General features: G+C 64.2%; 48 protein-coding genes and 1 pseudogene (2 of these 49 only partly in view). 21 read left to right on the top strand and 28 right to left on the bottom strand.

Annotated elements, in window-relative coordinates; genetic code table 11:
- Both ACA027_RS20080 and ACA027_RS20085 read left to right on the top strand, forming a co-directional pair.
- Positions 1-534, top strand: the final stretch of a protein-coding gene (locus tag ACA027_RS20080; protein ID WP_370679951.1) for a type II toxin-antitoxin system HipA family toxin. Its footprint begins 735 nt before the window's first position; only the last 534 of its 1,269 coding nucleotides appear in the window; its start codon lies beyond the left edge, outside the window; it ends in the stop codon at positions 532-534.
- Positions 535-795: 261 nt separating this feature from the next.
- Positions 796-2,874 carry a TonB-dependent siderophore receptor gene (locus ACA027_RS20085; protein WP_370679952.1) on the top strand — a complete coding sequence of 693 codons (2,079 nt, stop codon included), beginning with the start codon at positions 796-798 and terminating at the stop codon, positions 2,872-2,874.
- A 152-nt stretch (positions 2,875-3,026) separates the two neighbouring features.
- Here ACA027_RS20085 and fabF read toward each other — a convergent pair whose 3' ends face one another.
- Positions 3,027-4,316, bottom strand: a complete 1,290-nt coding sequence (fabF, locus tag ACA027_RS20090) for a beta-ketoacyl-ACP synthase II (RefSeq protein WP_370679953.1) — start codon at positions 4,314-4,316, stop codon at positions 3,027-3,029.
- Positions 4,317-4,452: 136 nt separating this feature from the next.
- On the opposite strand from fabF, the gene ACA027_RS20095 reads away from it, so the two are divergent.
- Entirely contained in the window at positions 4,453-5,076 is a 624-nt protein-coding gene (locus ACA027_RS20095; RefSeq protein ID WP_370679954.1) for a TetR/AcrR family transcriptional regulator, read from the top strand.
- Positions 5,077-5,382: 306 nt separating this feature from the next.
- Here ACA027_RS20095 and ACA027_RS20100 read toward each other — a convergent pair whose 3' ends face one another.
- The 5 genes from ACA027_RS20100 to ACA027_RS20120 form a co-directional block, all read right to left on the bottom strand.
- A complete protein-coding gene (locus tag ACA027_RS20100; RefSeq protein ID WP_370679955.1) occupies positions 5,383-6,318 on the bottom strand; it encodes a hypothetical protein in 936 nt (311 codons plus the stop codon).
- Positions 6,319-7,233: 915 nt separating this feature from the next.
- On the bottom strand, positions 7,234-8,979 hold the full coding sequence (locus ACA027_RS20105) for an ABC transporter ATP-binding protein (RefSeq protein WP_370679956.1): 1,746 nt from the start codon (positions 8,977-8,979) through the stop codon (positions 7,234-7,236).
- 2 nt (positions 8,980-8,981) lie between these two features.
- Complete coding sequence (locus ACA027_RS20110; protein WP_370679957.1) at positions 8,982-9,908, bottom strand: ABC transporter permease; 927 nt, start codon at positions 9,906-9,908, stop codon at positions 8,982-8,984.
- A gap of 231 nt (positions 9,909-10,139) precedes the next feature.
- Entirely contained in the window at positions 10,140-11,111 is a 972-nt protein-coding gene (locus tag ACA027_RS20115) for an ABC transporter permease (protein ID WP_370679958.1), read from the bottom strand.
- A 6-nt stretch (positions 11,112-11,117) separates the two neighbouring features.
- Positions 11,118-12,707, bottom strand: coding sequence for an ABC transporter substrate-binding protein (locus ACA027_RS20120; RefSeq protein WP_370679959.1), 1,590 nt, complete (start codon positions 12,705-12,707; stop codon positions 11,118-11,120).
- 477 nt (positions 12,708-13,184) lie between these two features.
- Here ACA027_RS20120 and ACA027_RS20125 point away from each other — a divergent pair, with 477 nt between their 5' ends.
- Complete coding sequence (locus tag ACA027_RS20125) at positions 13,185-13,826, top strand: histidine phosphatase family protein (protein ID WP_370679960.1); 642 nt, start codon at positions 13,185-13,187, stop codon at positions 13,824-13,826.
- A 411-nt stretch (positions 13,827-14,237) separates the two neighbouring features.
- Here ACA027_RS20125 and ACA027_RS20130 read toward each other — a convergent pair whose 3' ends face one another.
- Positions 14,238-14,738, bottom strand: coding sequence for a YbhB/YbcL family Raf kinase inhibitor-like protein (locus ACA027_RS20130; RefSeq protein WP_370679961.1), 501 nt, complete (start codon positions 14,736-14,738; stop codon positions 14,238-14,240).
- Between the two features lie 174 nt (positions 14,739-14,912).
- Here ACA027_RS20130 and ACA027_RS20135 point away from each other — a divergent pair, with 174 nt between their 5' ends.
- A complete protein-coding gene (locus tag ACA027_RS20135) occupies positions 14,913-15,932 on the top strand; it encodes an alpha/beta hydrolase (protein WP_370679962.1) in 1,020 nt (339 codons plus the stop codon).
- 96 nt (positions 15,933-16,028) lie between these two features.
- Entirely contained in the window at positions 16,029-16,220 is a 192-nt protein-coding gene (locus ACA027_RS20140) for a YqaE/Pmp3 family membrane protein (RefSeq protein WP_370679963.1), read from the top strand.
- 257 nt (positions 16,221-16,477) lie between these two features.
- Here ACA027_RS20140 and ACA027_RS20145 read toward each other — a convergent pair whose 3' ends face one another.
- Genes ACA027_RS20145 through ACA027_RS20155 form a run of 3 tightly spaced genes read right to left on the bottom strand, consistent with a single transcriptional unit; the run spans position 16,478 to position 19,422 of the window.
- On the bottom strand, positions 16,478-17,206 hold the full coding sequence (locus ACA027_RS20145; protein WP_370679964.1) for a phosphoribosyltransferase: 729 nt from the start codon (positions 17,204-17,206) through the stop codon (positions 16,478-16,480).
- Positions 17,203-18,432 (bottom strand): M20 aminoacylase family protein, encoded by a 1,230-nt coding sequence (locus tag ACA027_RS20150; protein WP_370679965.1) that lies wholly within the window; start codon positions 18,430-18,432, stop codon positions 17,203-17,205. Before ACA027_RS20150 ends, ACA027_RS20145 begins: the two co-directional genes overlap by 4 nt.
- Before the next feature lie 3 nt (positions 18,433-18,435).
- Entirely contained in the window at positions 18,436-19,422 is a 987-nt protein-coding gene (locus ACA027_RS20155) for a Bug family tripartite tricarboxylate transporter substrate binding protein (protein WP_370679966.1), read from the bottom strand.
- 529 nt (positions 19,423-19,951) lie between these two features.
- Between ACA027_RS20155 and ACA027_RS20160 the strand changes: the two genes are divergently transcribed.
- Positions 19,952-21,130: a heme A synthase gene (locus ACA027_RS20160; RefSeq protein WP_370679967.1), complete on the top strand. Its 1,179-nt coding sequence runs from the start codon at positions 19,952-19,954 to the stop codon at positions 21,128-21,130.
- Positions 21,127-22,032 carry a heme o synthase gene (gene cyoE, locus ACA027_RS20165; protein WP_370679968.1) on the top strand — a complete coding sequence of 302 codons (906 nt, stop codon included), beginning with the start codon at positions 21,127-21,129 and terminating at the stop codon, positions 22,030-22,032. Before ACA027_RS20160 ends, cyoE begins: the two co-directional genes overlap by 4 nt.
- Positions 22,033-22,374: 342 nt before the next feature.
- Here the strand turns inward: cyoE and ACA027_RS20170 are convergent, their stop codons facing one another.
- The 7 genes from ACA027_RS20170 to cyoA form a co-directional block, all read right to left on the bottom strand.
- On the bottom strand, positions 22,375-22,911 hold the full coding sequence (locus ACA027_RS20170) for a response regulator transcription factor (protein ID WP_370679969.1): 537 nt from the start codon (positions 22,909-22,911) through the stop codon (positions 22,375-22,377).
- Positions 22,880-24,148: an ATP-binding protein gene (locus ACA027_RS20175; RefSeq protein WP_370682642.1), complete on the bottom strand. Its 1,269-nt coding sequence runs from the start codon at positions 24,146-24,148 to the stop codon at positions 22,880-22,882. The genes ACA027_RS20170 and ACA027_RS20175 overlap by 32 nt, the downstream gene beginning before the upstream one ends.
- 306 nt (positions 24,149-24,454) lie before the next feature.
- On the bottom strand, positions 24,455-25,246 hold the full coding sequence (locus tag ACA027_RS20180; protein WP_370679970.1) for an SURF1 family protein: 792 nt from the start codon (positions 25,244-25,246) through the stop codon (positions 24,455-24,457).
- Entirely contained in the window at positions 25,246-25,653 is a 408-nt protein-coding gene (cyoD, locus tag ACA027_RS20185) for a cytochrome o ubiquinol oxidase subunit IV (protein WP_370679971.1), read from the bottom strand. Before cyoD ends, ACA027_RS20180 begins: the two co-directional genes overlap by 1 nt.
- Entirely contained in the window at positions 25,654-26,286 is a 633-nt protein-coding gene (cyoC, locus tag ACA027_RS20190) for a cytochrome o ubiquinol oxidase subunit III (protein ID WP_370679972.1), read from the bottom strand.
- On the bottom strand, positions 26,279-28,219 hold the full coding sequence (cyoB, locus tag ACA027_RS20195) for a cytochrome o ubiquinol oxidase subunit I (RefSeq protein ID WP_370682643.1): 1,941 nt from the start codon (positions 28,217-28,219) through the stop codon (positions 26,279-26,281). The genes cyoC and cyoB overlap by 8 nt, the downstream gene beginning before the upstream one ends.
- Positions 28,220-28,345: 126 nt before the next feature.
- Positions 28,346-29,392: a ubiquinol oxidase subunit II gene (cyoA, locus tag ACA027_RS20200; RefSeq protein WP_370679973.1), complete on the bottom strand. Its 1,047-nt coding sequence runs from the start codon at positions 29,390-29,392 to the stop codon at positions 28,346-28,348.
- Between the two features lie 454 nt (positions 29,393-29,846).
- Between cyoA and ACA027_RS20205 the strand changes: the two genes are divergently transcribed.
- Positions 29,847-31,196 carry an MFS transporter gene (locus ACA027_RS20205; RefSeq protein ID WP_370679974.1) on the top strand — a complete coding sequence of 450 codons (1,350 nt, stop codon included), beginning with the start codon at positions 29,847-29,849 and terminating at the stop codon, positions 31,194-31,196.
- Between the two features lie 218 nt (positions 31,197-31,414).
- Here the strand turns inward: ACA027_RS20205 and ACA027_RS20210 are convergent, their stop codons facing one another.
- Positions 31,415-32,863 carry an MFS transporter gene (locus ACA027_RS20210; protein WP_370679975.1) on the bottom strand — a complete coding sequence of 483 codons (1,449 nt, stop codon included), beginning with the start codon at positions 32,861-32,863 and terminating at the stop codon, positions 31,415-31,417.
- A gap of 91 nt (positions 32,864-32,954) precedes the next feature.
- Between ACA027_RS20210 and ACA027_RS20215 the strand changes: the two genes are divergently transcribed.
- Both ACA027_RS20215 and ACA027_RS20220 read left to right on the top strand, forming a co-directional pair.
- Positions 32,955-33,599 (top strand): helix-turn-helix transcriptional regulator, encoded by a 645-nt coding sequence (locus tag ACA027_RS20215; protein WP_370679976.1) that lies wholly within the window; start codon positions 32,955-32,957, stop codon positions 33,597-33,599.
- Positions 33,600-34,047: 448 nt separating this feature from the next.
- Entirely contained in the window at positions 34,048-35,820 is a 1,773-nt protein-coding gene (locus tag ACA027_RS20220; protein WP_370679977.1) for a lysoplasmalogenase family protein, read from the top strand.
- A 5-nt stretch (positions 35,821-35,825) separates the two neighbouring features.
- Here ACA027_RS20220 and ruvB read toward each other — a convergent pair whose 3' ends face one another.
- The gene (gene ruvB / locus ACA027_RS20225; protein ID WP_370679978.1) at positions 35,826-36,890 is read right to left on the bottom strand and encodes a Holliday junction branch migration DNA helicase RuvB; all 1,065 of its coding nucleotides are present in this window, start codon (positions 36,888-36,890) and stop codon (positions 35,826-35,828) included.
- Positions 36,891-36,962: 72 nt separating this feature from the next.
- Here ruvB and ACA027_RS20230 point away from each other — a divergent pair, with 72 nt between their 5' ends.
- Complete coding sequence (locus ACA027_RS20230; protein WP_370679979.1) at positions 36,963-37,502, top strand: peroxiredoxin; 540 nt, start codon at positions 36,963-36,965, stop codon at positions 37,500-37,502.
- Positions 37,503-37,762: 260 nt separating this feature from the next.
- Here ACA027_RS20230 and ruvA read toward each other — a convergent pair whose 3' ends face one another.
- On the bottom strand, positions 37,763-38,341 hold the full coding sequence (gene ruvA / locus ACA027_RS20235; protein WP_370679980.1) for a Holliday junction branch migration protein RuvA: 579 nt from the start codon (positions 38,339-38,341) through the stop codon (positions 37,763-37,765).
- A gap of 50 nt (positions 38,342-38,391) precedes the next feature.
- Between ruvA and ACA027_RS20240 the strand changes: the two genes are divergently transcribed.
- On the top strand, positions 38,392-39,339 hold the full coding sequence (locus ACA027_RS20240; RefSeq protein WP_370679981.1) for a PhoH family protein: 948 nt from the start codon (positions 38,392-38,394) through the stop codon (positions 39,337-39,339).
- Between the two features lie 151 nt (positions 39,340-39,490).
- Positions 39,491-39,949, top strand: coding sequence for an rRNA maturation RNase YbeY (ybeY, locus tag ACA027_RS20245; RefSeq protein WP_370679982.1), 459 nt, complete (start codon positions 39,491-39,493; stop codon positions 39,947-39,949).
- A 153-nt stretch (positions 39,950-40,102) separates the two neighbouring features.
- Here the strand turns inward: ybeY and ACA027_RS20250 are convergent, their stop codons facing one another.
- Positions 40,103-41,086, bottom strand: coding sequence for a Bug family tripartite tricarboxylate transporter substrate binding protein (locus tag ACA027_RS20250; RefSeq protein WP_370679983.1), 984 nt, complete (start codon positions 41,084-41,086; stop codon positions 40,103-40,105).
- A gap of 240 nt (positions 41,087-41,326) precedes the next feature.
- Here ACA027_RS20250 and ACA027_RS20255 point away from each other — a divergent pair, with 240 nt between their 5' ends.
- Positions 41,327-42,106, top strand: a complete 780-nt coding sequence (locus ACA027_RS20255; protein ID WP_370679984.1) for a sulfite exporter TauE/SafE family protein — start codon at positions 41,327-41,329, stop codon at positions 42,104-42,106.
- A gap of 231 nt (positions 42,107-42,337) precedes the next feature.
- Here ACA027_RS20255 and dbpA read toward each other — a convergent pair whose 3' ends face one another.
- The 4 genes and pseudogenes from dbpA to ACA027_RS20275 form a co-directional block, all read right to left on the bottom strand.
- Entirely contained in the window at positions 42,338-43,744 is a 1,407-nt protein-coding gene (gene dbpA / locus ACA027_RS20260) for an ATP-dependent RNA helicase DbpA (RefSeq protein ID WP_370679985.1), read from the bottom strand.
- A gap of 90 nt (positions 43,745-43,834) precedes the next feature.
- Positions 43,835-45,596 (bottom strand): annotated as a pseudogene (locus ACA027_RS20265) (dipeptidase).
- 31 nt (positions 45,597-45,627) lie between these two features.
- Positions 45,628-46,077 (bottom strand): D-aminoacyl-tRNA deacylase, encoded by a 450-nt coding sequence (gene dtd, locus ACA027_RS20270; RefSeq protein ID WP_370679986.1) that lies wholly within the window; start codon positions 46,075-46,077, stop codon positions 45,628-45,630.
- A gap of 17 nt (positions 46,078-46,094) precedes the next feature.
- Positions 46,095-47,063: a cation diffusion facilitator family transporter gene (locus ACA027_RS20275; RefSeq protein ID WP_370679987.1), complete on the bottom strand. Its 969-nt coding sequence runs from the start codon at positions 47,061-47,063 to the stop codon at positions 46,095-46,097.
- 174 nt (positions 47,064-47,237) lie between these two features.
- On the opposite strand from ACA027_RS20275, the gene ACA027_RS20280 reads away from it, so the two are divergent.
- Complete coding sequence (locus ACA027_RS20280; protein WP_370679988.1) at positions 47,238-49,310, top strand: molybdopterin-dependent oxidoreductase; 2,073 nt, start codon at positions 47,238-47,240, stop codon at positions 49,308-49,310.
- A gap of 407 nt (positions 49,311-49,717) precedes the next feature.
- On the opposite strand, the gene ACA027_RS20285 is transcribed toward ACA027_RS20280, so the two are convergent.
- Entirely contained in the window at positions 49,718-50,629 is a 912-nt protein-coding gene (locus ACA027_RS20285) for a LysR family transcriptional regulator (protein WP_370679989.1), read from the bottom strand.
- Positions 50,630-50,763: 134 nt separating this feature from the next.
- Between ACA027_RS20285 and ACA027_RS20290 the strand changes: the two genes are divergently transcribed.
- From ACA027_RS20290 to ACA027_RS20300, 3 genes are all read left to right on the top strand, one after another.
- Complete coding sequence (locus tag ACA027_RS20290; RefSeq protein WP_370679990.1) at positions 50,764-51,672, top strand: pirin family protein; 909 nt, start codon at positions 50,764-50,766, stop codon at positions 51,670-51,672.
- A gap of 94 nt (positions 51,673-51,766) precedes the next feature.
- The gene (gene ycaC / locus ACA027_RS20295; RefSeq protein ID WP_370679991.1) at positions 51,767-52,396 is read left to right on the top strand and encodes an isochorismate family cysteine hydrolase YcaC; all 630 of its coding nucleotides are present in this window, start codon (positions 51,767-51,769) and stop codon (positions 52,394-52,396) included.
- Positions 52,397-52,618: 222 nt separating this feature from the next.
- Entirely contained in the window at positions 52,619-53,314 is a 696-nt protein-coding gene (locus ACA027_RS20300) for an isochorismatase family protein (protein WP_370679992.1), read from the top strand.
- 33 nt (positions 53,315-53,347) lie between these two features.
- Here ACA027_RS20300 and ACA027_RS20305 read toward each other — a convergent pair whose 3' ends face one another.
- Positions 53,348-53,722, bottom strand: coding sequence for a winged helix-turn-helix transcriptional regulator (locus tag ACA027_RS20305; protein WP_370679993.1), 375 nt, complete (start codon positions 53,720-53,722; stop codon positions 53,348-53,350).
- A 156-nt stretch (positions 53,723-53,878) separates the two neighbouring features.
- Between ACA027_RS20305 and ACA027_RS20310 the strand changes: the two genes are divergently transcribed.
- Positions 53,879-54,886 (top strand): NAD(P)-dependent alcohol dehydrogenase, encoded by a 1,008-nt coding sequence (locus ACA027_RS20310; protein ID WP_370679994.1) that lies wholly within the window; start codon positions 53,879-53,881, stop codon positions 54,884-54,886.
- Between the two features lie 227 nt (positions 54,887-55,113).
- Positions 55,114-56,685: a diguanylate cyclase gene (locus tag ACA027_RS20315; RefSeq protein ID WP_370679995.1), complete on the top strand. Its 1,572-nt coding sequence runs from the start codon at positions 55,114-55,116 to the stop codon at positions 56,683-56,685.
- A 50-nt stretch (positions 56,686-56,735) separates the two neighbouring features.
- On the opposite strand, the gene ACA027_RS20320 is transcribed toward ACA027_RS20315, so the two are convergent.
- On the bottom strand, positions 56,736-57,338 hold the 3' portion of the coding sequence (locus ACA027_RS20320; RefSeq protein WP_370679996.1) for a Bug family tripartite tricarboxylate transporter substrate binding protein. Its footprint extends 390 nt past the window's final position; 603 of the gene's 993 nt are visible here — the last part of the coding sequence; its start codon lies beyond the right edge, outside the window; it ends in the stop codon at positions 56,736-56,738.

The following is a 57,338-nucleotide window of genomic DNA, read 5'->3' on the forward strand; positions in this document are numbered from 1 at the left end:
GACCGCATAGGACAGGCACGCATGCATTGCCTCTCCGCGAAAACCGCGCTGCGGGCCGCAGGGCTGCCCGAGGACTACAGCGCACTGGCTGGCATCTTGCTGCGCCTGGGCCATCCCGATCGGCAAAACGCCCAGCGCGAAGAGCTCTTCAAACGCATGGTGTTCAACATCCTGATGGACAACACCGACGACCACGAGCGCAACCACAGCATCATGCTGAACTTTGACGGCTACTACGACCTGACGCCGGCCTACGACATGGTGCCCAGCTTGCAAAACCTGGGCTACCAGGCCATGGGTGTAGGTCGATTGGGTGCCGAGTCCAGCCTGGAGAACGCACTCTCGGACATCAACGAATACGGCATCAAGCTGCCACGCGCCATAGAGCTCATGCAGCAGGTGGCCGCCGTGGTCGAACACTGGCCCGCGCATTTCAGCGCCCTGGGCGTGAGCAGGGGCGACATGGAGCTCCTGAGCGCCAGCATTGACCGGGATGCGCTGCGCGCACAACGCCGCGTGGTGCTGGGCGCATAAGCTCCTCCATTCAGAGCAGCCCGCGCTGACCCAGGCTGCGAAAAACGCAAAAAAGGCTTGCATTTCTGCAAGCCTTTTTTACATCTGTACGCCTCTTATTTCATCTGATAGTTGATTTAGAGCAAATGAGAATTAATTAGAATCGTATTCCCACAGATTCTCTGCTCACAGCAACGCAGGCCGCTTTGCGTTCGCTCTTGTTTTCACGCCATCGTGACCCTCTGCCCTCGTCCCCTTCTGGGCCTGGCCGCCTGCCTGGCCATGCCCGCCCTCGCACAAACCGCCGCCACCGCGGACAGCGACACCCGCCAGCAGTCACTGCTGCCCGAGATCATCGTCCAGGAAAAAGCCCAGGAAATCGGCTACCAGCCCAAGCGAGCCACCACGGCCACCCGCACCGATGCGGCCTTGCGCGATCTGCCTCAGGCCGTGGCCGTGGTGCCGGCCCAGGTGCTGCAAGACCAGCAGGTGCGCAATATTGACGAGGCGCTGTACTACGTCAGCGGCATCACCCAGGCCAACACCCTGGGCGGCACGCAGGACGCGCTGATCAAGCGCGGCTTTGGCTTCAACCGCGACGGCTCCATCCTGCGCGACGGCGTACGCACCGTGCTGGCGCGCAACCTGACCTACACCACCGACCGAGTGGAAGTGCTCAAGGGCCCGTCCTCCATCCTCTACGGCAGCATGGACCCGGGCGGCGTGATCAATATGGTCACCAAAAAACCCCAGCTGGAATTTGCCGGCCAGGCTGCGCTCAGCGTCTCCAGCTATGGCGGCGGCGGCGCCTCTGTGGACCTGACCGGCCCGCTGGGTGACAAGGGCCTGGCCTACCGTCTGATTGCCGACACCAGCCATGTCGACTACTGGCGCAACTTTGGCGTGAACAAGCAGACTGTGATCGCCCCCTCGCTGGCCTGGTATGGCCGCGACAGCTATGTGCGCGTGTCCTATGAACACAGCGATTACGAGCAGCCTTTTGACCGTGGCACCGTCATCGACAAGCGCACGGGCAAGCCGCTGGACATAGACCCCCGCCGCCGTCTGGACGAGGCCTACAACCGCACCCTGGGCGACTCGGACTTTTTCACCGTGCAAGGCCAGCACACGCTGAGCCCGCAGTGGAAGCTGGGCGCCACCTACAGCTACAACCGCAACCGCTACGACGACTACCAGGCCCGGCCGGTGTCGCTCAACCCGGTGACCGGCGTGCTCACCCGCCGCCCCGACGGCACGCGCGGCGCCGTGAGCCAGCAGCATGTGGCCCAGTTCAATCTGCAGGGCAGCGTGCAATGGGGCGGGCTGCGCCACGACGTCCTCACCGGCCTGGACCTGGAGGACAGCGACATCTACCGCCGCGACCTGATTCGCGGCCGCAACAACAGCGGCTTCAACGTCTACGACCCGGTCTACGGCCAGATGCCCCACTCCACCAGCATCAGTGCCGCCGACAGCGAGCAGAGCGACAAAATCCGCCAGCAAGCCCTGTTCTTCCAGGACAACATCCGCCTGGGTGCGCACTGGATTGCCCAGGCCGGCGGCCGCTGGCTGCACTACAAGCAGGAGGCCGGCAAGGGCCGGCCCTTCCAGGTCAACAGCGCCTCCAATGGCTGGCAGTTTGTGCCGCGCGTGGGCCTGGTGTGGCAGCCCGACCAGCGCTGGTCGGTCTATGGCAGCTACAGCGAATCCTTCAAGCCGCAAAGCAGCGTGGGCACGCTGCTGGTGGGCGCCCTGCCGCCAGAGCAGGCCAAGTCCTGGGAACTGGGCGCCAAGCTGGAGCTGGCCCGCGGCCTCAGCGCCACCGCAGCTGTCTACGACATCCGCAAGCGCAATGTGCAGGGCAAGGATGTGGTCGACGGCGAAACCGTCACCCGTGTCATGGGTGGTGCCCGCTCGCGCGGGCTGGAGCTGGACATTGCAGGCCAGCTCAGCCGCCAGTGGCAGCTGATTGGCAGCTATGCCTACACCGACGCCTGGGTCAGCGATGACCCGCAATACCAGGGCAATCGCCTGGCCAATGTGGCAAGGCACAGCGCCTCGCTGTTTGCGGCCTACAGCTTTGCGCGTGACAGCAGCAATGGCCAGTGGCGCGCCGGTGCCGGCGTGCGCCATGTGGGCAAGCGGGCGGGCGACGCCAAGAACAGTTTTGACAACGATGCCTACAACGTCACCGACGCCTTTGTCTCTTACGAAACGCAGTGGAACCAGCGCCCGGTACGCCTGCAGCTGAACATCAAAAACCTGTTCGACAAAACCTATGTGGCCTCATCGGGCAGTGACATCTATGTCTCGCTGGGCGAGCGCCGCCAGGCAGTGCTGCGCGCCGTGTTGGACTTTTAAGATCCACTCACACAAGCCTCGATACGTCGTTGCTCAGCCTTGTCGTACGAGGTGTACTGCCTACGGCCTCACGCCTCGTCTCGACCGCAAACCTACGGTTTGCTGGGTCGTGTGAGTGGTTCTAAGCAGCAAGCTGCACGCCACGCCTTCGCTCACGCCTCGCCCTGGTAACGCCCCAGCACCAGCGAGGCATTCACCCCGCCAAAACCAAAGCCGTTGAGCAAGGCGTGCTGCATGGCCACGGGCCGGGCCGCGCCGCGCACCAGGTCCAGCCCCTCGGCCAGCACATCGGGCTGCTCCAGGTTCAGCACCGGCGGCACCATCTGATCGCGCAGGGCCAGCACGGTGAAGATGCTGGCCACACCACCGGCCGCGCCCAGCAAATGGCCCAGGGCGGATTTGGTGGCGGTGATGGCGGGGCCTGTCCCTTCAGCCATGGCCTGGCCAAACACGGCACGTATGGCGGCCAGCTCGCCCCGGTCACCTACCGGGGTGGAGGTGGCATGGGCGTTCAAATGCTGAATCTGGCCTGGCTGTAGCTGCGCCTGGGCCAGGGCGGTTTCCATGGCGCGGCGCGCGCCGTTGCCGTCTTCCGGGCCGGAGGTGATGTGGTAGGCATCGGCGCTGGTGCCATAGCCCAGCACCTCGGCCAGCGGCGTGGCGCCGCGCGCCAGCGCATGCTCCAGGGATTCGAGCACCAGCATGCCTGCGCCCTCACCCATCACAAAGCCGTCACGCGCCGCATCGAAGGGGCGCGAGGCTTGCTCAGGCCTATCGTTAAAGCCGCTGGACAAGGCCTTGGCCGCTGCAAAGCCACCCAGGCTGACGCGGTCTATGCAGGCCTCGCTGCCGCCGCACAGGGCCACATCGGCCTCACCAGCGCGAATCAGCCGGGCCGCATCGCCCACGGCCTGGATGCTGGCGGCGCAGGCCGTGACCGGCGCGCCAATCGGGCCCTTGAGCCCATGGCGTATGGAGACATGGCCTGCAGCCAGATTGACCAGAAACGCCGGCACGGTAAAGGGCGACAGCCGCGAAGGGCCGCGCGTATCCGTGGTGCGCACCGCCTCGGCAATGGCACCAAAGCCGCCCACGCCCGAGGCAATCACCGTGGCCGTGCGCTCCTGCTGCGCAGCCGTCTGCGGCTGCCAGCCGGCATGGGCCAGGGCCTGGCCGGCCGCACCCAGGGCCATGGCGCTAAAGCGGTCCATGCGCCGCTGCTCCTTGGGGGAGACCACGGCATCGGCATTCCAGCCGCCTTCTGCATCCTCGTCCAGCTCCGGCACACGGCCCGCAATGCGGGTGTCCAGGCCTTCGCAGACGGCGGGGGCCAGCGCACGTATGCCGGACTGGCCGGCCAGCAGGCGCTGCCAAGCCAGCTCCACCGAGCAACCCAACGGCGAGACCAGGCCCAGGCCGGTGATGACCACGCGGCGGCTCATGGGCGGCCTCCGGCCTGTGCGGCAACGCAGAGAAAAAACGGCTTCATCGGCTTCATGGGTCGCGGCCGGCGGTGCCGGCATTTATGATGAGGAGCATCATCATAAATTGTTTTGATGATGGACATCATCTAAACCCATGAAAGTCTCCAAGGCCCAAGCGGCCGAAAACCGCGCCGGCATCGTCGATGCCGCGGCCCGCCTCTACCGCGAGCACGGCCTGGCCGGCGTGGGCGTGGCCGACATCACCCGCGACGCCGGCCTGACCCATGGCGGCCTGTACCGCCATTTCGAATCCAAGGACGCGCTGGCGCGCGAAGCCTGTCTGCGCGCCTTTGACTGGACCATCACGCCCCTGGCCGCACTGGATAACCAGCATGGTGATGGCGACACCGATCCCCAGGCCAGGCTGCAGGCGCTGGTGCACGGCTATCTGTCCAGCAGCCACCGCGACCACCCCGGCGAGGGCTGCCCCGCCGCCGCCCTGGCCGTGGATGCGGCCCGGGCCGGGCCAGAAATGTCGGAGGTGTTTGCCCAGGGCGTGGAGAGCAATATCCAGCGCTTTGCTCGCGCCCTGATGTCTGCGGACGAGGACGCCCAGCGCCCGCTGACACCCGAGGAACGCGCCACCACCATCACCACCCTGGCCAGCATGGTGGGCGCCCTGGTGCTGGCCCGCGCCACCGCCGCCGGCAACCCCGCGCTGTCCGAGGAAATCCTGGCCACGCTGCGTGCGCAGTTGGCGCCGCAGGACCAAGCCTAAGCAGCCCAGCCCGAGCCTGTCCCTCCACTCCCGCACTAGGCATGCTGGGCAACGGCGCCCCGTCGTTGGGGTGAGCCCCGCTGGCCCTGTTGCTCCTGTTGCTCCTGAAAAAAGAAACTGCACCAGCGCACTACCATTGCGCTGAAAGAAAAAAGGCTTGAATTTTTACAAACCTTTTTGAGGATATTCAACACAGCCCGAACCTGCGCTTTTCCATAGCCTATCTCAGCTTAAAAAGAAGGGCGTGGTTGCAGGCCGATTTACGACTGGCCATAGATCAGCCTGATGCTGCCATATGGCATTGCATTATTTAGGATAAATTTCACACAGATCGGAAAATTTTTCACGCATGATGCGTGCAGCAGCTCCATATTTTTCATATTCAATTTTCTTTTTCATTGCAGTTGCTGAAGCTAACCATTCAGTGCCAATGCAGTTAGCAGCATTCTTCGATTTGCATAAGGCCCCTTCCGCTGAAAATGATTCAGCCTGCAGAACAGTATCGCCTCTCATCGCATCGATGCCGATAGTTTTATAGAGCGTTAACAAATATTGGATTTCAATTTGAAGCTTTTCTCGAAGAGATTCGGAGTCAAGCTGTTTTTCAAAAAAATCCGTCAAGCTTTGCAGATATTTATCATCGACTGCAGTCCGTTGGCTCTGAATCAATCCATCAATATCACGGCGATTGAGCATGGCTTGATCTTCTGCATTAGCGTTCGCAAGAAGTAACGGAAATATTTTGCTTTGCTGTAGATAGGACAATGCTGCTGCAGCAATCCAAGGAGCTTTCTTTCCAGTATTGACGTCTTCAAACCCATCTGCAATTTCAGATTCAGCGCGCTCGAACGATAGATACTCTATAAAATCGCCGTAATGAGGTGACTCCATGATTCTTTTAATTATGGTGATTTGAGCATCCGTCAGAGCATTTTGAATCGTTGCATCTTGTATACGACCTGCGGCTGTAAAAATAGTAAGCACATCCGGATCCGGTGAACCCATTTCGTTAAGGATTGCTTCACCAAACTCATCAAACCGCGGGTTCTCGACCAAATTTTGAAAATTTCTACACCTATTGAGCATTAGTGTTCGATAAGCCAGTTCACGAGCAATTTCCAAATGATATATGCGATGTTCAAGTTGGACGAGTTCTTCCTTCGGACCTCGAATAACATCATGCAAGAACGTCGAGATATTTTGTGCATGACTTGTTCCGCCAAAAGCCAGCAAAGCAATCATTGCAGCCCGACACCGAAGGCTTAAGAAAATTTTTCGCATACTTTAAACTCGTGCTACATGATTGCTATTTGTATGGGATGCACCAGCCCATGGCTCTACCTCCGAAAGGCGGCTAGCTGCGAGGCCGTGATGATCGACTGCGCATAATTACGGAATCAACTGGTCAATGCACCACAATCTCCGCCTCTGGCGAGAGGATTTTTGCCATAAATCAAAGGCTGCAGATTTAGAAAGCACGGATGTGGGATCACTGGAAATCTGGCGATACCTTGCACGAGAGATCGTTAATTTTTTTGGCCAACTGGCACCTCCATTTACTCCCTCCTGAGTGCAACGTGCGGCGTCCGGCCACCAGTCAGGCATCCGTCTAACTTGACATTGGTCATGCCTGAGCTAAAAGAAATATTCAGAGTGTTGATCGCAGTTGAATCTATCACTACGTTACCAGGTGATTAAACACTATGCAAGCGAGATTTCAAAGGTGTAACGAATAGTCTGAAGTATCACTAGCCAAAGGAGCCCGGAGAATACAAAAGGACCAGACGAAAGATGCATCTGAACCATGTCTTTGTGTGGTGCAGAGCGCCCCTCCATCTCTGCTCGGCAGTTCTCCTCTCGTTGCTGCATATGGAGATGCCCAATGACGGCAGTCGGCGTGTTCATAGCACGCCAGCATCCAAACACCATGACACCTGCTCCAACATAAGAGCCAAGGTTTATAAGCGATGCGAGGGTTCGACCATTGAAGAATGCCACTGCCAACGAGAGCAAGATACAGCAGCCAAAGATGAGAAAAAAATTCTTGGATGGTGATTTCATACAAGCTTTTTTAATAGTGATAGGGGCTGAAGTTTATTCTGTTGTGTACACAGATACGCTAATGCATCATTGGCCGCTTCTGTCCCCCCCCAGCCCTCACCCATGCACATGCGCAATATCCGGTATCGCCGCCATCAGCTCCCGCGTATACGCATGCTGCGGAGCATCCAGCACGGCTTGCGCATCCCCCACCTCCACCAAACGACCGCGCTGCATCACGCCGATGTCGTCGCACATATGGCGGATCACGGCCAGGTTGTGGCTGATGAGCAGATAGGTCAGGCCGAATTCGTCCTGCAGATCGCGCATCAGGTTCAGCACCTGGGCCTGGACCGACACATCGAGTGCCGATGTTGGCTCGTCGCAGATGATGAATTCGGGCTGGCTGGCCAGGGCCCGCGCCACGGCGATGCGCTGGCGTTGGCCGCCTGAGAATTGGTGCGGGTATTTCTTGGCGTCGTCGGGCTGCATGCGCACGCGGCGCAGGGCCTCTTGCACGCGCTCGGCCGTCTCCTCTTTCGAGCTTGTGATGCCCAGCACCTGCAGCGGCTCAGCAATCAAGGCCTCCACGGTCCAGCGCGGGTTCAGGCTGGCGTAGGGGTCTTGAAAAATCATCTGAAAGCGCCGGCGCATGGCCACGGTCTGGGCCTCGGGGCTCCACTTGTCCACGCCATCAAACAAGATGCTGCCACTGGTGGGCGGCGTCAGCCCCGCCACCATGCGCGCCACGGTGGACTTGCCCGAGCCGGACTCGCCCACCAGGCCAAAGGTAGCTCCCTTGCGGATGGAGAAGCTCACATGGTCGGCAGCCTTGAGGATTTTCTTTTCCTCGCGCGCCAGCATGCGGGCCAGCCAGCCGCTGGAGAGGTCGTAATCCTTGCACAACTCTTTGACTTCCAAAAGCGGTTTCACGCTGGCTGCATCGGCAGATTCAGCTATTACTTTGGGAGTCCACGGCTGGGCCTTGGGCGCAGGGCCGCCGCCCACTTCCGGCACGGGCAGGCGTTGCACGCGCTGGTGCACGCTGGGAATGGCGGCCATCAGCACCTGGGTGTAGGCCTGCTGGGGGGCATCCAGCACCTGGCGCACCGGCCCGGTTTCCAGCACCCGGCCGTGGTACATGACCATGACGCGGTCGGCCGTCTCGGCAATCACGCCCATGTCGTGGGTGATGAGCATGGCGGCCGCGCCGCGCTCCTTGCAGACGCGGCGCAGCAGGGCAATGATTTGCGCCTGCACCGATACATCGAGCGCCGTGGTGGGCTCGTCGGCAATGATCAGCTCGGGCTCGGCGCACAGCGCCAGCGCAATCGCCACCCGCTGGCGCATGCCGCCCGAAAACTGGTGCGGATACTGGGCCAGGCGCGCCTTGGCGTGGGGGATTTCCACCTCTTCCAGCAGCGCCAGGGCGCGGGCCTCGGCCTCTTTTTCCGACAGGTCCAGATGGGTGCGGATGGTCTCCACCAGATGCCGGCCCACGGTGTAGACCGGGTTCAGGCTGGTCAGCGGGTCTTGAAAAATGGTGCCTATGCGCTTGCCGCGTATGCGGCGCAGGTCTTCGCCGGTGAGCGTATCGATGCGCTCGCCGAACAGCTCCACCGTGCCGCCGGAGATGCGGCCAGGCGCCTCGATCAGGCCGGTGACGGCCGAGCCGGTCATGGACTTGCCCGCGCCCGACTCACCCACCACGCCCAGAATTTCACCGCGCGCAATGTCAAAGCTCACGTCGTGCAGCACCTGCACCGGGCCTTTGTAGGTGTCGAAGGTGACGCTCAGATGGCGCACGCTCAGCACAGGCTGCACATCACTGGCAGCCACGGGAGAAAGAGTGTCTGTGTGCATGGTCATTGCAGCTTGGGGTTCAGGGCGTCGCGCAGCCAGTCGCCGACCAGATTCACGGACAGGGCCAGGGCCAACAGCACCAGCGAGGGGAACAACAAAATCCACCATTCGCCCGAGAACAAAAAGCTCTGGCCGATGCGAATCAACGTGCCCAGCGAGGGCGAGGTGGGTGGCAGGCCCACGCCCAGATAGGACAGCGTGGACTCGGCCACGATGGCATGGGCAAAGCTGATGGTGGCAATCACCAGAATCGGGGCCAGCAGATTGGGCAGGATGTGCTTGGCCAGAATGGCCGCCTTGCTGCGGCCAATCAGCTGGGCCGCCAGCACATAGTCTTTCTGCTTTTCCACCATCACCGCGCCGCGCACGGTGCGGGCGTACTGCACCCAGTCAGACAGGCCAATGGCCACGATGATGACGTACACCGCCATGTCGTCGCGGTAGCCCTCGGGCAGCAGGCCGCGGGCAATGCCAAAGACCAGCAGCGCCACCAGGATCACGGGGAAGGTGAGCTGCACATCGGCAACGCGCATCAGCAGCGTGTCGAACCAGCCACCCACATAGCCCGCCAGCAGGCCCAGGGGCACACCAATCGCCAGCGACAGGGCCACGGCCGAGACGCCGACAAACACCGACATGCGCAGGCCATACAAAATGGCGCTCCACACATCACGGCCCTGGTCATCCGAGCCCAGTGCATACAGCGCGCCGCTGCTGCCTTGCGCGCCGGGAGCGGTGAAGGCGTCCATCAGGTCCAGATTGGCGGGATCGAACGGGTTTTGCCAGGCCAGCAGCGGCGCAAAAATCGTAGCCAGCACGATGGCGGCCAGCACCGCCGCCGCCAGCTGCACCAGACGCGAGCGCGCAAACGCCCGCTTGACCGGTGAGTCGCTGGCCTTCCAGCCGGTGGGAATAGTTGCCTGTTTCACGAATTCATTTCCTTCAATCTCTGCACGCCCCAAAAGGGTTTCAAGCCTGGGAAGCGGCAAGCAAGCCCCTCACCCCCACCCTCTCCCCGAAGGGGCGAGGGAGAAAGTCCAGATACACAACCTACAAAATTGGCGCACCCCATGCGAGGGCACCGCGCAAGGGCCGCCCCGCCGCGCTGGTGCCGTCCCCATCCCGCGCTTGCGCGAGAGAGGGGGAAGGCGCACAGCGCCTCAGGGGGTGGCTCGCCGCAACCTCGGGTCCACCAGCACGTACAAAAAGTCCACGAACAGATTGATCACCACGTACAAGAGCGCGATGAACATCAGGTAGGCCGCAATCAAGGGCACGTCCACGCCCTGGATGGACGAGATAAACAGCAGGCCCACGCCCGGCCACTGGAACACCGTCTCGGTGACGATGGCAAAGGCAATCAGCGAGCCGATCTGCAGGCCGGCAATGGTGATCACCGGGATCAAGGTATTGCGCAGCGCATGGCCAAAGTACAGATCGCGCTCTTTCAGCCCACGTGCGCGGCCAAAGCGGATGTAGTCGGAGCGCAGCACCTCCAGCATCTCGGCCCGCACCAGGCGCATGATCAGCGTCATGTTGTAAAAGCCCAGCGTGATGGCCGGCATGATGAGTGCAGCCAGCCCCGAGCTGGTCAGCAGACCGGTTTCCCAGCCGCCGATATTCACCGTCTCGCCCCGGCCGAACGAGGGCAGCCAGCGCAGCTCCACGGCAAACAGATAAATCAGGCCTATGCCTATCAAAAATGTGGGCAGGGACACGCCCACCAGCGACACCGTCATGATGGCGCGGCTCAAGAACCCGTCCTTGCGCAGCGCGGTGTACACGCCCAGCACAATGCCTATGGCCAGCGCAAAAAAGGCGGCGGTCAGCGCCAGCTCCAGCGTGGCGGGCAGGCGCTCAAAGATGATGTCGGCCACCGGCCGCTTGAGTCGGTAGGAAATGCCCAGATCACCCTGCAACACCTTGCCCACATAGTGCAGGTATTGCAGGGGAACAGACTTGTTGAAACCCAGCTCTTCGGTGAGCGCTTCGCGCTCTTCGAGCGTTGCGTCCTCTCCCAGCAGGCTGATGGTGGGATCGCCGATATGGCGAAACACCATGAAGGAAATAAAGGAAACGGCCAGCAGTACCAGGACTGACTGGCCCAACCTGCGCAGCAGATGGACCAGCATGGGCAATTACTTCACGAACTTCACGTCTTTGAAATGGATGGCGTTGTCCGGGTGCACCGGCACGTTGATCTTCTTCACCGAGGCAAAGTGGATCACCTGGTCGTGCAGCGGAATGTAGAAACGCTCTTTGTTCACGGTCTGCCAGATGTCCTTGATGGTGGCGTCGCGCTTGGCCTTGTCGCTTTCGGACGAGAGCGAAATGATCTTGTTGTCCAGCTCGGCATTGCTGTAGCCGGTGGCGTTTTGCGCGCCACGGCCTTCCTTGCCACGGCTGGCGACCAGGAAGTCGAAGATATAGGCCGAGTCATAGGTGGGCACGCCCCAGCCGTAGAGGTAGAAGTCGGACTCGGCCTTCACAATCGCCACGCTGTGCTGGGCAATGGGGCGCGAGGAGACTTCGGTCTTGATGCCGACACGGCCCAGAAAGCCTGCGACGGCGGTGCTGATGGCCTCGTCGTTCACATAGCGGTCATTGGGCGAATGCAGGGTGACGGTAAAGCCATTGGGGTAGCCGGCCTCGGCCAGCAAGGCCTTGGATTTGGCCACATCGGCCTTGGGGTAGGCCGCCATGGCCTTGTCGTAGCCGTTGACGAACGACGGCGCCATCATGCCGGTGGGAATGGACAGGCCACGCATCACCGAGCGCTTGATGGCGTCACGGTCAATGGCCAGCTCCACGGCCTGGCGCACCTTCAGATCGGCAAAGGGGTTCTTGCCCTTGACGTTGCTGCTTTTCAGCTCGGGCACGCTCACATTCATGGCCAGGAAGATGGAGCGGTTTTCCGGCCCTTCGTTGATGCGCAGCTTGCTGTCTTGCTTGAGGCGGGCCACGTCCTGGGCGGGAATGTCCTGGGCAAAGTCCACCTCGCCCGACAGCAGTGCGGCCACGCGGGTAGCGGGCGACTTGATGGGCAGGAACACCAGCTCCGTCACCTGCAGCGGGGCCTGGCCCTTGCCCCAGTAATTGGGGTTGAGCTTCATCACCGTCTTGGAGTCCACCTCGCGACTGGCCAGCACATAGGGGCCGGTGCCGTTTTCGGCGCGGGTGGCGCCGTTTTCGGTCTTGCTGGCGGCGTCCTGGGTGTCCGCCGCACCATTGGCCTTGGACCATTTCTCGCTCATGATGAAGAGATTGGTCAGGTTGTCCGGGAAGATCAGGTTCGGGCCCTTGGTCTTGACCTGCACCGTCAGATCATCCAAGGCCTTGACCTCTTCCATCGACGCCAGCAGCGACTTCACCTGGGCGTTCGGGCCCTTGGCACGGTTCAGCGAGAACACCACGTCCTTGGCAGTAAAGGGCGTGCCGTCGTGGAACTTCACGTTCGGACGCAGCTTGAACTCCCACACCGTGGGGTCGCTGGTCATCTTCCACGACAGGGCCAGCGTGGGCACCAGCTTGCCGTCGGCGCTGCGGTTGACCAGGGTCTCGTACATCTGGTGCATCAAGACAAAGTTGGTGCCGGTGTTGAACACATGGGGGTCCAATGTGGTCACGTCGGCGGAGCGCGCCCAGCGCACGGTTTCCGCTTGGGCCAGGCCCACCGAGGTCAACAGGCCAGCGGCCAGCAGGGCAGTGCCCAGGGTCTTCAAAGTCATGAAAGTCTCCGCAAGTGGTGGCGCCCGGTATGGGCAGTCAAAGGGGAATACCGCCGAAGCAAAAGACATGCCCGGCATGCGCAACATATAACCAGAACGATGTTATATCTTGTTCGTTATTCAATCTGGTAGTTAGCATCTAGGACTTTCCCTAGAGGCCGCGCGCTTTCCGCTTTGTAGCGCGACTGCGCGGGCCGCCGCTGACAGAGAGCTTGCATCGTCGGCCGCGAAGCCCTATTGCGTGACTGCAGATGGCTGGCAGACCCGCCAAAAGCCTTGAACCCAGGGTATGCACCTACGACGCATCACCAGATCGTGCAGTGCAGCAAAACCGCGCAACCACGGCAGCGGCGCTTTTGCATGACAATGGTTTGACAGGCCTCAAGGCCGCACGCTGGGCCACCCTTGCGGGTGCGCACCGTCTTTTGGTTTTCCTGCCCCGGATGCGGCCTGCTGCGCACACCGGGCTCACATTGCATGCAAGCCACCCGCATCATTGCCATTCGCCACGGCGAAACTGCCTGGAACGTGGATGCCCGCATCCAGGGCCATCTGGATATTCCGCTCAATGACATCGGCCTGTGGCAGGCGGGGCGCGCCGGCGCCGCGCTGGCCAACGAGCCCCTGGCCACCATCTACAGCAGCGACCTGGCCCGCGCCCAGGCCACGGCCCAGGCGGTGGCCGACACCACGGGCGCGTCCCTGGTACTGGACAGCGGCCTGCGCGAACGCTGCTTTGGCAACTTCGAGGGCCGCACCTTCAAGGAAATCGAGCAGGAGCTGCCCGAACAAGCGCTGCGCTGGCGCAAGCGCGACCCCGACTTTGTGCCCGATGGCGGCGGTGAATCGCTGGCCATGCTCAAAAGCCGTATCCAGCACACGCTGGACCGGCTGGCAGCCCCCCACATGGGCCAGCAAATCGCCCTGGTCGCCCATGGCGGCGTGATGGATGTGCTGTACCGCCTGGCCACGCACCAGGACTTGCAGGCCCCACGCACCTGGGAGCTGGGCAATGCGGCCATCAACCGCCTGCTGTGGACGCCCGAGGGGCTCAGCCTGGTCGGCTGGGGTGATGCCCAGCACCTCGAAGGCGCCGCCCGCGACGAGATCTTTAGCTAAGGATTCGTCTCAAATTTTCAAAGCCTTACGGCTTTGTAGTCGCCTCGTGTGGAGGCGGCCATACAGCGCTTCATGCTTTGTTGCGCGCCCTGGCCGTATCCCGATACTGTCTGCGGGCACGCGCCGCGCCTGCTGCGCTGTCTGGCCGTTGGGCTTGTGTTTGGGCGCCCGTTGCGCTGCACAGGCCCGCTTTGGCAGGCATAAAAAACAGAGCATCTATCGCATGTACTGCATAGATTTCAACCATTAAAGGCATTGAAACCCAGCATGTACAAGCAGTAACTGCTCTTCTTTTATTCAGCGAACAACGGCATAAGCAAGCATGCAGCTGGAGCGGGCCTGCACAAAACAGCGGGCCTGGGTGATCCCCCACAACGCCCAGACAGCGCCTCAAATTTCAATCAATGGCTTTTACGCCGGGCGGCCGTAGGTCGCGGTGAATGTGGCCTTGGCAATGGTGTTGGCATTGATCATGAAGCCGCAGATGGCCGCCGTGGCGTCATCGGGAATGTCCAGGCGCGGCAGCGACAGCGCATGCACGGTGAAGATGTAGCGGTGGGGCTTGTCACCCGGCGGCGGGCACATGCCACCCCAGGCGAAAGCGCCGTAGTCATTGCGCATCTGGCGTGCGCCTGCGGGCAAGGTCTGGCTGCCCTTGACGCCGGCATTCGCGGCCAGTTGGGTGGTGGTGGCCGGCAGGTCCACCACGATCCAGTGCCACCAGCCGCTGCCGGTCGGCGCATCGGGGTCGTACACGGTCACGGCAAAGCTCTTGGCATCGGCGGGGGCGCCGCTCCACTGCAGCACGGGCGATTCGTTGCGGCCGCCACAGCCAAAAACATCGGCCTCGAAATGCGCGGGCACGCTGCCGCCTGCGGGAATGTCGGGGCTGCTCAGGGTGAAAGTGGTCATGGCTTGGGTCTCCTGGTCACAAGCCTTTCAGTATGCCCGCCCCCACGCCATGCCCCTATCGCCTGGTGGACGCCCCTGGCGCAGCGATATTTATTGAGAATGAATATCATCTGCAAATTCTCCGCCAGCGCCCCGGCTCTGGCCCCCATGTCTGCTACTGCTTTTGCACTCCCCATGTCCGTACCTCCTGCTTCTTCGCCCGATTGCACCTCGCGCCGCCACTGGCTGGCAGCCGCCCTGGCCACGCCGGCCCTGTCGCTGGCGGGCTGTGCCACAGCGGCAGGCCCGTCGACGCTGGCTGCCACGGCGGCGAACTGGCAGGCCTGGCCCATGCCGGGCGTGCGCAGCTTCGACCTCCCCGCCAGCCCGCTGCCCGGCAGCGGCGCACCGCGCCAGCACCGGGTGATGGTGTATGTGCCGCAAGGGCCTGCACCGGCTGCGGGCTGGCCGGTGATCTATGTGTTGGATGGCAATCTGATGTTCACCATGGTGGCCCAGTTGGTGCACAACCGCGGCGCACGCGGTGGTGATTTGCGCGGCGGCAGCGCCATCGTCGTGGGCCTGGGCCATGTGCTGCCCGAAGGCAGCACCGAGGTGCATGACCGCGCCGCCCGCACCTATGACTACACCCTGCCCTATAACGGCGTGGGCCCGGATGGCCAGGGCCGCGCCCAGGGTGGTGCCGACCGGTTTCTGGACTTTATCGCCCAGCAGCTGCAGCCCAGGCTGCAGGCCGCCCTGCCCATGCATCTGCAGCAGCAAACCCTGGTGGGCCATTCCTACGGCGGCTTGTGCACGCTGCATGCGCTGTTCACCCGGCCCGGCATGTTCCAGCGCCATGTGGCGGCCAGCCCGTCCTTGTGGTGGGGCGGCGGCGCGGTGCTGCGCGAATGCCAGGCCTTTATGGACCGCTACCGCGCCAGCGGCCTGCCCAGCGCTTTGAGCCTGTATCTGAGCCAGGGCAGCGAAGAGCTGGCCAGCCGCAGCAGCGCCAGCCGCCCACCCAACCCCGAGCGCGAGGCTGCCGCCCAGGCGGCCCGTGCCCAAGGCTTTGGCAACACGGCCGACCTGCCGGCCGTGCTGGCCGCCGTGGCCGGACTGCGCTGCAGCTACCAGGTCTGGCCCAGTGCCAACCATGGCGGCACCCAGCTCTATGCCTGCATGCAGGCGGCGCAGGTGGGTTTGGCGGCATAAGCGGCCAACGCGACCAACATAGGCAAGCACCGATAATGCGCCCAGGTGGCTGCTGCACGGCAGCCTTTGTGCATCCCTTCACTGACTGAACCCGCCATGCGACTGCTTCTGGCCCTGCTGCTGCCTTTTTCCGTGTTCTTCACCATCGGCCGCCCGTTTGTCGGGTTGCTGTGCCTGATCCTGCAGATCACGCTGATTGGCTGGATTCCTGCCGCCATCTGGGCCGTGTATGCCCTGAGCCAGTACAAGACCGATCAAAAAATCAAGGAAGCATTGGGCAAACGCTGAGCCAGCTGCAAAGATTTTTTCATCGCAGCTGCGGCAAGCGTCCTCGCACACCCCATGCACCTCTCGATGTGTGCATGGGTTGAAAGAATCTTTTCAAGACCCTGCCGTAATTCATACCCCTTTATGGGCGCTACCCCTCAAACAGGCACGCACTACGCCAGGGCACCGCGCAAGGGCCGCCCCGCAGCGCTGGTGCCGTCCCCCTCCGGCGCGTAGCGCCAGAGAGGGGGAAGCCGCGCAGCGGCTCAGGGGGAGCTTCAACCCTCCGGCCACCAACCATCGGCCCGCTTTTCCATGCGCGGGCAGTCATAGGCGCCCACCACGGGAATGGGGCTGCCATCGGCTTGGCGCAGCTTTTGCTGCCATTGCCGGCCCTGGCGCATGGCCACGGCAATCGCCACCACATCGGCGCCGCAGCGCGCCAGCAGGTTCAGGCCGGAGACCATGGTGGTGCCCGAGCTCACGGCATCGTCCACCACCAGCACGCGCTTGCCCGCGATCAGGCTGAGCTGGTTCGGGTCGATATAGAGCAGCTTGCCCTTGCCCGGCGTGGTGATGGAGCTGACGGGTTCGGAGAGCGCCTCGCGATACCAATATTTGCGCGAGTAGCCCAGGGGCACATAGCGGCGGTGGCCCAGATGCTTGGCCACCAGCGGGGCAAAGGCCAGGCCCAGCGTGGGCAGGCCCACGACTACATCAAACGCATGTGCGCGGGCGGCCTCGGCCATGTGCAGCGCCAGCTGTTCCACCACCTCCATCGAGGCCTGGTTGGCAATCAGCGAGGCCACGCAGCGGTCTGGGCTGGAAGGCATGCCGCGCAGCGGCAGCAGCAGATAGCGGCCATCGGGCAGGCGCGCCGGGTAGCTTGTTGCATAGGGCGGCAGCGGCGACTGGTCCAGCTCGGCCTCGCTGACGGTGCGCTGCCAGTAGTCGGTGGTGGCATCAAAGCCGGGCAGGTTCTGGCCGGAAAGATCGATCGCGCTCATTGCCTGGCTCCACCTTCACGCAAATAGACCTGGGCCAGCTTCACCCAATAGCTGGCCGTCACCGGCAGCAGGTTGTCGTTGAAGTCATAGCCGGCGTTGTGCACCATGCAACCGCCCTCCCCCATGCCGTTGCCGACGATGAAGTAGTTGCCGGGCACGGCGTTGAGCATGATGGCGAAGTCATCGCTGGCCTGCAGCGGCTGCAGGTCGGGAATCAACCAGTCTTTGCCCAGAAAGTCTCGCGCCACGTCCACGGCGAAATCGGTGGCGGCCGCATCATTCATGACCGGGGGATAGCGCCATTTGTAGTCCACCTCGGCCGTGGCGCGGTGCACAGCGGCCTGGGCATGGGCCATGGCGGTAATGCGCTCGCGCAGTTGCTGGCGCACCTCGGGGCAACGCGCGCGGATGGTCACGCGCAGCTCGCAGGTTTCGGGAATCACATTCGGCGCGTCGCCGGCGTGGATGGCGCCGATGGTGACCACGGCCATGTCGTTGGGGTCGATCTCGCGCGAGCGAATGGTCTGCAGCGCCAGCACCAGGTGGGAAGCAACCACGATGGGGTCCACCGCCACATGGGGCATGGCGCCATGGCCGCCCTTGCCGCGTATGGTGATGATGGCCGTGTCCGAGCTGGAATACATCACGCCGGCGCGAAAGCCGAAGTGGCCCGCGGGGTAGCCAGGCTCGTTGTGGAAGGCGTAGAGGGCGTCGCAGGGAAACTGTTCAAACAGGCCCTGGTCGACCATTTTTTGCGCACCGCCATGGCCTTCTTCGGCCGGCTGGAAAATCAGGTTCAGCGTGCCATTCAGTTGGTGCTTGTGCCGGGCCAGCACCTGGGCGGCCGCCAGCAGCGTGGCCGTGTGGCCGTCATGGCCGCAGGCGTGCATCTTGCCCTCGTGCCGGCTGGCATAGGGCAGGCCGGTGGTTTCACGGATCGGCAGCGCATCCATGTCGGCGCGCAGGCCCAGGCGCTTGCCGCTTGCGTGGTCACCGCAGCGCAGCTGGCCCACCACGCCGGTGTCGCCCAGACCGCGGTGGACTTCATAACCCCACTCGGCCAGCTTGGCGGCCACGATGTCGCCGGTGCGGTGTTCCTCATAAGCCAGTTCGGGGTGGGCATGCAGGTCATGGCGCAGGGCCAGCATGTCCTGGGCGATGGCCGCCACCTCGGGCAGCACCGGCGGGTGGATTTCGGCGTGGACGGGATTCAGCGGCGCGGCCATGGCTTATTCCTGCTCGATCTTGGCGGACGTGACGATGGCCGCGTAGGCCGCTTTTTCCTTTTTCAGAAAGGCGGCGAACTGGGCCGGCGTGCCCTGGCCGGGCGTGGCGCCTCCATCTTTCAGGCGCTGGCGCACCTCGGGCTGCTGCAGCACTGCGGCCAGCTCGGTGGCCAGTCGCGCGACGATGGGGGCCGGCGTGTTCTTGGGCGCAAACAGGCCGGTCCAGGTGTTGATCTCCAGGCCCTTGAGGGCCGGGGTTTCGGCAAAGGCCGGCACATTGGGAATAGCGTCGATGCGCTTGGCCGAGGTCACGCCCAGGGCCTGCAGCTTGCCCTGCTGCACCAGGGGCGTGGCGCTGGTGGTGACCAGGTAGCCGGTATCCACCTGGCCGCCCATGACGTCATTGGTGATCTGGGCGCCGCCCCGGTAGGGCACATGCACCATCTGCACGCCCGCGCGCTCCTGCACCATTTCCATGGCCAGGTGCAGCACCGTGCCCACGCCCGAGGTGGCATAGGTGATCTTGCCGGGCTGGGCCTTGGCCAGGGCAATCAGCTCGGCCATGTTCTTGGCTGGCAGGCCGGGGCGGGCCATCAGCACCACGGGCGCCACGCTGACCTGGCCAATCGGTGTCAGATCACGCTCGGCGTCGTATTTCACCGCCTTGTTCACCAGCTGGGCCACGCTGACAGGGCCGTCAAAGCCCATGACAATGGTGTAGCCGTCGGCCTTGGCGTTGATGGCCTTGGCCACGCCCAGCACACCACCGGCGCCGGGCATGTTGTCCACAATCACCGACTGGCCCAGGCGCTCGCCCAGCTTCTGGCCGATCAGCCGGGCCTGGAAATCCACATTGCCGCCGGCGCTAAAGGGCACGATCAAGGTGATGGGTTTGGCGGCAGGCCAGGCGTTGGCGGCATGCGCCAGCGGCAGGCCGGCTGCGGCAATGGCTGCGCCTGCGGCAGCCGCAAGCAAGGTGCGTCGAATCATGGAAGTAGGAGCGGCAAGAGCAGGTGCCGGGCACGAAAAACCGGTGCCGACTGCCTGCGGGGGGAGAGATGCCGGCGATTGTGGCACACGCTCTAAAGCTATGTACGGGCCAGGCTACATCCAGAAATTCCCCTGCTCACACAGACAGCATGGGCTTTTCACGCTCCTGTTTTTACCCATCACCCCCTGGACAGATTGTCCACGCACACACCAGCACCAAAGCAGCCCGGTAAAATTGCGACACATCAAACAATATGCAGTTTCATCCGCTGCGCCGTACCGCCTGCGGTGCACTTGATGCCGTGTCCGGGGCACAGCGTCTTCCTCGCGAAGACCGGCCGTGACGGGGTTGCCCCCAACACACCGTGGCGCAAGCCCACGCCATGATGGGTCTATGCCCGCTTTGTCGCCGACACACCTCACCACCCCACGAAGCGGCCCTGACAGACCTTGCGGTCTTGGAGCCGGTAGAAAGATTTGAACGCCGTAGGCCAGGCCTGCGGTTTGTGCCACAGGGCAAGGAGCATTGATGACCGAGCAGTCGCTGTACGACCTGGCCCCCGTGCTGGAGTTGATGCTGCTGGGCGCCCTCATCGCCCTGGTGCCGCTGCTGTGGGTGTGGCGGCGCAACCGCCATGCCGGGCCCCAGCGCCGCTGGCAGGCCTTGGCCGTGCTGACGCTGTTTCTCACCTTTGACCTGGTGCTGTTCGGCGCCTTCACGCGGCTGACCGATTCCGGCCTGGGCTGCCCCGACTGGCCGGGCTGCTACGGCAATGCCAGCCCCCTGGGCGCCCATGCCGAAATCACTGCCGCCCAGACCGCCATGCCCACCGGCCCCGTCACCCATGGCAAGGCCTGGGTGGAGATGGTGCACCGCTATCTGGCCACCAGCGTGGGCGTGCTCATCATTGCCCTCACCGTGCTGGCCTGGCGCCAGCACCTGCGCCAACCCCATGGCCAGCGCCTGCGTGGCGCCATGCACCCGGCCTGGGCCACGTTCACTCTGTTCTGGGTCTGTCTGCAGGGCGCTTTTGGCGCGCTGACGGTGACCATGAAGCTGTTCCCCGCCATCGTCACCCTGCACCTGCTGGGGGGCACTATTTTGCTGATGCTGCTGTGCGTGCAGGCCGTGGCCCACCAGCAGTTCAGCAACCAGCAGCCCGCTGCAGGCCTGGCCGCACCGCTGCGCCTGGCGCTGGCCGCCTGCCTGGGCCTGGTGCTGCTGCAGGCCGCGCTGGGTGGCTGGGTGAGTACCAATTACGCCGTGCTGGCCTGCTCCAGCTTCCCCCAATGCCAGGACAGCTGGTGGCCGGCCATGGACTTTGCCCAGGGCTTTGAGCTGTGGCGCCCGCTGGGTCTGCAGGGCAATGGCGCAGCGATTCATTTCGAGGCGCTCACCGCCATCCACTACGCCCACCGCCTGATGGCCTATGCCGTGGTGGCGGCCTTGCTGGCCCTGGCCTGGAAGCTGCGCGGCCAGGCCGCGCTCAAAGTGCAACGCCAATGGTTGCTGGGCCTGCTGGCCTTGCAAGTGGCCACCGGCCTGTCGAATGTGGTGCTGGACTGGCCGCTGGTGGCCGCCGTGCTGCACACCGGTGGCGCTGCCGCCCTGGTGCTGGTGTTGACCTGGTCGCTGGTGGCCACACGCACGGTTCCCCTTGTTTCTGTTTTGCATGCGCCCGAAGGCGCCCGGAGAGTTCGCGCATGAATGCCGAAGCCCTTACCTCCCCGTCGCGTTGGACCCAGTTCTACGCACTGACCAAGCCCCGCGTGGTCCAGCTGATTGTGTTTTGTGCCTTTATCGGCATGGTGCTGGCCGTGCCCGGTCTGCCCACGGCAGCGCAGTGGGTGCATATGGCCGTGGCCTGTATCGGCATCTGGCTAGTGGCCGGTGCGGCAGCGGCCTTCAACTGCCTGGTGGAACGCCATATCGATGCGCGCATGAAGCGCACCAGCTGGCGCCCCACGGCCAAGGGCGAACTCTCGCCCCAGCAGGCACTGGCCTTCTCGGCCATCTTGTGCATGGCCGGTGCGGCCATTTTGGTGAGCTTCACCAATGCGCTGACCATGTGGCTGACGCTGGCCACTTTCATCGGCTACGCCGTGATCTACACCGTGGTGCTCAAGCCGGCCACGCCGCAGAACATCGTCATCGGCGGTGCCTCCGGCGCCATGCCCCCGGTGCTGGGCTGGGCCGCCATGACGGGCGATGTGGGCCCCGAGGCCCTGGTGCTGTTCCTCATCATCTTTTTGTGGACGCCACCCCATTTCTGGGCCCTGGCCCTGTACCGCGTCGAAGACTATAAAAAGTCCGGTCTGCCCATGCTGCCCGTGACCCACGGCCCACGCTACACCCAGCTGCAAATCCTGCTCTACACCCTGGTGCTGTTTGCAGGCTGCCTGCTGCCCGTGATCTTTGGCATGAGCGGCTGGCTCTACCTGGCCGTCGCCAGCGTGCTATGCCTGGGTTTCAGCTGGTATGCGCTGCGCCTGTGGATGAACTATTCCGACGCCCTGGCACGCAAGACCTTCCGCTTTTCGCTGATCCACCTCAGCGGCGTTTTTGCCGCCCTGCTGATCGACCACTACCTGGTCGGAACGCTGTATTGACGCTCTCCCATTGATAGCTGCCTGTGCGCTTGTAGAAATCGTTACAGGCTGATTGAATGCAAAAACCCGCTGTGCATGCAGCGGGTTTTTTGATGGAGGCCATGGCAAACCGGGGAGCGCCCTCACCCCCACACATTCCCCCTGCGGGGGAAGCCCCCTCACCCCCGCCCTCTCCCGCAAGCGGGAGAGGGAGTAATACCAGAGCGCAGCGCGAAAACTGGCGCGGCCCACGCCAGAGCTGCCGCGCAAGGGCCGCCCCGCCGCGCTGGCAGCGTCCCCCTGCCCGCGAGCGCAGCGAAGCGAGAGCGGGGGGAAGGCGCCGCAGGCGACTCAGGGGGGTGTCTAACTCACCCTTCGTTTTTCGAGTTTGCGGGCGAGGGTGCGGCGGTGCATGCCGAGCCGGCGTGCCGCTTCGGAAATGTTGAAATCCACCTCCGCCAGCGTCTCGTGGATATGTTCCCACTCCAGCGTCTTGATGGAGGTGGCGCGCGCCGTCAGCTCGACTTCGGTGTCACCCTCCAGGCGACCGAAAGCGGCCTCGATGTCATCGGTGTTGGAGGGCTTGGCCAGGTAGTGGCAGGCGCCCAGCTTCACGGCCTCCACGGCCGTGGCAATGCTGGCATAGCCCGTCAGCACCACGATCAGCGCCTCGGGGTTGTGCTGGTGCAGCATCTGCACGCAGCTCAGGCCCGAGGCATTGCCGGCCAGCTTGAGGTCCATCACCGCATACTGCGGCGTGTGCTGGCTCAGCAGCGCCGCCACTTCTTCGGCACTGGCGGCCTGGAGCACCTGGTAGCCGCGCCGCTCGAAAGAGCGCGCCAGCGTCCGGGCGAAGGCGGCGTCGTCCTCAACCAGCAGCAGTTGGCGTGGGGTGTCCATGATTGTTCTCCAAAGTGATGGAGGCCAGCGGCAGGCGTATGCTGACCTCGGCGCCGCCGTGCACGCGGTTGCCCGCCTGCACGCTGCCCCCCAGCGAGCGCACCACATTCACCACCAGGAACAGGCCCACGCCCCGGCCGGGGCGGCCCTTCTTGGTGGACTGATAGGGCTTGCCCAGCTTGGCCAGAATGGCCTGGTCAAAGCCCGGTCCGCGGTCGCGCACCACCAGCTCCAGCATGTCGCCTGTACGCTCCAGGTGCAGATGCACTTCCTGGGGCGAGGCCTCGTAGGCATTGTCCAGCACATTGCAAATCACCTGCTCCAGTGCGGTGTCCGAGAGAATGGGCACATCGCGTTCAAGCTGGTGGGTGAAGAAGAATTTCTGCGGCTCATGGTGTGACCGCCAGCGCTCCACCAGTTGCTCCAGAAAACGCAGCAAGGTGGTGGACTCCAACCCTGCGGCCCGGGTTTCACCGGCCGACAACAGCACGCCGTTGACGATGGCCTTGCAACGCAGCAGCTGTGCCTGCATCTCGGCCAGGTCGGCCATCAGGTCGGCATCGCCCCGCACCTGGGGCATGCGCTGCCAGTCGCCCAAAATCACCGACATGGTGGCCAGCGGCGTGCCCAGCTCATGGGCCGCGCCGGTGGCCAGCAGGCCCATGCGCACGATGTGCTCTTCCTCGCTGGCGCGCTGGCGCATATCGGCCAGGCGGCTGTCGCGCTGGCGCAAATTGGACACCACCTGGGTGATGAACACCACCATCAACACCGTGGTCAGCGCAAAGCAGATCAACAAGCCTAGGGTGTAGAGATTGGGCAGGCCGCTGCCCAGTACCACCGGCAGCGGCCGGTAATAAAAGCTCAGCCCCACCACGCTCACCGCCGTGATGGCCACCATGGCCCAGGCATAGCGCGGGCGCAGCAGCACCGTGCCCAGAATGACCTGCAGCAAAAACAGATAGATAAAGGGGTTGTGGGCGCCACCGCTCCAATACAGCTGCAGCGTGAGGGCCGCCACATCGATCAGCAAGGCCACAAACAGCACCCTTGGCGTCACCGTGGCCGGGCGCCATTGCAGCCACCACCCATAGCCCAGATTGGTCAATGCCAGCGCCAGCGCCACCGCCATCATGGGCAGCATGGGCAGGGCGATGTCCATGCCCGAATGCACCAGCGAGATAGTGATGACCTGACCCAGCACCGCCAGCCAGCGCAGCTGGATGAGCAAGCGCATGTTCTTGCGCTCGGTATTGCGCTCCACGCGGTGGGTCTGGGGGGTGGCGGTAAACAACACGCGGTGATTCTGCCCCGGTACGGTCTGCCCACAAGATCATGAGGTTTTGCGGGCCGCTGCCCCTCACCCTCTCCCCGGCCTATACCCTCCCCAAGGGGCGAGGGAGAAATACCGGGGCCAGCCACCCCGTCGCATGCAGAGCCCTCTTTCGCCAGGGCTGCCGCGCAAGGGCCGCCCCGCCGCGCTGGCAGCGTCCCCCTCCGGCGAAGCCAGAGAGGGGGAAGCGGCGCAGCCGCTCAGGGGGTGCTATTTCTTTCTTTCATGCCGCACCACAATCCACGCGGCCAGCAGCACCATGGCGGCCAGGCCATACCAGGTGACGGCATAGACCAGATGGCTGTTGTGAAAGCGGATCACCGTCATGCCGTCCTTGGGCTCGCCCACGGCGGCAGCCTGCGCCTGCCCGGGCAGGCCGGCATCGACAAAAAACGGTGCCGTCTGCGCCAGGCCTGCCGCGGCCGTCATGGCGGCCACGTCGCGGGCATGCCAGCGGCCTTCTTCCGGCGCGTTCTGGCGCAGAAAGCCGCCGCCTGGCTCGCTCAAGCGCAGCAAACCGGTCACGGTCTGGGGCTGGGCCGTGGTGTTGCTGCTGGCCAGCTCGCGCTGGAATTCCAGCCCTGTGGGCAGCCACAGGCGGCGCTGCTCGTTGGGGATAAAGCCGCGGTTGACCCAGACGGTAAAGCCCTCTTCGGTCCGCAGCGGCGTCATCACCCAAAAGCCACCGCCGTCTTCGGTCAGGGCCTGTGCCAGCAGTGTTTTGTCGTGCAGCCAGCGCCCCTGGGTCTGCACCGGCAGGTATTCGTAGCCGCTGGCATCCACCTGGGGCCACTGCGCCTCTCCCGGCAAGGCCACGGGCTGGGCATGCACGCGCTGGTCCACACGCTCCATCAGGTCCAGCTTCCAGGCACGGCGCTGCACCTGCCAGGTGCCCAGGCTGATGAAGCCAAGAAAAAGGGCGATGCCTACCACCGCAAGCACCGCCCTTCGCAGAATGGAAAAAGGGCGCCGGGGCGCCCCCTTTTGCTGCATGGAACGCATCAGCGCGCCACGGCGGTCTCTGCGGCCGATTGGGCTGCAGGCAGCATCACATGCTCGGGCATCATGTTGGCATTCATGTGGAACATGACCCACAGGGTGCCGGCAATGCCGATGGCCACGAAGATGATGGTGAAGATGGTGGACAGCAGCGTCCAGCCGCCCTGGATCTTGCCGTTCATGTGCAGGAAGTAGACCATGTGGACCACGATCTGCACCACGGCGAACAGGCCCAGCACCATGGCCGCAGTGGCCCGGTCCTCGATGACGTTGTTCATGACCAGGTAGAACGGAATCACCGTCAGGATCACGGCCAGGATGAAGCCCTTGACGTAGTCGCCCATGGACACATGCAGGTCGTCATGTGCGTGGTGATCGCCGTGCTCGGCGTGAATATCGTGTGCGCTCATTTACAGCACCCCCATCAGATACACAAAGGTGAACACGCCCACCCAGACCACGTCCAAGAAGTGCCAGAACATGGACAGGCAGTTGATGCGGCGCACATTGGCCTCGATCAGGCCATGCTTCTTGATCTGAATCATCAGCGTGATCAGCCAGATCAAACCGAAGCTCACGTGCAGACCGTGGGTGCCCACCAGGGTGAAGAAGGCCGACAGAAAGGCGCTGCGCTGGGGCGTGGCACCGGCGTGGATCAAATGCTGGAACTCATAGAGCTCCACCGCCAGAAAGGCTGCGCCCAGCAGGCCGGTGATGGCCAGCCACAGCAAGGTGCCGTTGACGTTCTTCTTCTGCTTTTGCAGCATGGCAAAGCCGAAGGTGATGGAGGACATCAACAGGAAAGCCGTGTTGATGGCCACCAGCGACAGGTCGAACAGTTCCTTGCCCGTGGGGCCTGCCGCATAGTTGCGGCCCAGCACACCATAGGTGGCGAACAGCCCGGCAAAGATCAGGCAGTCGCTCATCAGATAGAGCCAGAAGCCCAGCGAGGTGCCGTTCTCCGGATGCGGCTCGTGCGCGGGGTGGTACTCGCGCGTCGCCAGGGCGGCAGCGCCGCCAGCGTTGATATGTGTATTAGACATGGGCTGCTGCAAGTTGCTTGGTGCGTGCGTCTTCCGTGGCGGCCACGTCGGCTGCCGGGATGTAGTAGTCACGCTTGTAGTTGAAGGTGTGGATGATCGAAGCCAGAACAACGGCCGCGAACGACACGCCAGCCAGCCACCAGATGTGCCAGATCAGCGCAAAGCCCAACACCAGGGACAGGCCGGAGATCACCACGCCAGCGCCGGTATTGGCAGGCATGTGGACCGCCTGGAAGCCGGTCAGCGGACGCTGGTAGCCGTGCTTCTTCATGTCCCACCAGGCATCGATTTCATGCACCACGGGGGTGAAGGCGAAGTTGTACTGGGGAGGAGGCGAGGAAGTCGCCCACTCCAGCGTACGGCCTTCCCATGGGTCGCCGGTTTCGTCGCGCAGCTGGTCGCGCTTGATGTAGCTGACCACCAGTTGCAGGATGAAGCAGCCGATGCCGGCAGCGATCAGTGCAGCACCGCAGGCAGCGATGATGAACCAGATCTGCAGCGAGGGATCGTCAAAGTGGTTGGCACGGCGTGTCACGCCCATCAGGCCCAGGATGTACAGCGGGGTGAAGGCCACCCAGAAGCCCACCAGCCAGAACCAGAAGCAGCACTTGCCCCAGAACTCATCGAGCTTGTAGCCGAAGGCCTTGGGATACCAGTAGTTGATGGCGGCAAACACGCCAAACACCACGCCGCCGATGATCACGTTGTGGAAGTGGGCGATCAGGAACAGCGAGTTGTGCAGCACAAAGTCGGCAGGCGGCACGGCCAGCAACACACCGGTCATGCCACCGATGGCGAAGGTGACCATAAAGCCCACGGTCCACATCATGGGCACGGTGAAGCGAATGCGCCCCTTGTACATGGTGAACAGCCAGTTGAAGATCTTCGCCCCCGTGGGGATGGAGATGATCATGGTGGTGATACCGAAGAAGGTATTCACGCTGGCGCCCGAGCCCATGGTGAAGAAGTGGTGCAGCCACACCAGGTAGGACAGCACGGTGATACACACCGTGGCATACACCATGGAGGTGTAGCCGAACAGACGCTTGCGCGAGAACGTGGACACGATTTCCGAGAACACGCCAAAGCAAGGCAGGATCAGGATGTAGACCTCGGGGTGGCCCCAGATCCAGATCAGGTTCACGTACAACATGGCGTTGCCGCCGAAGTCGTTCGAGAAGAAATGCGTGCCTACGTAGCGATCCAGGGACATCAGCACCAGGGCTGCGGTCAACATGGGGAAGGACGCCACGATCAGGGCGTTGGTGCACAGGGCGGTCCAGGTGAAGACGGGCATCTTCATCATGTTCATGCCGGGTGCGCGCATCTTGATGATGGTGACAATCAGGTTGATACCCGACAGCGTCGTGCCCACCCCCGCGATCTGCAGCGCCCAGATGTAGTAGTCCAGACCCGTGCTGCCGCTTTGGTTGCCCAGATTGGACAAGGCCAGCCAGCCCGAGGTGGAGAACTCACCCAGGAACAGGGAGATCATCACCAGCACAGCGCCGGCGGTGGTCATCCAGAAGCTGAAGTTGTTCAGGAACGGGAAGGACACGTCGCGCGCACCGATTTGCAGCGGCACCACGTAGTTCATCAGACCGGTCACAAAGGGCATGGCCACGAAGAAGATCATGATCACGCCGTGGGCGGTGAAGATCTGGTCGTAGTGGTGCGGGGGCAGATAGCCCAGGTTGTCACCAAAGGCCATGGCCTGCTGCAGGCGCATCATCACCGCGTCGGCAAAGCCGCGCAGCAGCATGACCACACCCAGGATCATGTACATGATGCCGATCTTCTTGTGGTCGATCGTGCAGATCCAGTCACGCCACAGCGGTCCCCACAGGCGGAACTTGGTCAGCGCGGCCATGACGACCATGCCGCCCAGCACCACAGCAATAAAAGTCCATAGCACGATGGGCTCATGCGCCATCGGTACGGCGTCCCAGCTGATCCGCCCGATGAGCGGATCGTTGGGCAAGGTTGTATTTCCAGACATATCGAGTCTCTTGCTAAGTGGCAGCGGCCCCGCTTGGTGCAGAGCCTGTGCCGTCAATGCTTACTGCTGTGTCACAGCGCCCGGCTGGGCTTGCTGTTCCAGGAAGGCCACCACGCTGTCGGCGTTTTGCACCGTGCACACGTCGTCCGGCAGGTTCAGGCCGGCCGCTTTCATGTAGGCAGCGCCACCAGCGGCGTCGATGGCCATCATGTGGTGCATGCACATCTGACCGTCTTCCACGCAACGGTTCAGCACCTTGTCGTACAGGCCCTCTTCCACGGAAGAGAAGCGCGCCACAGGGTTGCGCTCGCTGGGCTGTGCCAGTGCCTGGTAGGCCTCGCGGGTCAGCGCCTGGCCTTCGCTCTTGGCCTTGGCCACCCAGGCGTCAAAGCCTTCGTTGCTCAGGCCATGGAACTTGAAGGTCATGCCCGAGAAGCCCGAACCGCTGTAGTGCGAGGACATGCCCTTGAAGACACCTTCCTTGTTGATGACGGCGTTCAGCTCGGTCTGCATACCGGGCATGGCATAGATCATGCCGGCCAGATCAGGCACGTAGAACGCATTCATGGTGTGCGTGGCCGTGAGCTTGAAGTGGATGGGACGGTCCACCGGCGCAGCCAGCTCGTTCACCGTGGCAATACCTTGCTCGGGCAGGAAGAACAGCCACTTCCAGTCCATGGCCACCACCTGCACTTCCAGGGGCTTGATTTCAGGCGGCAAGGCCTTAGATGCAGAGACACGGTCCAGCGGGCGATAGGGGTCGAGCTTGTGGGTGCTGATCCAGGTCAGCGCACCCAGGGCGATGATGATGATCAGCGGCACGCTCCAGATCACCAGCTCCAGGGCGGTGGAGTGGTGCCACTCGGGATCGTATTCGGCCTCGGTGTTCGACTGGCGATATTTCCAGGCGAACAACAGCGTCAACAAGATCACCGGCACGATGATGATCAACATCAGCAGGGTGGCAGTCACCACCAGCTGGCCCTGCTGGGCTGCGATGTCACCTGCTGGATTGAGAACGACAACCTTGCTGCAGCCCGTAAGACTGGCTATCAAGGCGGCCGCTGCGAGCCACGCGGGCCCGCGGATTTCCTTGGATTGAAACATGCTATAGACGCGAAAAGACACGCACAGGCGGATGCCGGTGCGGATTACAAGAGGTTGCGAATTTACTTCGATCAAGCTTTGTGACGATTGGACATTTTGTCCACCAGCCTCCTGCCTCAAGTCATTGCAAGCTTTACGCATATCCGCTAGGCATGTTTTGAAAAATAAAAAACACGCATAAGCATTTGTTTTTACACAGATTTTTATGCAACAAGCTGTTTGTGAATCTTAAAAAAATACATACCCAACAGCCTCGCAGCCGCAGCGAAGTGCGGACTAACCCTGTGCACCTGCGGGTCTTGAGCGCCCCCGCCCAGCCCTTTCCACGGTCTTGACCCCCATCAAGATCGGGAACTTCCCGTACAAAACCACTTCACAGCCACTTCCCCGATTGCGGCCATGGGCACATGGGCGTAGAACGGGTGCACACCTTAGTCTCAGAGGAGTGCGCGGCATGAGTGGCATCGCTTATTCAAACACTGGGTCTGCTGGCGGTTTTCACGCATCGGAATCGCTGTCCAGCAGCGACACCCATGAAACCGCCTCTCCGGGCGAGATCGCGGCCGGCGTCATCATCGGGCGTTCGTCGGAGTATTTCGACTTCTTCGTCTTCGGCATCGCCTGCGTGCTGGTCTTTCCCCATGTGTTCTTCCCTTATCTGACGCTGCTGAACGGCATGCTGGCCTCGTTTGCCATGTTTGCCGTGGCCTTTGTCGCGCGCCCCATAGGCACGGCCGTCTCCATGGCCATACAGCGCCGCTGGGGTCGGGCCACCAAGCTCACACTGGCGCTGCTGATGCTGGGCTCGGCCACCGTGGGCATTGCCCTGTTGCCCGGTTATGGCGAGTTGGGCCACTACGCCATCTGGCTGCTGGTGCTGTTTCGCGTGCTGCAGGGACTGGCCCTGGGCGGCTCCTGGGATGGCCTGCCCTCGCTGCTGGCCCTGAGCGCCCCGCCCGAAAAACGCGGCTGGTATTCCATGCTGGGCCAGCTTGGCGCCCCGCTGGGCTTTGTGGTGGCGGCGGCCCTTTTTGCTTATCTGTACGGCGCCCTCAGCCATGAGGAATTTGTGGAGTGGGGCTGGCGCTTTCCCTTCTGCGTAGCATTTGCCATCAATGTCGTGGCACTGTTTGCCCGCCTGCGCCTGGTGGCGAGCCAAGACTATGAACGCATGCTGGAGGCGCTGGAGCTGGAGCCCGCTCCTGCCCTGGAACTGGCGCGCAGCGGCGAGGGCCGCAATGTGCTGCTGGGCGCGCTGGCAGCCCTGGCCAGCTTTGCACTGTTCCACCTGGTCACGGTGTTCCCCCTGTCGTGGATGACCATGTTCGGCGTGGACAGCGTCACCAGCATTCTGTGGATGCAGGTGCTGGGCGCCCTGCTGGCCGCAGCGGCCATCGTGCTGTCGGGCAAGATCGCCGACCGCTTTGGTCGCCGCAACACCCTGGGCACCATGGCCGTGCTGATAGGTCTGTTCAGCCTGGCCACCCCCTTCCTGCTGGATGGCGGCAGCGCCGGGCAGAACACCTTCATTTTGCTGGGCTTTGTGCTGCTGGGCCTGTCCTACGGCCAGTCCTCGGGCACGGTGACGGCCAACTTCTCACGTCGCCTGCGCTATGTGGGCGCGGCCTACTCGTCCGATCTGGCCTGGCTGCTGGGCGCGGCCTTTGCCCCCCTGGTGGCCCTGGGCCTGTCGGCCCGCTTCGGCCCGGTGGCCGTGGGCCTGTACCTGCTGTCGGGCGCCATCAGCACCTTGGCCGCACTGGGCATCAACCGCGCCATAGAAGCCAAAGGAAGTGACAATTAGCTCCCCCTGAGTCGCCTGCGGCGCCTTCCCCCAGGGGACGGCATCATCGCTGCGGGGCGGCCCTTGCTTGATGCCCCTGACTTGGATCGCGCCAGTTTTTTGCGACCTGGGTAAACCCGACGCTACAGGAGCACATAAATTCCCATGGGCACGCATTGCCCAAAAAACGGCAGGCAGCAGGCGCTGAGTTTTGAGGCAGCATTGAACAATGCAGGGGGCTATTTCAGCTGCCGGTGCAGCAACCAGGCCGTATAGGCCGGAGCCAGCGCAAACAGCACAAACAGCCAGGCCGCCGCGCTTTGCGCACCGGCTACGCCGCCAGGCTGGGTCAACCCGGCCATATTCGCCACCAGGCCGGCCAGCGCCGCGCCTATGGCCATGCCATAGAGCTGCACCGTGGTGATGGCGGCCGAGGCCATGTCCTCCTGGCCCTTGGGTGCCACCGTCAGCACACGGGTCAGCAAATGCGGCCAGCCCATGCCCACACCGGCACCCACGCCAGCCAACGCCAGCGCGAACAGGCTGAGCAGCAAAGCCGCAGGCCAGGCCGCAGCATCCAGCGGAATCAACACACCCAGGGCCAGCAGGCTGACCGCGCACAAAATGGGCCCCACGCGCTGCAGCGTCACTGCCATGGCACCGCTGCGCCCCGAAGACAGCAGCGAGCCCGCGCTCCAGCCAGCGGCCATGGCCGCCGTCAGATAGCCCGCCGCCAGGGGCGAAAGCCCGTGCAGGGTCTGCAGAAAATACGGCACAAAAATCTCGGTGGTCGTGCCCAGCAGCAGCAGGGCCACACAGGCGTAGATGCCGCCCAGGGCGGTCGCCGTATGGGTCGCACCATCGGGCAGCAGGCACACACCGCGCCCGCCCTGGTTGCGCCGGTCCACCGCAATCGCTGCGGCGCCCAGGCCCAGGCCCAGCACCACACCCAAGCCCTGCCACGGCAGTTGCGTGGACAGGCTGCCACCGGCCACGGCCAACACCGATGCCGCCAGCAAGGCGATTTGCAGCGAGGCCACCTGGGGTGCACCCTGCTCCTGCTGGCCGCTCTCGTGCTCATTGGCGCCCAGTTGCCAGCTCACCAAAAACGCCTGCCAGACGGCCACCGGCAGCAGCGCCCAGAAGGCCCAGCGCCAATGCCCTGCCTGGGCAAACAAGCCGCCCACGGCCGGCCCACACAGCGTGGCCACACCCCACATGCCGGAGACCAGGGCCACGGCCCGCGGCCACAGCGCGGGGACAAAGACCACGCGGATCAGCGCATAGCTGAGGGCGGCCAGCATGCCGCCGCCAAAACCCTGCACGCTGCGCCCCGCCAGCATCCAGGCCATGGACGGCGCGCTGGCACAAGCCACCGAACCCAGCGCAAACACCCCCAGGGCCAGCAGGTAGGCACCGCGCGGCCCCAGGGCCGCCAGAAAACGCACCGACAGGGCCGCGCCGATGATGGAAGTCACCACAAACAGCGTGGTGCTCCAGGCATACCAGTCCAGCCCACCGATGTCGGCCACCACCGAAGGCAGCACCGTGGTCACGATATGCACATTGATGGCATGCAAGGCCACGCCCCCGGTCAAGGCCAGGGCCAGCCAGCCGTTGCGACCGCTGAACAACTGGCCCCAGGAGGCAGTGGCAAACGAAGGGGTGGGGGGAGAGGAAGATGTCATCAGCGTGGGTCGACAACCCTGCTGAGGTCATCTAATATACAAGCAATGTCTTGGATATTAGACAGACCCCAGCAATTACGCAAGAGACAACTTGGAAAACCCTGAACCCACCACGGCCGACCGCATGCTGCAACTGCTCAAGACCCGGGGGCCCTGTTCCACGGCCGAAGTGGCCGAAGCCCTGGGCCTGACGGGAGAGGCTGCGCGCCAGCAAATCCAGAAGCTGATCGCCCAGGGCTGGCTGGCCGGCGAGCTGCAGGCCCCGTCCAGCGTGGGCCGGCCGCGCCAGCGCTGGTTTCTCACCCCGGCCGGCCACCGGCGCTTTCCCGACGCCCATGCCCAGCTCAGCGTGCAGCTCATCCACCAGGTGCGCCAGGTGTTTGGCGAGCGGGGCCTGGACCAGCTGATCACCCAACGCGAAGCCGAGATGCTGGCCAGCTACCGCCAGCGCTGCAACGCCAAGCCCCTGGGCGAACGCCTGCAGCAACTGGCCGCGCTGCGTGCCGAGGAAGGCTATATGGCGCGACTGGAAACCGACGGCCCCGACTGGCTGCTGATCGAAGACCACTGCCCGATTTGTGCGGCAGCCCAGGCCTGCCAGGGCTTTTGCCGCTCCGAGTTGCAGATCTTCGAGGCCATTGCCGGCCCCCAGGCCCAGGTGCGGCGCGAGCAGCATCTGCTGGGCGAAGGCGAATCCGCGGGGTTGCGCTGTGTGTATAGGATTAGCTCCCCCTGAGACGCTTCGCGTCTTCCCCCTCTCTCGCGCAAGCGCGGGAGGGGGACGGCACCAGCGCGGCGGGGCGGCCCTTGCGCGGTGCCCTGGCCTGGGCTGTGCCGGTTTTAGACGAAAGAGGTCTGATTCGAGGTTTGCGCGTATGCCACCCCTCCCCCATGGGGTCTGCGTGGATCCTCAGACGGAAAACGGCCGGCGCAGGCACTTGCGCGAAGCCCTTACGCAGGCTGCGCCGGTTGCATCCAAGGCGGTCGCCTCCAAATTCTCAGCGTGAGCGCTTGCCGGCATGGCCCCTTCCCCCACCGGGGGAAGGCGGGGATGGGGGCTGCAGCGTATACGGCATCACCTCTGTTGTTGGTGCACTTGGCCTCCAAAGATCGCTCACGCACCACACCAGCCTAGGGAAGATGCGGGGCGGCGCACTTGCAAGCAGTTGCAACAATCCTGGGCCATGTACTCTCCCAGCCAAGTCATTGTCCTGGTGACACCCGTCTTCTTTGCCTTGATGGCCTTGGAATGGGCCGTGGCCCGGCGCAGGGGGCTGCGGGCCTACCAGCAAAGCGATGCCATCAGCTCGCTCAATCTGGGCATGCTCAGCCAGACCAGTGCCGTCTTCGTCAAGCTGCTCACCTTGGGCATTTACACCATGGCCGTCGGCCAGGTGGCGCTGGTGCACAACGATGCCTTCTGGTTCAGCCTGCCGGGCTGGCTGCTGGCCCTGCTGTTCTACGACTTTTGCTACTACTGGTTGCACCGCATGGGCCACCAGGTAGCCGTGCTGTGGGCTGCGCACGCGGTGCACCACCAGAGCCAGGACTACAACCTGTCCACGGCCCTGCGCCAGACCAGCTCGGGCCCGCTGCTGGCCTGGATCTTCTATCTGCCCATGGCCCTGGCCGGCGTGCCACCGCTGGTGTTTGCCGTGGTGGGCCTGATTGATCTGCTCTACCAGTTCTGGGTGCACACCGAGCAGGTAGGGCGGCTGGGCTGGTTTGACCGCTGGTTCTGCGCCCCCAGCAACCACCGCGTGCACCACGCCATCAACGACCGTTATGTGGACAAAAACTACGGCGGCATCTTGATTGTCTGGGACCGGCTGTTTGGCACTTTCCAGCCCGAAGAAGACAGCGAGCCCTGCGTCTACGGCACGCGCGGCCTGCTCAACAGCTGGGACCCGCTGTGGGCCAATGCCACCATCTACCGCCAGCTGCTGCATGACAGCTGGCATGCCCAGCGCCTGGGCGACAAGCTGCGCGTCTGGCTCAAGCCCCCGGGCTGGCGTCCGGCCGATGTGGCCCAGCGCTTTCCCAAACCGGCGTTCGATCTGGAGGCCCACCGCCAGCGCTTTGATCCCCCGCTGTCCCGCGCCATGGCCGGGTTTGCCTGGCTGCAATTTGCCGCGCTGGTGGCCGGGGTGGCCGCTTTCCTGTGGCAGGCCGACCAGGCGCCACAGGCCCAGAACCTGCTGTGGTTTGGCGTGCTGCTGACTGGCCAGTGGGCGCTGGGCGCCGCCATGCAGGGGCGCATCAGCCCGTGGATGGCGCTGCTGCTGCAATCCGCCGCCCTGGCCACCGCCACCGCGGCCTTGGGCCTGCGCGAATGGCATTGGCTGTTCAAGCCGCTGGCGCTGGCGATTGCTCTTGTTTATGTAGCATCTTATGCAGATCGCACTTTGATCTCACAATCAAAACATGGCAAGAAGCAGAAGGCGTGGTTTCTGGGTGCTCTGTTTTTCTCTCTGTTGGGCGATATCAGCCTGATGCTCGATGGCCTGTTCATCCCCGGCCTGGTCTTCTTTTTGCTGGCCCACCTCTGCTACGTCGCCTGCTTTCGCTGCGACGCGCCCTGGCTCGCCCATCGCGGTGCTTTGATCGGCATTGGCCTGCTGGCCTGCATGGTCTACACCTTGTTGTGCCTGGGCGGGCTGCCTGCGGCGCTGCGCCTGCCCGTGCTGGCCTATGTGGCGGTGATTGCCGTCATGGCGGCCCAGGCCTGGGGGCGCTTCAGCGTGCAACGCAGCCAGCCCGCCTGGCTGGTGGCCCTGGGCAGCAGCTTCTTCATGGCCAGCGACACGCTGCTGGCCTTTGACCGCTTTGTGCAACCCCTGCCCTGGGCGATCGTGGGCGTGCTGTCCACCTACTTTGTGGCCCAGGCGCTGATCGTGCAGGGCTGTGTGGCGGGGCTGGGGCTGGGGCTGAAGCAGGCCAGCCATATCCCAGACTAGCAGGGCTATTCGGTGAACAGCCCGCCCGGGGCCTGGGGCGCCACCAGGCCCAGGTGGCGGTAGGCCGCCTGCGTGGCAATGCGCCCGCGCGGCGTGCGCTGCAAATAGCCTTGCTGGATGAGATAGGGCTCTATCACATCTTCAATCGTGCCGGCATCTTCGCCAATGCTGGCGGCGATGTTGTCCACGCCCACGGGGCCGCCGTCAAAGCGGTGGACCACGGCTTCCAGCAGCTTGCGGTCCATCACGTCAAAGCCGCGCGGGTCCACATCCAGCATGGACAGCGCCTTGTGCGCCATGGCCTGGGTGATGCTGCCGTCGCCCTTGACCTCGGCGTAGTCGCGCACACGGCGCAGCAAGCGGTTGGCAATACGCGGTGTGCCGCGCGAGCGGTTGGCAATCTCCTGCGCGCCCTCGGCGTCGATGGGAGCCCCCAGCAAACCGGCGCTGCGGGTGACGATGCGGGCCAGCTCCTCGGGCGAGTAAAACTCCAGCCGCGCCACGATGCCGAAGCGGTCGCGCAGCGGGTTGGTGAGCATGCCGGCGCGCGTAGTGGCGCCCACCAGGGTGAAGGGCTGGAGATCAAGCTTGATAGAGCGCGCCGCCGGCCCCTCGCCAATCATGATGTCGATCTGGTAGTCCTCCAGCGCGGGGTAGAGGATTTCTTCCACCACGGGGCTGAGGCGGTGGATTTCATCGATGAAGAGCACATCGTTGGCCTCCAGATTGGTCAGCAGCGCCGCCAGGTCCTTGGGCTTTTCCAGCACCGGGCCGCTGGTTTGGCGCAGGCTCACCCCCAACTCGGCCGCGATGATGTGGGACAGCGTGGTCTTGCCCAGGCCGGGCGGGCCGAAGAGCAGCACATGGTCCAGCGCCTCGCCACGCTTTCTGGCCGCGCCGATGAAGATCTCCAGCTGCTCGCGCACCTTGGCCTGGCCCACGTACTCATCCAGCAGCTTGGGCCGCAGCGCGCGCTCCAGCTGCTCCTCACCCTTGGAGGCAGCACCCGCCGACACCACGCGCGGCGCGGGCTCCGATGCCGGGCCCAGATCTTCAACAACAATGGTCATGGCAGGGATTGTGCCGCGTCCTGATCGGAGCGTGGCATGCTGCGCTGTGTTGCCCTTTCCCAAAGAGAAGCCATGCATTCCATGCCCAAAGCCTTGGCCGCACTGGCCTTGTTCTGCGCCGCCACCGCCCAGGCCGCCCTGCCCGTGGGCGCCACGGCCCCGGCCTTTCAAACCGCGGCCGCCGTGGCCGGTAAGGCCTTTGACTTCGACCTGGCCGCCGCGCTGAAGAAGGGGCCGGTGGTGCTGTACTTCTTCCCCAAGGCCTTTACCCAGGGCTGCACCCTGGAAGCCCACGCCTTTGCCGAAGCCACGCCCCGCTTTGCGGCCCTGGGCGCCACGGTGGTGGGCATGTCGCACGACGACATCGCCACGCTGCAGCGCTTCTCCACCGAAGCCTGCCGCGACCAGTTTGCCGTGGCCTCCGACCCCAAGGCCCAGACCATCAAGGCCTACGACGCCGCAGCCGCCACCAACCCGGAACGCGCCGACCGCATCTCCTACGTGATCGGCCAGGACGGCAAGATCAAGTTTGTCCACATAGGCTCAGACCCCGAGGCCCATGTGCAAAAAACCGAGGCGGCGGTGCGGCAGCTGCAAGCGGCCAAGCAGTAAGCCGCACTCATGGGGGCTGCAAGCAGCGCAATGCCTTGCGAGGCGGCCCTCACCCCAACCCTCTCCCCCGAAGGGGTGAGGGAGTAAGGCCACAGAGCGTATCCGCATAAAGAGGCTCTTTTCCCAGCCCCAGAGAACGGCGGCTTGGCATCGCCCCTTTCGCTAGGGCACCGCGCAAGGGCCGCCCCGCCGCGCTGGTGCCGTCCCCCCCCGGCGCATAGCGCCAGAGAGGGGGAAGACGCGCAGCGGCTCAGGGGGAGCTACTTATTCAATCCTTTGAGGGCCAGCTTGATGCCTTCGGAGACACCCACATCGGCCGGCAGCAGTTTGAGGCTGGCCGATGCCTCCTTGTCGGAATAGCCCAGGGCCAGCAGCGCCTGCAGGATGTCGCCCTGGGCATCGCTCTTGACCTGGGCAGCCGCGCCGCCCACGATGGCATCACCCAGCTTGCCCTTGAGCTCCAGCAGCAGGCGCTCGGCAGTTTTCTTGCCAATGCCGGGCACTTTCACCAAACGACCGGCTTCCTGCAGCGCCACGGCCTGGGCCAGATCATCGGCGCCCATGCCCGAAAGCACCGACAGCGCGGTGCGCGGGCCCACGCCGCTGACCTTGATCAGCTCGCGGAATGTCTGACGCTCCTGGGTGGTGGCAAACCCATACAGCAGCTGCGCATCCTCACGCACGATAAAGTGCGTCAGCAAGCTCACCTGCTCGCCCAGCCCCGGCAGGTGGTAGAACGTGCTCATGGGCACCTGCACCTCATAGCCCACACCGTGGACGTCCAGCAGGACTTCGGGAGGGTTCTTCTCGAGCAGCTTGCCCGTCAGTTTGCCTATCATTGGTTTCCTTTAGCTGCCGTTTTGGCAGCCCTTTGGATGGAATTATCCGCGTGATCCTCCGCCACACCTTCACACCCCATAACAACCTGCGCCTGGCCAATCTCTGCGGCCCGGCAGACGCCCATTTGCGCACCATCGAGGTGGGCCTGCAGGTCAAGATCGCCCACCGCCACGAGCAGTTCAAGGTGGACGGCCCCAAGGCCAAGGCCCAGCAGGCGCTGGAGCTGCTGCAGGCCCTGTATGAAATGGCCGATGCCCCCATCTCGGAAGACACGCTGCAGCTGATGCTGGCCGGCGACGCCGAAATGCTGGAGCCCGACACCACCGCCGTGCAGCTGACCACGCGCCGCGCCGACCTGCGCGCGCGCACGCCCAACCAGGCCATCTACCTGGACAACATCGGCAAGCACGACATCACCTTCGGCATTGGCCCGGCCGGCACCGGCAAGACCTATCTGGCCGTGGCCTGCGCCGTGGATGCACTGGAGCGCAGCGCCGTGCAGCGCATTGTGCTGACCCGCCCGGCCGTGGAGGCCGGCGAGCGCCTGGGCTTTCTGCCTGGCGATTTGACGCAGAAGGTCGACCCCTATCTGCGCCCGCTGTACGACGCGCTGTACGACCTGATGGGCTACGACAAGGTGCAAAAGGCCTTTGAGCGCAACACGCTGGAAATCGCCCCACTGGCCTTTATGCGCGGGCGCACGCTGAACAACGCCTTTGTGATCCTGGACGAAGCCCAAAACACCACGCCCGAGCAGATGAAGATGTTCCTCACCCGCATAGGCTTTGGCGCCAGGGCCGTGGTCACCGGCGACGTGAGCCAGATCGACCTGCCCAAGGGGGCATTGAGCGGCCTGATCGACGCCGAGCGCGTGCTCAAGCGCGTCAAAGGCATCTCCATCAACCGCTTCACCAGCGCCGACGTGGTGCGCCACCCGCTGGTGGCGCGCATTGTGGATGCTTACGACGCGAACGGCACAGGACGTAGCCCACGCTAAAAGCACCCCCTGAGCCGCTTCGCGTCTTCCCCCTCTCTCGCTACGTGGGAGGGAGACGGCACCAGCGCGGCGGGGCGGCCCTTGCGCGGTGCCCTGACATTGGGCCGCGCCTGCTCCATGCGATATGGCTCGCGCACCACGGATTACTGATATGGCATTGAACCAACTCGAACTCTCTTTGCAATTCGGCAAATTTGACAGCGTGGCCGAGCACCGCGCCCTGCTGAGCCGCACCCTGGTCACCAAATGGATTCGCCATGCCCTGGCCGTGAATGCCGAGATGACGGTGCGCATCGTCGGCACCGAAGAAGGCCAGCAGCTCAACCGCGAGTACCGCAAGAAGGACTACGCCACCAATGTGCTGACCTTTGACTACCAGCAAGAACCCACGGTGATGGCCGACCTGGTGATCTGCGGCCCGGTGGTGGCGCGCGAAGCCCAGGAGCAAAACAAGACGCTGGAAGAGCATTACGCCCATTTGCTGGTGCACGGCACCCTGCATGCCCAGGGCTGGGACCATGAAACCAGCGAGGCCGACGCCGACGAGATGGAGGCCTATGAGACCGACATCATGGCCGAGCTAGGCTACGCCGATCCCTACGCCAAATAACAGCCAAATAAAAACAAGAGCTGCTCTTACTGATGGCGTCAAGGTTTCAAGGCTTTATCACCCTGAAATCAAACTACCACCTGCACTAGAAGCTCTCTTTTTGAATTCACCCCTTCCCTGCCGGGAAGGTTGGGATGGGGCCGCAGCAGCCCCTTATTCCACGCTCAGCCCAATGGTCTGCACCAGCTGGGCCATGCGCACATCGTCGCTCTGGATCTGGCGGACAAAGCGCTGTTGGCCCTCGCCCACGGGCGTGATGCCCTGCTGCAGCAGGCTGCGGCGCAGCTCGGGGTTTTGCAGGGCGCGGTCGGCGTCCCTGGCAATGGCCTGCACCAGCGCGGCCGGCGTGCCCTTGGGAGCGAACAGGCCAAACCAGGCCCCGGCCTCAAAGCCCTTGTAGGTCTCGGCCACGGTGGGCACCTGGGGCAGCAGCGGGTGACGCTGCAGACCGGACACGGCCAGCGCCGTCAGCTTGCCGGCCTGGATTTGCGCCAGGGCTGGCGCCACGGCAATCAGCATCACATCCACCTGGCCGCCCAGCACATCCTGCAGACCCTGGGGCCCGCCACGGTAGGGAATGTGGGTGGCAAAAAAGCCGGCCTTTTGCTTGAACAACTCCATGGCCAGATGCTGGGCACCGCCCGTGCCCGAGGAGGCGTAGTTGATAGACCCCGGATGCGCCTTGGCGTAGCCCACAAAGTCCTGCAGGCTTTTGAAGCCGCGCTTGGGGTTGGCCACCAGCACAAAGTCGGACTGGCCCAGCTTGGTCACCGGCACCAGGTCCTGCTTGATGTCATAGGGCAGGTGACGCTGCACATTGGGCATGATGGTGATGGCGCTGTCGCCCGCCACCAGCAGGGTGTAGCCATCGGGCTGGGCCTTGGCCACGGCGTCCACGGCCGAGACGCCACCCGCCGCACCGCGGTTGTCCACCACCACGGACTGCTTCCAGTCCTTGGAGACGAGCTGGCCCACCTGGCGCGCCAGCAGGTCGGGCGCGCTGCCCGCGCCATTGGCCACGATCAGCTTCACCGGCCGTGCCGGGAAATCCGGCTGCTGCGCCATGGCCTGGCCCTGCACGCAAGCGGCGGCCAGCAAGGCCCAGGTGGTGCGAGAAAAAAGGCGAGGCAGATACATGACGAAACTCCAGCAAAGGAGGCGAATTCTGCAGAGCCGCGCTTATTTCTCAAACGATTGTTTTTGAATTTTCTTATGCCTGCAAAACGTGGGCCAAGGCCAGTACCTGCACGCAGCGCACAACTGCTTTGCCACGCCCATGGCTGGTCTGCAGGCAGCCCCGCCTAAGATAGACAGCAGACCGGCCCATGCCGGCCATCACAAGACAAACAAGATCCGCAGGATTCAGGGAGACATCGCATGGACATTCTGGGACTGGGCTCCGCCAGCCATATCGCACTCTTGCTGGCCGCCGCCTTTGTGGCCGGTGCCTTGAACGCCGTGGCCGGCGGGGGCAGCTTTCTCACGCTGCCGGCCCTGGTCTTTACCGGCGTGCCCCCCGTGGTGGCCAATGCCACCGGCACCGTGGCCCTGCTGCCGGGCTATGCAGCCGGCGCCTGGGGCTTCAAGGAAGACATGGCCTCGCCCCCCGGCCTTTCCATGCGGCAAAGCGTGCTGCTGTCCCTGGTGGGCGGCACGGCCGGCGCCGCCCTGCTGCTGTTCACGCCCGATGCCATCTTCCGCAAGGTCGTGCCCTGGCTGCTGCTGGCCGCCACCGCCTTGTTCGCCTTCGGCCCCCAGCTGCGCGCCTGGGCCGCCGGCAAGAATGCAGACCACCACGCCCCCAGCGCCACCAAGGCCGCCCTGGGCATGCTGGCCGTGGCCGTGTACGGCGGCTACTTCAACGGCGGTCTGGGCATTTTGCTGCTGGCCCTGTTCGGCCTGCTGGGGCAAACCCAGCTCAACGCCATGAATGGCATGAAGAACCTGGTCTCCGCCCTGCTCACCGCCATCGCCGTGGCCATCTACGCCGTGGGCGGCATTGTGCAATGGCCCCAGGCCCTGCTGATGATGGTGGCCGCCACCGCAGGCGGCTACGGTGGCGCCCGCGTGGCCCGCAAGATTCCGGCACCCGCGCTGCGCTGGGGAATTGTGGTGACGGGGCTGGTGATGGCGGGGCTGTTTTTTATCAAGGGGTGAGTCCTGCGGCTTACGCTATTTCCATAGCTGCAGGAGCAAGCAACACACGCTGTACAGGCTGATCAGACGTGTGTTGAAACACCACTGCGATTTCTCTGCAAGCAAGCCCAGTCGTCATCAAACCAGGCCCCTGGCCAGGATGCCGCGCAAGGGCCGCCCCGCCGCGCCGGCATCGTCCCCTCCCGCGCAGCGAGAGAGGGGGAAGACGCGAAGCGGCTCAGGGGGAGCATTTCACAGCAAGCGCGCCTTCACCGTCTTACCCTTGACCTTGCCCGCATTCAGCTTGGCGCAGGCCGCAGCGGCAATCTTGCGGTCCACGGCCACATAGGTGGACCAGTCGTTGACGCTGATCTTGCCGATCTGCTCGCGGGTGTAGCCAAAGTCGGCGCACATGGCGCCCATGACGTCGCCGGCACGGATTTTTTCGCGGCGGCCGCCGATGATCTGGATGGTCATCATGGGGGGCAGCAGCTCGCCACCGGCTGCGGGCGTGAGTTCATCCACGGGGAAGAATTCCGAGGCGCGGCCCTGCAGCTGTTCGATCTTGCCCACGCTGCCCATCTCGTCCATGGACACCAGGTTCAAGGCCAAGCCTTCGGCATCACCCCGGCCGGTGCGGCCGATGCGGTGGATGTGGACTTCGGAGTCGGGCGTCACGTCCACATTGATGACGGCGGACAGATCGGCAATGTCCAGGCCGCGCGCGGCCACGTCGGTGGCCACCAGCACGCTGCAGCTCTTGTTGGCAAACTGCACCAGCACCTCGTCGCGTTCACGCTGTTCCAGCTCGCCAAACAGGGCCAAAGCACTAAAGCCCTGGGCCTGCAGCTCGGCCACCACATCACGGCATTGCTGCTTGGTGTTGCAAAAGGCAATCGTCGATTCGGGGCGGAAATGCGCCAGCACCTTGGCCACGGTGTAGATCTTGTCGTCGGCATCGACCTCGTACCAGCGCTGCTGGATCTTGTTCGAGCTGTGCTGGGCCGCCACCTTCACGGTTTGCGGCTCGCGCATAAAGCGCTGGGCCAGGCCGGCAATGCCTTCGGGGTAGGTGGCGGAAAACAGCAGGGTCTGGCGATCGGGCGGACATTGGCGCACCACGGTTTCGATGTCGGCCAGAAAGCCCATGTCCAGCATGCGATCGGCCTCATCCAGCACCAGGGTCTTGAGATTGCTGATGTCGAGGGCACCGCGCTCCATCAGGTCCATCACGCGGCCGGGCGTGCCGACCACGATGTGGGCACCATTTTCCAGCGAAGCGATCTGGTTGCGCGAGGGCACACCGCCGTACACGGTGACCACCTTGATGTTGTCCTGGGCCCGGGCCAGGCGGCGGATTTCCGTGGCCACCTGGTCGGCCAGCTCACGCGTGGGGCACAACACCAGGGCTTGCACGGCAAACCAGCGCGGGTTGAGGCGGTCCACCATGGGCAGGCCGAAGGCGGCGGTCTTGCCGCTGCCAGTGCTGGCCTGGGCGATCAAGTCCTTGCCCTGCAAGGTCAGCGGCAGGCTGGCCGCCTGGATGGGCGTCATCTGCGCATAGCCCAGCTGCTGCAGATTGGCCAGCATCTCGGGCGACAGGGGAAGGGCCGAAAACGCGGTGGATGCAGCGGCGGGGGCAGAGGCGGAGGTATTCATGGGCGAATTATCCGGGGACTGCGCCCACCGCAGTGCCTGCCACCCACAAAACCTTCGGCGGGTGTCCAGCGCCCGCCTCTGAGGCACAACTTACTGCATCTGCTGCAGATTGCCTATGCGCACCAGCATCTCGGTGAACATCTGCATATCGGTGCGCAGATCGGCCAGCTCCTGGTATTCCAGCGCGTTGTGGGCCGTGTACTTTTTGCCGGGCATGGCCGGGCCAAAGTTGATGGCATTGGGCAGGAATTTGGCCGTGGTGCTGCCGGCCGTGGGCACGGGTTTGGCTTCAAGCCCCGTGGTGTCACCAAAGATGTTGAGCAGCGTGGACAGCCAGGCCCCCTTGGGGTCGCGCGCCATCCAGTTGCCCTGGGTGTAGTGCACCGTCACCGGCACCTGGGCGCTGGCACTCCAGCGGGCAATCCCCTGCTCTACTTCGGTGCGCAGCTGCTCTGGCGTTTTGCCACGCGGCATGCGCACATTGGTGATGACCTCCAGCTTGCCATCGGCTGCCTTGATCAGATTGGGCGACAGCGTCAGCGGGCCCATGAAGTCGTCGGCATAGGCCAGGCCCAGTTGCTTGCCCAAATAGTCCAGACCGAACACGCCGTTGATATAGCGCACGGCCTGGCTGTAGGCACTGGGCTGGACCAGGGCCTGGCCTTGAGCGGGCAGCAGCACGCTTTGCAGGAACAGCGCCAGACGCGGCACGGGGTTCACCCCCTCTTCGGGGCGCGAGCCATGGGCCGAGCTACCGGTGACTTTGACCGTGACCGCGCCATCGCCCTGCTGCACCGCTATGGCGAATGGACCGCTCTGGCCCTGGTGCTGGGCCACAAACGCATCTTTGGCAGCATTCAGCCGCTGGGCAATCGCCGCCAGAGCCAGGGCATTGCCACCCGAAATGGTGGCCGTGGCGGTTTGCGCAATCGCATTCGCCGAGGCCGCGCCCGCCATGGCAGTGATGGCGGGCTGCGCCGCATCCACGGGCGCATCCGCAAACACGGCCTTGAGTGCACCACTGCCTTTTTCGGCCACCACGGCCGGGTATTTGCTGTCGAGCACGATGTTGTAGGCCGGTAGCTGCGTCTGCCCCTGGTAGTACTTCATGGCGTCGCCACCGGTTTCCTCGGTGGTCTCGATCATCAGGCGGATGCTGCGCGACAACGGCAGGCCGCTGTCCTTGACAGCCTTCATGGCATAGAGCACGGTGGCGATGGAGCCCTTGTCGTCAATGGTGCCGCGGCCATAAAGCCTGTCGCCCACACGGGTGACCTGAAAAGGGTTGAGCTGCTTGCCATCCAGCACCCATTCGGCAGTCACCACAGGCACCACATCGGCGTGGGTGAGGATGCCGAACTCATCCGTACCCTTCCCTGCCAAGTTCGCCGGCAACGTGACCTCAAAAATCCGGTTGTCCACATTGCGAAAGCGCAAGCCAAAGTCGCGCGCCATGGTCTCGACCAGCTTGCCGAAATCGATGATGGCGGGGCTCTCATGCGGTGCCACCTTGGCATCACGCACCGTGGTGCAGGGCCACCATGCGCTCCAGCGTGCCCAGCACGGCCGCTTCTTGCGTGAGGCGGGTGTAAGCCCCCAGCAGGCGGGCGATATCGACCAGCTCGTCGCCGGCCAGCGCCTCGCCCCGGGCATAGCGCTGCACGGCAGCGGCCACCGAAGGCTGGGACTGCGCGGCCTGCTGCGCGAAAGCGGCGAACGTGGCAGGCACGGGCTGGGCCAGCAGCGCATCCAGCGCGGGTTTTTTCAGCGTTTGCGCCTGGGCCGGCAGGCTGCAGGTCAGGGCGGTGCTGGCGGCCAGTGCCAGCAAGGGGAGAGAGGCGAAATGCTTCATAAAAATGCCCATCCATGCGGGAAAGAAATGTTTAGGCCTGGGGCGCTATGCGCACGGGAATGGTCACCGGCCCGTCGTTGACCAGATGCACCTGCATGTCAGCGGCAAAGATGCCGGTCTGCACCACAGGGTGGCAGGCCCGGGCCTGGGCCACAAAGTAGTCATACAGGCGCTGGCCCTCTGCCGGTGCGGCTGCGCCGGTGAAGCTGGGGCGGTTGCCGCCCTTGGTGTCGGCCGCCAGCGTGAACTGGCTGACCACAAGCAAACCGCCACCCACATCCTGCAGGCTGCGGTTCATCTTGCCGGCCTCGTCCTGAAAAATGCGCAACTTGAGCAGCTTGGCCAGCAGCTTGTCGGCCTCGGCCTCGCGGTCGCCCTGCTCGGCACACACCAGGGCCAGCAGGCCATGTTCAATCTGGCCGGTGATCTGGCCATCCACTTCCACGCGCGCGCTTTTCACGCGCTGCACCACACTCAACATGGCTTGTTTCTCTCGTCTTAGTTTGTCGATGGAGGCTGCTGCGCCATGGCCTGCTCATAGGCCGTAGCCATGCCATCGGGCAACACTTCGATGCGTGCCTGCAAACCGGGAATGGCCTGCATCAGCGCCTGCTCCACCCGGGTACGCCATTGTGCGGCGTGGGCCAGCGTCCACTGGCCCGGGGCATGCATATGCAGATCCACAAAGCTGCGCTCGCCCGCACGGCGGGTCGTGATGCTGTCAAAGGCCAGGGCCACGCCCTCTTCGCTTTGCACCTGCTCGGCGCACTGCTGCAAGCAGCGGTCGATGGCACTGCGCGCTTCGGCATCGACCGCGCTGTCCATCAGCCCTTGCGAGGACTCCCACACCAGTTGCCCGCCCTGCACCAGAATGTGCAGGCCCACGGCCACGGCCACGGCGGCATCCAGCCACAGCCAGCCTGTGACATGGGCCAGCACCAGGCCGGCCACCACCCCCACCGAGGTCCAGACATCGGTCAGCAGATGGCGGGCATCGCCCTCCAGCGCCATGGAGCGGTATTGCCGCGCCGAGCGCAGCATCACCCAGGCCAGCCAACCATTCAAGGCCGTGCTCAGCAGCGACAGGCCCAGGCCCCAGTCCAGGCGCTCCAGCGGCTGCGGGTTGATCCAGCGGGCCACGCCCACCCAGATGATGGCCAGGCTGGCGCCCATCACCAGCAGGCCTTCAAAGCCGGCCGAAAAATACTCGGCCTTGTGGTGGCCATAGGGGTGATCGGCATCGGCCGGGCGCTGGGCAATGGTGACCATGGCCAGGGCGAACATGGCACCCGCCAGGTTGACAAAGGATTCCAGCGCATCCGACAGCAAGCCCACCGAGCCGGTGAGCCACCAGGCCATCATCTTCAGCACGATGGTGACCACCGCCACCACCACAGACAGGCGCAGCAGGCCGTGTGGAGAGCGCCAGCCACCAGCCTTGGGCGATGGAGCAATGTGGTTTGCCATGGACCCTCTCAAAAAGCAGTTCGCAATGCCCGGCATTAGACCACCGCCATGGCGAATCTCAGCTGCGGTGGCATCTGCCAACGCTGCACCGAGGCGGTCTATGCATATGCCCACAACACATACCAGCCGTGGTGAAATGTGGCCACTACCTCCCCCACGCACACAGCCACCGCCATGTCCGCAAGCCCTGATTCCGCCGCCACCACCGTCATCGGCGCCTGCCCGCATGACTGCCCCGACACCTGTTCGCTGCGCACCACCGTGGTCGACGGCGTGGCCACGCGGGTGCAGGGCAATACCGCGCACCCGCACACCGGCGGCGTGCTGTGCGCCAAGGTCAGCAAATACACCGAGCGCAGCTACCACGCACAGCGTGTGCTGCAGCCCTTGAAGCGCAGCGGCCCCAAAGGAAGCGGCCAGTTCACTCCCGTGGGCTGGGACGAAGCCCTCAGCGACATTGCCCAGCGCCTGCACGCCATTGCCCAGCGTGCGCCCGAGGCCATTCTTCCCTACAGCTACGCCGGCACCATGGGCCAGGTCCAGGGTGAGAGCATGGACCGGCGCTTTTTCCACCAGTTGGGCGCCAGCCTGCTGGACCGCACCATCTGCTCCAGCGCTGGCGGCGAAGCCCTGGCCCACACCTATGGTGGCAAGCTGGGCATGCGGGTGGAGTTCTTTGCCGAAAGCCAGCTGATCCTCATCTGGGGCAGCAATTCGATTGCCAGCAATCTGCATTTCTGGCGCTATGCCCAGGAGGCCAAGCGCAACGGCGCCAAGCTGGTATGCATAGACCCGCGCCACAGCGAGACGGCAGACAAATGCCATGAACATCTGCAGCTGCTGCCCGGCACCGACGCCGCCCTGGCCCTGGCGCTGATGCACGAGCTGATTCGCAACGACTGGCTGGACCACGACTACATTGCCCGGCACACCCAGGGCTGGGAGCAGCTCAAGGCACGCGCCCTGCAATGGCCGCCCGAGCGTGCCGCCCAGGTCTGTGGCCTGCCCGTGGAACAGATCCAGCAGCTGGCACGCGACTACGGCACCATGCGCCCCGCCGCCATCCGCCTGAACTACGGCATGCAACGCGTGCGCGGCGGCGGCAATGCGGTACGCGCCGTGGCCTGCTTGCCGGCCCTGGTAGGTGCCTGGCGCCACCGCGCCGGCGGCCTGCTGCTGTCCAGCTCGGGCGTGGCGCCGTTTCAAAAAGCCGCGCTGCAGCGCCCCGACCTGCTGGGCGCGCGCCGCCCACGCACCCTGAATATGAGCCAGATTGGCGATGTGCTGCTCCACCCCGGCGATGCCCAGTTCGGCCCCCGGGTCGAGGCCGTGGTGGTCTACAACAGCAACCCTGTGACCGTGGCGCCCGAGTCGGTCAAGGTGGCTGCCGGCTTTGCGCGCAATGACCTGTTCACCGTGGTGTTGGAGCATTTCATGACCGACACCGCCGACCATGCCGACTATGTGCTGCCGGCCACCACGCAGCTGGAGCATTGGGACATTCACGGCAGCTACGGCCACACCGATGTGCTGCTGAACCGCCCCGCCATTGCCCCCCAAGGCCTGGCCCGCAGCAATGCGCAAATCTTTCGCGACCTGGCCGCGCAAATGGCCTGCCTGGACGCGGACTTTGCCGCAGCGCATTTTCACGACTCCGATGAGGCGCTGTGCCGCACTGCAGTAGCAGGAACAGCTATCGATTTTGATGCCTTGCTGCAAAACGGCTTTGCCACCATCCCCGTGGCAGAGGCCCCGTTTGCGGAAGGAGGCTTTGCCACACCCTCGGGCAAATGCGAGTTCGACAACCCCAGGCTGGTCGCACTGGGCATCAACACCTTGCCGGACTATGTGCCCAATTACGAGGCGCCCACGCCCGCATTTCCGCTGGCCATGATCTCGCCGCCGGCGCGCAACTTCCTCAACAGCACCTTCGCCAATGTGGCCAGTCTGCAGCGCATGGAGCAGCGCCCGCTGCTGGAGCTGCACCCCGACGACGCCACCGCGCGCGGCATTGCCGACGGCGACCGGCTGCGCGTATTCAACGCCCGGGGCGAGCATGTCTGCCACGCCGCCCTGAACGGCCGCGCCCGCACTGGCGTGGTGGTGGGGCTGGGCATCTGGTGGCGCAAACAGGGCGACAACGGCACGAATGTGAACGAGCTCACCCACCAGCAGCTCACCGACATCGGCCGTGGCCCCTGTTTTTATGACTGCGCAGTGGAGGTGGAAAAATTAAACACCCCCTGAGGCGCTAACGCGCCTTCCCCCTCTTTCTCGCTGCGCGAGGGAGGGGGACGGCAGCCTCGCTGCGGGGCGGCCCTTGCTCGCTGCCCCTGGCGAATGGGGCGAGGCATGCGCCATGGGTGCGCTCTTGCGCCGTGTTCTCTGATCTTTCTCCCTCGCCCGCTTGCGGGAGAGGGCGGGGGTGAGGGTGTAATCCGGCAAAGCAGCAGGCACGAAAAAGTGCTGTAGCAGTGACTGGAAAGGCAACAGCTCCAAACCGACTCCTGGCCTACGACACGGACACGGCCCAGGCCAGGACACCGCGCAAGGGCCGCCTTGCAGCCTAGGCCAGCGCTGGTGTCGTCCCCCTGCCCGCGCAGCGTACCGAGCGAAGAGCGGGGGGAAGGCGCGCAGCGCCTCAGGGGGTGACCTCAATCCTCATCCATGTCATCAAACTGCTGCACCAGATGGTCCAGCAGCGCACGCACGGCCGGCAGCTGACCTCTGCGTGAGGCAAAGACGGCGTGCACGATTTCCGCGCGCGGCGCCCAGCCCGGCAGCACCTGGACCAACGCGCCGCTGCGCAGCTCTTCCTGCACAAACATCTTGGGCAGTTGCACCACGCCCACGCCTTGCATGGCCGCGTCACGCAAGGTGCCCATGGACTGCGTCACCAGGCGCGGCTGGTGGCGTACCTCGGCGCGCTCGCCATTCGGCCCCAGCAGCAACCAGCGGTGCGTCTCCTGCAGCTGGCCCATGTCCAGACTGGGCCAGGCCGCCATATCCATGGGCCCGCTGGCCTGACCCATGCGCTCCACCAGGGCCGGACTGGCCAGCAGGCATTGCCGGCGCTCGGCCAGGCGGCGCAGCACCAGGTCGCTGTCTTCCAATGGCGGCGGGCGCACGCGGATGGCCAGATCCAGGCCCTCGCCCACCACATCCACGCGGCGGTTGGTTTCGTCCACCTGCAGCGTCACCTCGGGATAGCGCGCCATAAAGCTGGCCAGCATGGCCCCCACCCGCGCGGTCAGCAGGGCCACGGGGCAGCTCAGCCGCACCACGCCGCAGGGCATGCTGTGGGCCATGACCACCGAGGCCTCGGCCGCCTCGGCCTCGGTCAACATGGCGCGGCAATGCTCGTAGTAGCGCTGGCCCATGTCGGTGACGGAAAAGCTGCGCGTGGAGCGCCGCAGCAGCTGCGCGCCCAGGCGCTCTTCCAGTTGGGCCACACGGCGGCTGAGCTTGGATTTGGGAATGCCCAAGGCGCGCCCGGCGGCAGCAAAACCGCCGTGCTCCACCACCAGGGCGTAGTAGGAGAGGTCGTTGAGATCGGGCAGGCTCATTGTTTTAAAAATAGAACGCTGAAGGTGAATATTGTGGACTACTCAGACTAGCGTCCCAAATTCATACTCTGCCTCATGTTCAACGGATGGAGACGCGGCACCGCCAGCGCCCATCCCTCACCAGGAGAAATGCCATGCTCAAGCGCGTTCTGGGCGTTTACGAAGCCCCCCGCCCCCACTGGGTTGGCGACGGCTTTCCCGTGCGTTCGCTGTTCAGCTATGGCGACCACGGCAAGGCACTGAGCCCCTTCTTGCTGCTGGACCATGCCGGCCCGCACCAGTTCACCCCCACCACCAAGCGCCGTGGCGTGGGCACCCACCCGCACCGGGGATTCGAGACCGTGACCATCGTCTACGAAGGCGAAGTGGCCCACAGCGACTCCACCGGCGCGGGCGGCACCATCGGCCCCGGTGATGTGCAGTGGATGACGGCGGCCTCGGGCATCTTGCATGAGGAGTACCACTCCGACGCCTATGCCAAGGCCGGCGGCAACTTCGAGATGGTGCAGCTGTGGGTCAACCTGCCTGCCAAGGACAAGCTGACCGCCCCCGGCTACCAGACGCTGCTGAATGCCGACATTCCCACCGTGGCCCTGCCCGATGGGGCCGGCAGCCTGCGGGTGATTGCCGGTGACTACACCGCTGCGAATGCCAAGGCGCAGGGCCCGGCCCGCACTTTTACCCCCATCAATGTGTGGGATGTGCGGCTTGCGGCCGGTGCCAGCACCGAGCTGCATGCCATGCCCGGCCACACGCTGGCCCTGGTGGTGCTGCATGGCACGGTGCTGCTCAACGGCCAGGAAGTGGCACGCGCCGGGCAACTGGTGCACCTGGACCGCGCCGGTGATGTGGTGCAGCTGGAGGCCAACAACGACGTCACGCTGCTGTGGCTGTCGGGCGAGCCGATCGAGGAGCCGGTGGTGGGCTATGGCCCGTTCGTAATGAACACCGAGGACGAGATTGCGCAAGCCATGGCGGACTTCCGCAGCGGCCACTTTGGCCAGATCCCGGCGGCGGAGCGCAGCGCCACGCTGTCGCACTGACCGGTTCTGGCACCACGCCAACGCCTGCCTCCCGCAGGTGTTGGCCCCGCACACCCTTTCTACCTTCCCTCCACCCTTTCGCAAAGGAAACACCATGCGCGCTAAACCCTATGTTCGCCTCGACAAAGACAACGCCGCCGTGCTGCTGGTTGACCACCAGACCGGGCTTTTATCCCTGGTGCGCGACATCGATCCCGACAAGTTCAAGAACAATGTGCTGGCCCTGGCCGACATGGCCGAGTACTTCAAGCTGCCCACCATCTTGACCACCAGCTTTGAAGATGGTCCCAACGGCCCGCTGGTGCCCGAGCTGAAGGAAAAATTCCCCACCGCGCCCTATATCGCCCGCCCCGGCCAGATCAATGCCTGGGACAACGAGGACTTCGTCAAGGCGGTGAAAGCCACCGGCAAGAAGCAGCTCATCGTGGCCGGCGTGGTGACCGAGGTCTGCGTGGCCTTCCCCGTGCTCTCGGCCCTGGAAGAAGGTTTTGATGTGTTTGTGCTGACCGACGCATCGGGCACCTTCAACGCCATGACCCAGCAGGCCGCCTGGAGCCGAATGGAGCAAGCCGGCGCCCAACTGATGACCTGGTTTGGCGCGGCCTGCGAGCTGCACCGCGACTGGCGCAACGACGTGCATGGACTGGGCACTTTGTTCAGCAACCACATCCCCGACTACCGCAACCTGATGAACAGCTACGCCACGCTGACTGCGGGCAAGTGAACCCCAGCGCGCCCCTGAGCCGCTTCGCGTCTTTCCCCTCTTTAGGCGCTACGCGCCGGAGGGGGCGGCACCGGCGCGGCGGGGCGATGCGGCCGGCGTAAGCCCTTGCGCGGTGCCACTGACATAGGCCAGGCCGTTTCATGCGCTGCGCGTAACGCGCTCGCCCCGTGCAAGCACATCTGACGGCGCCTTGCTTGAACCCTCTTCTTTCAGAAAGCTTTTATGACCATCGTTTCCTCGACCCTGCCCGCCAACTTCCACGGCGCTGCGCCCGTCATCGACCCCCACAACGTGGCCATGCTGCTGATTGACCACCAAAGCGGCTTGTTCCAGACCGTGCAGGACATGCCCTTCACCACGCTGCGTCGCCTGGTGGCTTCGCTGGCCAAGGTGGCCACGCTGTCCAAGATTCCGGTGATCACCACGGCCTCCGTTCCGCAAGGCCCCAACGGCCCTCTGATTCCCGAGATCCATGCCAATGCCCCCCATGCCGTCTACGTGGCACGCAAGGGCGAGATCAACGCCTGGGACAACCCCGACTTTGTGCAGGCCGTCAAGGCCACGGGCAAGAAGCAGCTCATCATCGCCGGCACCATCACCAGCGTGTGCATGGCCTTTCCCTCCATCGCTGCCGTGGCGGCGGGCTACCAGGTGTTTGCGGTGATCGACGCCTCAGGCACCTATTCCAAGATGGCCCAGGAAATCACCCTGGCGCGCATGATGCAGGCGGGCGTGGTGCCCATCGACACGGCCGCCGTCGCCTCCGAGCTGCAAAAGACCTGGAACCGCGACGACGCAGCCCAGTGGGCCGAGGCCTATACCGGCATCTTCCCCCACTACCAACTGCTGATCGAAAGCTATGCCAAGGCCCAGGAAGTCGTTCAAAACAACGAACAGCTGGACTCCGCACGCAAGTAAGCGTGCAGTAGAGCGGGCGAGGTCTAGCCTCCGTCAGGCCTGGTCGCCACCGGGTGTGCAGGCCGGCGGCGACCCTGCCTCGTGCAGCTGCTCCTGGGCATAAGCCGCCCCCCAGTCGCGCATGGCCAGCAGCACGGGCTGGAGCGACAGGCCCAGCGCGGTCAGCGCATAGTCCACGCGCGGCGGCACCTCGGCATACACGGTGCGCAGCACAATGCCGGCCTCTTCCAGCTCGCGCAGCTGCAGGGTCAGCATGCGCTGGGTGATGCCGCCAATGGCGCGGCCCAGCTCGCTGAAACGTTTGCTGCCTGGCATCAGGTGAAACAGGATGATGGGCTTCCAGGTTCCGCCCATCACGGACAGCGTGACCTCCACGGCGCAGCCGCTTTTGCGGTTCAGTTTTTTCATGGTGGCGGCCTTTTGGGGGAATGCAGAGCCTAGCGCCAGCCCTGCTGTGATGCATTACTTACATTTTTAATACTACGCCACAAATATGTTGGTTCTGGCGCTCTGGAATGTGGCCGGGCACCATGCAACACATCTGCTTCATCCCGAAAGACTGTCATGAAAGCCCTGCGACTTGCCGCCCCTGGCGGACTCGATCAACTGCAACTGGTGGACCTGCCCGCCGCCCCGACTCCTGGCCCCGGTGAAATCCAGGTGCGCGTGCACGCCAGCTCGCTCAACTACCACGATCTGCTGGTCGTCACCCTGCCCAATGCCGCGGCCGATGGCCGCATCCCCATGGCCGATGGAGCCGGCGTGGTCACGGCCGTGGGCGCTGGCGTGCAGGAATTCGCCGTGGGCGACCATGTGGTCTCCACCTTTTTTCCGCAATGGCTGGCGGGCCGCCATATGCCCACCGATTTCCAGCAAGTGCCTGGCGACGGTGTGGATGGCTTTGCCCGCGAAAGCGTCAACCTGCCCGCCACGGCCTTCACCCATGCCCCCAAGGGCTGGACCCATGCGGAAGCCGCCACGCTGACCACGGCCGGCCTCACGGCCTGGCGCGCCCTGGTGGTGGATGGCCGCATCCAGGCCGGTGACACCGTGCTGGTGCTGGGCACGGGGGGCGTTTCCATTTTTGCGTTGCAACTGGCCAAACACATGGGCGCGCGCGTGATTGCCACCACCTCCAGCGCTGCCAAGGCCGAGCGCCTACGGGCCCTGGGTGCCGATGTGGTCATCAACTACCGCGAGCAGCCCGACTGGGGCGATGCCGTGCTGGCGGCCTCCGGCGGACGCGGCGCCGACATCGTGGTGGAAGTGGGCGGCCCCGGCACCCTGCCACAGTCCATACGCGCTTGCGCGGCAGGCGGCCATATTGCGTTGATTGGCGTACTCACCGGCTTTGCCGGCGATGTACCCACCACCGAGATGATGCGCAAACAGGTCACGCTGCAAGGCCTGATCGTGGGCAGCCGGGAAATGCAGCAGGACATGGTGCGCGCGCTGGAGTGCTTTGACTGGCGCCCCGTCATCGACCGCAGCTACCCCCTGGAGCAAACCGCCCAAGCCTTTGCCCACCAGCAATCGGGCCAGCACTTTGGCAAGATCTGCCTGACGCTCTAGCCGCATCTACCCACTTGAGCGCCCTCCTTGGCCTGCTGCGCCAGGGAGGGTGCAGGCACGTGACTGGCTGACGTGGTGCACAACCGACACATAGCGTTACATGCTCACCCGATAATGGCCGCAACCGCGTGGGTTCCCCTCATGGCCGCCAGCCAGGCGGTCCTCCCCCGCCCACCACGCTTTTTGCCTGTTTGATTGGCCGGCCGCCTGCGTCCGGCCTTGCCGCCATGGATTTACGCCGTCTGATTCTGGTGCTGACGCTGTGCAGCGCCCTCATTCCCTTTGCCAATACTTTTTATGCCGGCTACGCGGCCCAGCGCCAGCAACTGATAGACAACACCCTGGAAGCCAACTATGCCTATGCCACCAAGCTGGCCAAGAGCACGGATGACTTTCTGCAGTCCGCCCTGCAGCAGCTGGCCTATACGGCCCAGCTGCTGTCCACGCACATGGACAGCCCCGAACAGCTGTCCAGCGAGGCCACGCGCCTGCGCTTGCAGACCAAGAGCTTCAACTCCATCACCATCCATGACGCCAGCGGCCTGGTGCTTGCCACCTCGCCCGAAGCACTGAAGCTCAAGGGCCGCACGCTGTACAGCGATGTGGTGCGGGAGTCGATTGCCACGCAAAAGCCGGCGATCAGCGAGCCCTATATGGCGTCCACCGGCAACTTCATTGTCTTGCTGACCCACCCGGTGTTCAGCCCCCAGGGCCAGTACCTGGGCGCCGTGGCAGGCAGCGTCTACCTGAAGCAGGAAAACATTCTCGACCGCCTGCTGGGCACGCATTTCTACAAGGACGGCTCCTACCTGTACGTGGTGGACAAGTCCAAACGCATCATCTACCACCCCAATAGCGACCGGATCGGCATGGTGGTCGATGGCAACCCCGCCATCGATCAGGTGGTGAAGGGGGATTCGGGCAAGGTTGCCAGCACCAACAGCCAGGGCACGGCCATGCTGGCCGGATTTTCCGTGGTGCAAAGCACGGGCTGGGGCATCATCTCGCAGCGCCCCAAGGCGTCGACCCTGGCCCCGCTGGACCGGCTGGTGCGCCATATGTGGCAGCAGACTCTGCCCATGGCCGTGGTCATGCTGCTGGTGATCTGGTGGAGCGCCCACCGCATTGCCAGCCCGCTGCGCCAACTGGCCAACGGCGCCCGCACCATGGACCGGCCGGAGACGGCACAGAACATCCAGTCCGTCTCCTCCTGGTACTACGAAGCGCAGGAGCTGAAAAAAGCCCTGCTGGTGGGCATAGGCCTTTTGCACCAGAACATCTCCAAGCTGCGCCAGGATGTGCACACCGACCCGCTGACCGGCCTGGGCAACCGCCGCCATCTGGATGCGGCCCTGGCCAACCTGGAAGCCAACCAGACGCCGTTCTCGGTGGTGGCCGTGGACATCGACCATTTCAAGCATGTCAACGACAGCTTTGGCCACGGCGTGGGGGACACCGTGCTCAAGCAGCTGGCCGTGCAGATGCGCGAAGTCTCCCGCGCCCACGACCTGCCTTGCCGCGTAGGCGGAGAGGAGTTTGTGCTGCTGCTGCCCAACGCCTCCTGCCACATCGCCGCCCAAGTGGCCGAGCGCCTGCGCCGTCTGGTAGAGGCCACCGAGCTGCCCACCGTGGGCCGCATCACCATCTCGCTGGGGGTGGCCGGCTGGCCCGAAAACTCCAGCAGCATCCCCTCGGTGTTTACCTACGCCGACGAGATGCTCTACGCCGCCAAGCGCAACGGCCGTAACCGCGTCGAAATCTACGAGGCCAAGGAAGCACAGAGCTTGCCGGCTGAGTGAAGAGGAACGGGCTGCGCGTGCCTGACCTGCCAGGCACGCCGCCCTCGGCCTCAATCCAGCCGTACACCTGCCTGTTCGATGATGGCGCCCCAGCGCCGTGCCTCTTCACGGGCCAGGGTATAGAACTGGGTGGGCGTGCCGGCCAGTGGCTCCATGCCCAGCTCCTGCATGCGCAGCACCACGGCGGGGCTGGCCAGGGCCTGGTTGAGCAGCCCGTTGAAGCGCTGCACCACGGCATCGGGCAGGCCGGCCGGGCCCAGCACACCTTGAAAAGCATAGACCTCGGCACCGCTGACGCCGGCTTCGGCCAGCGTGGGCACATCAGGCAGGGCTTTCAGGCGCTGGGCCGAGCCCACGGCCAGGGCGCGCAGCTTGCCGGTTTGCATCAGCGGCAGGCCGGCCGCCAGGTCCAGAAACATGCAGGGCAGCTGGCCCCCCATCACATCCGCCACGGCAGGTGCGGCGCCTTTGTAGGGCACATGGGTGAGGCGCACGCCCGCGCGCTGCTGGAACAGCTCCATGGCCAGGTGGTGGGGCGAGCCATTGCCGGGTGAAGCGTAGTTGATCTGCCCCGGCTGTGCACGGGCCTGCTGCAGCAGCTGGGCCAGGGTCTGCGCCGGAAAAGCCGGGTTCACCACCAGCACCAGCGGAAA

This window comes from Comamonas sp. GB3 AK4-5 (assembly GCF_041320665.1).
GTDB lineage: Bacteria > Pseudomonadota > Gammaproteobacteria > Burkholderiales > Burkholderiaceae_C > Comamonas.

Excerpts from the sequence above, each read along its gene's own strand:
- ACA027_RS20085 (WP_370679952.1), top strand. The coding sequence starts at position 796 with ATGCCCGCCCTCGCACAAACCGCCGCCACCGCGGACAGCGACACCCGC.
- fabF (WP_370679953.1), bottom strand. The coding sequence starts at position 4,316 with ATGAGCCGCCGCGTGGTCATCACCGGCCTGGGCCTGGTCTCGCCGTTG.
- ACA027_RS20095 (WP_370679954.1), top strand. The coding sequence starts at position 4,453 with ATGAAAGTCTCCAAGGCCCAAGCGGCCGAAAACCGCGCCGGCATCGTC.
- ACA027_RS20100 (WP_370679955.1), bottom strand. The coding sequence starts at position 6,318 with ATGATTGCTTTGCTGGCTTTTGGCGGAACAAGTCATGCACAAAATATC.
- ACA027_RS20105 (WP_370679956.1), bottom strand. The coding sequence starts at position 8,979 with ATGCACACAGACACTCTTTCTCCCGTGGCTGCCAGTGATGTGCAGCCT.
- ACA027_RS20115 (WP_370679958.1), bottom strand. The coding sequence starts at position 11,111 with ATGCTGGTCCATCTGCTGCGCAGGTTGGGCCAGTCAGTCCTGGTACTG.
- ACA027_RS20120 (WP_370679959.1), bottom strand. The coding sequence starts at position 12,707 with ATGACTTTGAAGACCCTGGGCACTGCCCTGCTGGCCGCTGGCCTGTTG.
- ACA027_RS20125 (WP_370679960.1), top strand. The coding sequence starts at position 13,185 with ATGCAAGCCACCCGCATCATTGCCATTCGCCACGGCGAAACTGCCTGG.
- ACA027_RS20130 (WP_370679961.1), bottom strand. The coding sequence starts at position 14,738 with ATGACCACTTTCACCCTGAGCAGCCCCGACATTCCCGCAGGCGGCAGC.
- ACA027_RS20135 (WP_370679962.1), top strand. The coding sequence starts at position 14,913 with ATGTCCGTACCTCCTGCTTCTTCGCCCGATTGCACCTCGCGCCGCCAC.
- ACA027_RS20140 (WP_370679963.1), top strand. The coding sequence starts at position 16,029 with ATGCGACTGCTTCTGGCCCTGCTGCTGCCTTTTTCCGTGTTCTTCACC.
- ACA027_RS20145 (WP_370679964.1), bottom strand. The coding sequence starts at position 17,206 with ATGAGCGCGATCGATCTTTCCGGCCAGAACCTGCCCGGCTTTGATGCC.
- ACA027_RS20150 (WP_370679965.1), bottom strand. The coding sequence starts at position 18,432 with ATGGCCGCGCCGCTGAATCCCGTCCACGCCGAAATCCACCCGCCGGTG.
- ACA027_RS20155 (WP_370679966.1), bottom strand. The coding sequence starts at position 19,422 with ATGATTCGACGCACCTTGCTTGCGGCTGCCGCAGGCGCAGCCATTGCC.
- ACA027_RS20160 (WP_370679967.1), top strand. The coding sequence starts at position 19,952 with ATGACCGAGCAGTCGCTGTACGACCTGGCCCCCGTGCTGGAGTTGATG.
- cyoE (WP_370679968.1), top strand. The coding sequence starts at position 21,127 with ATGAATGCCGAAGCCCTTACCTCCCCGTCGCGTTGGACCCAGTTCTAC.
- ACA027_RS20170 (WP_370679969.1), bottom strand. The coding sequence starts at position 22,911 with ATGGACACCCCACGCCAACTGCTGCTGGTTGAGGACGACGCCGCCTTC.
- ACA027_RS20175 (WP_370682642.1), bottom strand. The coding sequence starts at position 24,148 with ATGCGCTTGCTCATCCAGCTGCGCTGGCTGGCGGTGCTGGGTCAGGTC.
- ACA027_RS20180 (WP_370679970.1), bottom strand. The coding sequence starts at position 25,246 with ATGCGTTCCATGCAGCAAAAGGGGGCGCCCCGGCGCCCTTTTTCCATT.
- cyoD (WP_370679971.1), bottom strand. The coding sequence starts at position 25,653 with ATGAGCGCACACGATATTCACGCCGAGCACGGCGATCACCACGCACAT.
- cyoC (WP_370679972.1), bottom strand. The coding sequence starts at position 26,286 with ATGTCTAATACACATATCAACGCTGGCGGCGCTGCCGCCCTGGCGACG.
- cyoB (WP_370682643.1), bottom strand. The coding sequence starts at position 28,219 with ATGGCGCATGAGCCCATCGTGCTATGGACTTTTATTGCTGTGGTGCTG.
- cyoA (WP_370679973.1), bottom strand. The coding sequence starts at position 29,392 with ATGTTTCAATCCAAGGAAATCCGCGGGCCCGCGTGGCTCGCAGCGGCC.
- ACA027_RS20205 (WP_370679974.1), top strand. The coding sequence starts at position 29,847 with ATGAGTGGCATCGCTTATTCAAACACTGGGTCTGCTGGCGGTTTTCAC.
- ACA027_RS20210 (WP_370679975.1), bottom strand. The coding sequence starts at position 32,863 with ATGACATCTTCCTCTCCCCCCACCCCTTCGTTTGCCACTGCCTCCTGG.
- ACA027_RS20220 (WP_370679977.1), top strand. The coding sequence starts at position 34,048 with ATGTACTCTCCCAGCCAAGTCATTGTCCTGGTGACACCCGTCTTCTTT.
- ruvB (WP_370679978.1), bottom strand. The coding sequence starts at position 36,890 with ATGACCATTGTTGTTGAAGATCTGGGCCCGGCATCGGAGCCCGCGCCG.
- ACA027_RS20230 (WP_370679979.1), top strand. The coding sequence starts at position 36,963 with ATGCATTCCATGCCCAAAGCCTTGGCCGCACTGGCCTTGTTCTGCGCC.
- ruvA (WP_370679980.1), bottom strand. The coding sequence starts at position 38,341 with ATGATAGGCAAACTGACGGGCAAGCTGCTCGAGAAGAACCCTCCCGAA.
- ybeY (WP_370679982.1), top strand. The coding sequence starts at position 39,491 with ATGGCATTGAACCAACTCGAACTCTCTTTGCAATTCGGCAAATTTGAC.
- ACA027_RS20250 (WP_370679983.1), bottom strand. The coding sequence starts at position 41,086 with ATGTATCTGCCTCGCCTTTTTTCTCGCACCACCTGGGCCTTGCTGGCC.
- ACA027_RS20255 (WP_370679984.1), top strand. The coding sequence starts at position 41,327 with ATGGACATTCTGGGACTGGGCTCCGCCAGCCATATCGCACTCTTGCTG.
- dbpA (WP_370679985.1), bottom strand. The coding sequence starts at position 43,744 with ATGAATACCTCCGCCTCTGCCCCCGCCGCTGCATCCACCGCGTTTTCG.
- dtd (WP_370679986.1), bottom strand. The coding sequence starts at position 46,077 with ATGTTGAGTGTGGTGCAGCGCGTGAAAAGCGCGCGCGTGGAAGTGGAT.
- ACA027_RS20275 (WP_370679987.1), bottom strand. The coding sequence starts at position 47,063 with ATGGCAAACCACATTGCTCCATCGCCCAAGGCTGGTGGCTGGCGCTCT.
- ACA027_RS20280 (WP_370679988.1), top strand. The coding sequence starts at position 47,238 with ATGTCCGCAAGCCCTGATTCCGCCGCCACCACCGTCATCGGCGCCTGC.
- ACA027_RS20285 (WP_370679989.1), bottom strand. The coding sequence starts at position 50,629 with ATGAGCCTGCCCGATCTCAACGACCTCTCCTACTACGCCCTGGTGGTG.
- ACA027_RS20290 (WP_370679990.1), top strand. The coding sequence starts at position 50,764 with ATGCTCAAGCGCGTTCTGGGCGTTTACGAAGCCCCCCGCCCCCACTGG.
- ycaC (WP_370679991.1), top strand. The coding sequence starts at position 51,767 with ATGCGCGCTAAACCCTATGTTCGCCTCGACAAAGACAACGCCGCCGTG.
- ACA027_RS20300 (WP_370679992.1), top strand. The coding sequence starts at position 52,619 with ATGACCATCGTTTCCTCGACCCTGCCCGCCAACTTCCACGGCGCTGCG.
- ACA027_RS20305 (WP_370679993.1), bottom strand. The coding sequence starts at position 53,722 with ATGAAAAAACTGAACCGCAAAAGCGGCTGCGCCGTGGAGGTCACGCTG.
- ACA027_RS20310 (WP_370679994.1), top strand. The coding sequence starts at position 53,879 with ATGAAAGCCCTGCGACTTGCCGCCCCTGGCGGACTCGATCAACTGCAA.
- ACA027_RS20315 (WP_370679995.1), top strand. The coding sequence starts at position 55,114 with ATGGATTTACGCCGTCTGATTCTGGTGCTGACGCTGTGCAGCGCCCTC.